Origin of the sequence: Candidatus Pelagibacter communis (assembly GCF_001180025.1) — a bacterium.
Lineage (GTDB): Bacteria > Pseudomonadota > Alphaproteobacteria > Pelagibacterales > Pelagibacteraceae > Pelagibacter > Pelagibacter ubique_A.
The window spans coordinates 115,344-172,053 of sequence record NZ_CVSK01000067.1 but is presented as its reverse complement, the minus strand read 5'-3'; the positions used below and the strand labels follow the sequence as shown (position 1 = coordinate 172,053).

Sequence of the window (56,710 nt, the reverse complement as noted above, 5' to 3'; positions counted from 1 at the left end):
TTTTACCCTTATGTATAATTATTTTAAATAATTTTAAAGTTTTCTAGTCTAGATAACTCATCATATCAACAAAAACTATTGATAAATTTGTCTTTAATAACAATTAAAAAATATTTACTTTCTTTTATAATGTTGTTTTTTCGGGATCACAGACCTGACGCCTCCTTGCGGATTCTCTACATCCCCTTCTCTTCTAGGAATTAGATGAATGTGACAATGCATAATTGATTGGCCTGCAGATTTTCCTGCATTTGTACCTATATTGAAACCTTTAACACTAGAGTCTTGTTTTAAAATTTTTTCTTTAGTTTTTAAAATTAACTCATTGCATGCCTGAATTTCATCTTTAGAAAGCTCAAAGTATGTCTCTACATGTCTTTTAGGAACGATAAGACTATGAAATTCTGAGACTGGATAGCTATCTATGGATGAGTAAGCCAATTGATTTTCAAACTGCAGCTCTTCTTTTCTAATTTTGCAAAATATACAAGGGTTGTTTGGATCTTTCATGTTTAAACAAGAGAATTATATATTTTATTTAACTTAGTGTAGCAACCAGTCTTTCTTCTCTTCCATTTAAGATCATTTATTTTTGAAACTGATGTTACTCCTTTACCAGATCCAATAAGAATTATTTCATCATAATCATCAATAGATTTAATAGAAATATCTTTAAAATTAATTTTAATTTTCTTGCTTATAAATTTAAGTGTGTTCCCAAAATAACAATTTTTTTTAGGTGAAAAAATTTTTCCCTTTTTCACAAAAACTAAATTTGAAGTACCAGTTTCTAAAATTTTATCATTAGCGACTAGAGCAATATCAAATTTAGTTGAGTCAACTTTACTTAATTTTGCTAATATTTTTTTATAATAGAGATTTTTATAATTTGGCTCTACTCGTTTATATCTAAATAATAACAGATTAAAATTACTCTTTGGTTTTGGTCTTTTTCTAATTGAGACTGATATCAGTTTTTTATTTAAAGCTATACGAAATAAATTATCAGAACCTTTATATAGAATGTTTTTGTCAATTAAATCTTTAATAATGCTTTTTAAATTTTTTTTTCTTATTCCATATTTTTTTGTAGATTTTATTAAGTTCTCTAAATGCGGTTTTAAAAGTATTAACTTAGGAGGTTTTCCAACCATTCGCATTGTAGTGAATACACCTCTAGATCCCCAAAGATCATTGAAATTAACTTCTTTAAGATTACTAAGCTGATAAGATTTTTTTAATAATAGTGTTGCCATTTTCTGTTAAAAAAGATTCTGGATGAAATTGAAATCCATATATTTTATTTTGATTATCCTCAAGGCCCATTGGTATTTTTGTTTTACTACATCTCATAGTTATTTTAATAGAATTAGATTTAAATGGCTCCTTTAATTTTAATGAATGATATCTTCCAACTTTAAACTGTTGATTATTTTTAAAGATTTTACTTTGATTATTTGTTTTTATTTTAGATTGAAATCCATGATAAATTTTTTTTTGTTGTATTATTTTGCCCCCTTCATTATGCAGAATCATTTGATAACCAAGACAAATACCAATAATTTTTTTCCTTCCTTTATATTTTTTATAAATTTTTGAAGTATTAGGGTAATCCTTTGGTGATCCAGGTCCTGGTGATAAAACGATCACATCACTTTTATCAAGTAATTTCTTATTCAACTCATAATAATTTGAGCAAATAACTTTATCAAATTTTGCAAATTGATGAACAACATTCCAAGTAAAAGAGTCTTGATGATCGATTATGTAAATCATTTAAACAACTCCAGTAAAGATTTTGCTTTAATATAATTTTCATTAAACTCTTTCTTAGGTGAACTATCTAATACTACTCCAGATGCAGCAGAGATCTCTGATTGATTTTTGTAATTTAATATAGATCTAATTATAATATTAAACTTCATATCTTGATTAAATTTAATAAATCCAAAACTTCCTGTAAAAATATTTCTACTTTCTTTTTCTTGATTATTTAGAAGTTCTAAAGTTCTTATCTTAGGACAACCAATTACTGATCCTCCAGGCATCATAGCCTTAATGATATCAATCAATTTCGTATTTTTGTTTAATATTCCACCAATTGAAGTCACATAATGAAAAAGATGCTTGTATTCCTCGACATATTTTTTTTTGAGTATTTTAACACTTCCTGGTTTACATATTTTGGATAGATCACTTCTTTCCATATCAACTATCATGTTATGTTCTTTGGTTTCTTTTTCGTTATTTTTAAAAAATTTAAGAGCTATATTTTTATTTGATAGTAATTTTTTCTTAAAAGTACCAGCTATTGGTTTAGTAATTATTTTTTTTTTTTTCTTATCTATTAATGTTTCAGGAGAACAACTTACTATAGAATAGTCCCTGTCTTTTATCATAAAAGACTCTGGAGACGCATTAACGCGCATTAATTTCCAAAAAAAATTAATAGGATTAATTAATGATTTATTCTTATATTTTGTACAAATTTTAATTTGATAAGTCTCACCTTGTCTTATTTTTTTCGAAAATAATTCAAATATTTTTTTATATTTAATATAAGAAATATTAATCTTAAAAGGACTTAGTATTTGAGTTTTGTTGAATTGACAATTGAATGCATGTTTTTTTATATTAGATATAACCTTAATATCTTTTCTAATTTTAATTATAGTCTCAGGTTTATAAAAAATTCCTTTATAAAACTTTATACTTTTTTTATTTTTTAAATTAATACCAATCAAATTACATAAAATTTCATAACCAAAAAAACCAAGATATAAATCTGTTTCTTTTTTGTATTTTTTTTTCTCTAACGAATTAAGAAAATTGTGGATATTTTTTTTTGTTAAAATAATCTTCTTTGAAAAATCAGTGTAAATATTGTATCCACCGTCTACTTTATAAATAATTAAAGGTTTATCTGATTGATACAGATCCTCTAAATAAGGGTTAAATTTAAACTTATGCTGGCTGAGTTCTTTCAATTGCTTTCTCTACTATAGGTAAATGTATCAGACCTGCAAATAATGATAATGCGATAGATCCGTACCATGCATAGTCAAAATTTCCATTTAATTCATAAAATACACCACCTAGATACGCTCCTAGGAAAGAACCAATTTGATGGCTTACAAAAACTATTCCATACAAAAGTCCAACATATTTTGTACCAAATATATGTGCAACAATTCCATTTGTTGGAGGAACTGTGGATAGCCATAAAAAACCAAAAGTAACTCCAAAAACTACAGAATTAAATATACTTGGTGGTAAGAAAATAAAATAGATAATTGAAACGCCTCTTAAAAGATAAATAGCACTTAAAATTTTTTTCTTACTATACCTTGTTGCTAAATAACCGCTTGTAATAGTACCAGCCATATTAAATACACCAATCAAAGCCAAAACCATTGCGGGTGTCCAATCAGGCAAACCTTTGTCTGCCATATAGGTAGGAATGTGTGTTGCTACTAAAGCAATATGCCAACCACAAACAAAAAAACCTAAAGTGAGATAAATAAAACTTTTATTTGCAAATGCCTCTTTTAGAGCCTCTCTAGCTGTTTGATTATTATCTTGATTAACTCCTACAGGTATTTTTGGAGTACTAACAAACAAAGCTACCACTAATCCTAATCCTAAAAGAAGAGAAAAATATAAAAGAGTATTCTCCCAGCCTGTTTCAACTAAGGAATATCTTACAAGTAAAGGTGATACAAAATATCCAAATGAACCTGCACATGTAACAATTCCTGTTGCAATAGTTCTATTAGATGCAGGAAAATGTTTAGCTACAACTGATACTGGAATACCTATTGCCGTTGAACCTAAACCAATTCCTATCATTACTCCTATGGTTAAAGTGAAATAACCTCCAGTATTATAGCCAGAATAAAAAAGCAAAATCCCAACTAAATAAAAAACAAAACCAATAAATATTGCAACCGCCCCACCGTATTTATCAGTAATTACACCAAACAACGGACTGAATACTCCCCAAAGTAATAACTGCAATCCCATAACAAAACCAAAATGAGAAATGGAAATATCTAAGTCAGTATTAAAATCAAAATAAAACAATCCAAAGGTCTGTCTTATTCCTAAAGAAATAATAACAACTATAGAAGCAGCTATTAAAGTGATTAGTGCTTTTTTGCTAATAGTAAAACTTTCTGAACTCATTTAATAAATTTTAATGCTTGTTTTATATCATCTATAATGTCCTTAGGATCTTCAAGTCCAATATGCATCCTTATTATATGTTCATCTTTATTTATATGTGTAAATTGTCTCTTACCTAGTGCTTGGTGTGTTTGATAAAGTGCTAAGCTTTCGAAACCTCCCCAACTAAATCCATACCCAAAAAGTTTTAAAGAATTAACAAATTTTAATACTGAGTTTTTATTTTTTGATTTTATTTTAAATCCTAATAAACCCGATGCGCCAGAATAATATTTTTTCCATAATTTATAATTTTGACTACCTTTTTTATATGGATAAAAAACTTTAATTATCTTTTTCTGTTTTGATAAAAACTTGGAGACTTTAAGTGCATTTTCCTGATGTTTTTCTAATCTTACATCTAAAGTTCGAATACCTCTTAGAATTAAATACGCATCATCAGGACCTAATCTTAATCCTGAAACTTTATTTGTTGCTTCTACTAATTTAAAAACTCGTTTACTTATAGCTAAACTGCCACCCATTACATCTGAGTGACCAGAATAATATTTTGTTGCAGAGACAATCGACATATCAAAACCTAGCTTTATTGGTTTCAGAAAATAAGGTGTTCCCCAAGTGTTATCTATGGCTGTATAAATTTTATTTTTTTTTGCCAATGCAACTATTTTAGATAAATCTTGAAATTCAAAAGTGTTGCTTCCAGGATTTTCAACAAAAATAAGCTTTGTTTTTTTTGTAATTTTACTTTTTAGATCATTAAAGTCATTTGGATTATAGAATATTGCTCTAATATTAAATTTTTTAAGGTATGTTTCAGTTAAAAGTCTTGATGGCGAGTAAACTGAGTCTGTAACAAGTATTTCATCATCTGGTTTAACAACGCTTAACACACCAAGAAATATTGCACCAAAACCAGTGGGGGTTAAATAAACCTTATAACATTCTTCAATTTTTCTTAAAATTTGTTGTAAAGCATATGTTGTGGATGTTCCCTGTCGACCATAATCAAAATTTCCACTTACTGGATCTTTCAAATATTTATTCTGAGTTTTTTTAATATCCTGCATAGATTTAAAAATAATAGTAGAAGCTCTAACCACAGGAGGATTTACTGACTGATTATGAAAATCTTTAGCTGTATGTTTCAGGAAAGTCTTGAAGGAATTACCCATAATAAATTTGATATGTTATTAAGACAATGCTATATCCCATGAAAAACGTCAATAAAATTAAAATAGGACTAAATGAGTTACCCAAAGAAACATAGAGGCCGAAGAAAACAAGGGTCTAAAAAAAGAAGAGCTAAAAGAAAAAATAAGAAGAAATAATTCTTCTGCTATTCTTTAATCCAACCACCACCAAGCACTTTGTGGCCAAACTGGTCTTTACGATAAAAAACACATGCCTGACCAGGTGAAATACCATCCTCAGGAATTGCTAAATTAACTTTAGCATTATTGTTATCTATAAGATCAACTTTTGCCTCTAGAAGACTTCCAGTAGATCTAACTTTAACAAATAAATTTTGATCTAAATCCTCTTTGTTAGTTAATAAATTTATTTCCTTTAAAGAAATTATTTTTTTTCCAAGTTTTTCTTTAGGTCCAACTATTATTTCATTTTTATCCGAATTTATCTTTAACACATAAAGGGCTTCTTTATCTGAAACTTTAATTCCTTTTCTTTGTCCAATTGTAAAATTAATAATTCCATCATGAACACCAATTACATCACCATCTAAATTTTTTATATTTCCTTTCTGAAAGGAGTCTGGTCTAAACTTTTGTATTACTGAAGCGTAATCACCATTTGGAACAAAACATATGTCCTGACTATCAGGTTTATCAGCAACGTTTAAATCTAAATTTTTTGCGATTTCTCTAGTTTTGTCTTTTAACATTCCACCTAATGGAAATCTTAAATAATCTAATTGCTCTCTAGTTGTATTGAATAAAAAATAACTTTGGTCTCTATTTTCATCAATTGCTCTATACATGTTTGTAGTTTTATTTTCTGTAATACTTTTTACATAATGGCCAGTAACTAATGCATCAGCTTTGAGTTCTTTTGAAACTTCAAATAAATCTTTAAATTTAACAGTTTGATTACACTGAACACATGGAATTGGGGTTTCACCTTTTAAATAACTCTCAACAAAATTATCTATAACACCTTGCTTAAACTTGTCTTGGTAATATAAAATTTTATGCTCTATACCTAACTTATGTGCAACACGTTTAGCGTCCATTATGTCTTGACCTGAACAACATTGTTTTGATGCAGCTACTTCTTTGCCATCGTCATAAAGTTTTAGTGTTATACCAATTACATTGTAACCTTCTTTTCTCATGATGCCTGCTACAGTAGATGAATCTACTCCACCCGACATTGCGACAACTACAGTAGTATCTGAGGGTTTTTTATCTAATCCAATAGAATTTAAATCTTTATTCATAAGGTGGTATTTATACTTATTTACAATATAAGTTAAATTAAATGATTTTAGATTATGAACCAGGTGACAAAGTCACTAATCCGCAAAAAAAAGAATGGGGAATTGGGCAAGTGCAATCTATAATTAAAGATAAAGTAACAGTTAATTTTGAAAATGTTGGAAAAAAAGTAATTAACGCAAAAAACGTTGAATTAAAAAAACTAGGAAAATGAAGGTAAACTTAAAAGAGATTGTTGAAAATTTAATTGATAATTTTTTAGAGGCTGGAGATTTAGCTATTCAATTAAGAGAAAAAGGTTTAATAAAAAAAATTAAACCAGATAACACCCCAGTGAGTAATGGTGATTTGGAAGTAAACAAATTTATATCAAAAAAAATTTCAGAAGTTACTCCTAATTTACCTATCATTTCAGAAGAAACCTCTGAAAATAAAGATAACCTAAATTTAAAAGATTTCTGGCTGGTTGATCCTATTGATGGAACTTATGATTATATTAATAATTTAGAAGAATTTACTATTAATGCTGGTTTGGTAATCAATAATAAACCTGTTGCAGGATTAATAAATGCTCCTGCAAAAAAAAGAATGTTTTACTCATATAAAAAAGGTAATGCTTTTGAGCTTAGCAACGGTAAAAAAATAAACTTAAGCATTTTACCTGCCAAGAAATCAGAAAATTTAAAATTTATTTCATACTCAACTAAAATAAAGCCTGAAATTCAAAAAATTTATGATGATTTAGGAGTAAAAGAAAATACTAGAATGAAAAGTTCTTTAAAATTCTGTGTCGTTGCTGCTGGTGAATACGATGGTTATGTTGCTGAACCCAGGGCATATGAATGGGATATAGCTGCTGGTCATGCAATTTTAGAACATTCAGGTGGAACTGTAACTGATTTTGAAGGAAATGAAATTTTGTATGGTAAAAAAGATTTAAAAAATCCAAGTATAATTTTGAAAAATAAAAATATTTTATAATGGATGAACAATTAAGAATAATACTAATAATTATTGTTTCTGTTTCAATTTTTGGATTGCTATTGTTTGTTTTCGTAAAAAATTACATACGAAATAAAATAAATCAGCTTGTAAAAGAAGAAAAAGATAAAAAGTCAAAGTAGATTTATTATTTTTAGATATTCATCTTTTTCTATATCCATTACCTTTTTTGATGTTTCAAAATCAAATCCATTTCTTGCAAGTAGAGATATATCTTTTTTATAAAATAAAGTTCTATTATCCTCTGCTCTAGCGGGACCAATTCTTTTCTTTTTACATAATTTGATTGCTGAAAAAAAATCTTGATCAGAATTATCTTCTTTTATTTTATTGACCGTATCCTTAATAAATATTTCGTTAATCCCTTTTCCAATTAAATAATTTCTAATCTTGTTAATTGAGTTTCCTCTTTGAATCATACTTTTAGCTTTACTTTCAGAATAAAATTGATCATTTATAAATCTGTTTTTTTCTAGGTCGGACAAAACAATATCAATCAATTTATCTATATCTTTTTTTCTTACATCAGACGCTGATAGTTTCATATATTTTTTTAATAAATAAGTTTTGAGTTGTTGCTTTGAAGGAGCATACTTTTCAACATAAGCAAAGGCAAAATTACGCATCTCATCAACAGTTACTTGGAGTGTTTTTTTTCTATTTCTTATAGGAATCATTGTTAGATTTAATATAATATACCTAAATGATTGAACAAATTTATACTTATTTTACAATTGAGACACTTTACATGTGGATCAACCTTGGAGTTCTACCTTTTTGGTTTATCTTGATAGTGTTTCCTCAATCTCATTTAAGTAGAATTTTTGTAACATCAATTTTTCCTTTTTTCATTTTGAGCGGTGCGTATATCTTTATTTTATATAAATCTTATTTAATTGGTTACGATTTTGATGGCAATTTCTCACTTTACCTAGGTCTGAGTGAGCTATCTAGATTGTTTGAAGATCATTTGTACATAATGATATTTTGGACTCATTTCATAGCAATAAACTTATTTATTGGTGGTTGGATTGTTAAAGATTCTCAAAAGTTTTCTATAAATAAAGTTTTGTTGGCTGTGCCGTTAATTGTGACTTATTTAATTGGTCCAATAGGTTTATTTATATATTGGATAATTAGAATTTTTTACGCAAAAAGAATTAGTTTATATGAGTAATCATATAGATTTCTATTTCGATATAATTAGTCCCTATGCATATATTGCACACAAAAAAATTCTTAAACACAAAAATATAATATTTAATTACAAACCAATTTATTTAGGGGGTCTTCATAAGCTAGCTGGAATTGATTCTCCTGCATTCAATAAATACAAACTGAAAAATAATATAAATGATTGTAATTTGGTATCTGAAAAAAATAATATTGAATTCAAATGGAATTCTAATTTTCCAATAAATTCTTTAAATATAATGAGAGGATATATTAGTGTTAGTAAGGATAAGCAAAACGATTACTTAAATTGTTTTTTTGACGCTTATTGGAAAGATAATCATGACTTATCGAATGTTGAAAATATGTCTAAATTAATAAGAGATTTAAATATTGATAGTGAAGAATTTTTTCAATCTATAAAAGAACAATCAATTAAAGATCAATTGATTAAATTAACTTCTGATGCTTTTCAAAAAGAAGTTTTTGGAACACCAACATTTATAATTAATAATAAAATTTTTTGGGGACAAGACAGACTTGAGTATGCTATTGAAGAATTGAAAAATTAAACTATTTTAAATTTACTACCAGCGATAGAAGCAAAACCGCCTTCGATGTGAGAAATTTTTTGATATCCCATATCTTTTAAAGATTTGACAGCTAAAGCAGATCTTACCCCTCCTGCACAGAATAAAACAAATTCTTTATCTTTATCTAGTTGTCCATTTTGAAATACAGGGCTATTTGGATCTAAATAAACTTCAAGCATACCTCTTGGCATATGATTTGCACCTTGAACTTTCCCGCTATTTTCTAATTCATTAATCTCTCTTACATCAATCAAATTACAATTGTTGTTCTCAAATAATTTATAAGCTTCATCTGCTGAAATTGTTTTAATCTCCTGCATAGCATCATTTACTAAAGTTTGAATTGATTTAATGGTCATAATTAACTATTTCTAGTTAACATGTTTTCAAGAAAATTAAAACCTATCTTTGTTCAAAATAAATATTTGGTAAGATTAGGACCTCAAAGGGATGGTGGATATATTATTGATAAAAGAATAATAAATAAGATTGACTATATTATTACCTGTGGATTAAGTGATGATTGGGATTTTGAAAAAAATTTTTTAAAATTAAATAAAAAAACTCAAGTTTTAGCTTTTGATCATACTGTAAATTTATCTTTTTGGAAAAAAAGATTAACTAAAGATTTAATCCATTTTTTTTTACTTAAAAAATTAAGTATTTGGAAAATTATTAATATTTTTAAATATTTTGATTATCTGAGTTTCTTTGGCCAAAAAAACCAACATATGAAGTTAAAAGTTGGGAGAAAAAATATCAAAAATAAAGAGATAAACATTAAAAACATAATTAATCATAAAAAAAATATTTTGCTTAAAGTAGACATTGAGGGTGGTGAATATGAAATTCTTAACGATATAAAATTTTATAGCAAAAGAATAAATTGTTTAATAATTGAATTTCATGACATAAAAAAAAATATTAAAAAAATTTATAACTTTATAGATAATATAAAATATTTAAAATCTATCCATATACATGGGAATAATATTAATAAATTAGACAAAAATGGGTATCCATACGCTATTGAAATTACATTTATCAACGTAAAAAGAATTAAATATGAAAAAAAATCTAATTATAAAAATTATCCAATTGCGGGACTTGATTTTCCAAGTGTAAAAAGAAATGATGATGTAAATATCAATTTTATTTGAAACATTTATGAAAAAGATAAAAATTAATCAAAATAGTTTTATAAAAAAAATATTAATTAAAGCTGTAAGAAAACTTGGTTTTGAATTAATTGATCAAAATAACTTAACGGTACCAACCAGTGAAAAAAAATTAGATGATAGTCTAAATATTTTAAATGAAAAAAATATTGTTCTTCCATTGGGTGAGGTGAACATAAAAAGAAAAGTTGAAAATTTACTAATAATTTTTAGATCATTTACAAATGAAAATAACCTTTTATCTCAAAATAAAAAAAGGCTTTTTGAAAAAGAAAAAAAGGAATATACGCTAAGATCTCTAAATTCAATTTGTAATAATATAATAAATTTAAAAAAAGAAATTAAAGATTTTAATATTTTGTTAAAAATTATCGATGATAATTCACACGAAAGTGTGACAAATCAAATTAAAAAAATATGTACTGATAAAAATATTAGTTTTGAAATTAGTAATTTAGATACCAATAAATATGAAAGTAAAATGAAATTTAATAACAATAGAAGAATGCTTGCGCACAATTCACATATTTTTGAATCAAAAAATTTTGCCATTAACTCTGATTTTGATTTACTTTATTTTGTTGAGGATGATTATCTTCATGATGATGATGCCTTAATTGAAATGGTTTATAGCTATCAAAGAATTTCTTCCCAACTAAATGACGAGATTGTTTTGTGTCCAGCAGATTATCCATATCTTTATGTAAATACGGAACATACTCAAAATCTAATAGGTTATAAAAAACACTGGTGTAAGGTAAATCAGTCTTTATGCACTTATTTAATTTCTAAAATGACTTTAAAAAAGTATTGGAATTATTATGAAGATATGTTTTTAAATAATTATGATCCCTATGAAAAGCCACTGCATGAATTATATAAAAATATAAATTGCTTTTCTCCAATGCCTTCTTTAAGTATTCATCTGACAAATATTAATTCAATCTATGGTTTGTCTCCTTTAAAAGATTGGCTCAAGATATGGGAAAAAAATAAATATTAGCTATGAAAGTAAATTCAAAAGCACCAAGTTTTTCACTTCCATCAACCTCTAATAATGAATATTCTTTAAAGGATTCTTTAGGAAAATATATAGTTCTATATTTTTATCCTAAAGATGATACTCCAGGATGTACAATTGAAACCAATGATTTTAATAAGCTGCTTGCAAAATTTAAAAAATTGAATTGTGAAATTTTAGGTATTTCAAAAGATAATTTAAAAAGTCATGACAAATTCAGAGATAAATATAAAATCAAATTTGATCTATTGGCTGATGAAGAAATAAAAGTTTTAAAAAAATATAAAGTTTGGGCTAAAAAAAAATTCATGGGACGAGAGTTTATGGGAATAGTTAGAACTACTTTTTTAATCGATAAAAAAGGTAAAATAATCAAAATTTGGTATAATGTTAAAGTAAAAGACCACGCAAAAGAAGTGTTAGAAACCTTACAAAATATTGTAAAAAAATAAAAAAGGCCCCTTATTTCTAAGAAGCCTTTAATATATATAGAGAGATATTTTAGTCTCTTATTGCGTAAGCCTTAACACCTACTTCAGCAACATCAGTACCAAGTTTTTCAGCTTGGGCGCTAATTCTAAGACCAATAGTTTGTTTAAGAACTCTAAAAGTAATGTAAGACAGTATGAAGCTAAATAAACATACTGCGATTACACCTGTTAACTGAGTTCCAAAATTTGTACCTGGGTTACTTATTGGAACAACTAAAGTTCCAAATATTCCTGCAAACATATGTACAGGGATTGCACCTACTACATCATCAATTTTTTTACTTTCTAAAAATTTTGTACCAAAGTACATAATTAATGATCCAATAGCTCCAATTACAATTGCTAACACCGGACTTGGAGTTAAAGGCTCAGCAGTAATTGCAACTAATCCAGCTAATGCACCATTTAACATCATAACAATATCAGTTTTTCCACCAAGCAATCTTGTTACAACTGCTGCAGCAACTGTACCAGCGGCACCTGCTAAATGAGTGTTCACTGCAATTTTGCTAATTGCATTAACATCATCAAAAGTTCCCATAGCTAATTGACTAAAGCCATTAAAGCCAAACCAACCAAACCAAAGTAAAAATGTTCCAAGTGTTACTAATGGAATTGAAGATGCAGCAAACGGTACTAAGGATTTAGTTTCACCTGATTTTGAGAATCTTCCTTCTCTTGCTCCTAACACTATAACTCCAGCTAATGCAGCGGCACCACCACAAGCATGAACTAATGTTGATCCAGCAAAGTCAGAAAAACCTGAAGTTGCTAACCAACCTCCACCCCACTGCCATCCCATTGAAATTGGATAAATTAGTCCAGCCATAATTGCAGCAAAAATAAAAAATGGCCAAATTTTAATTCTTTCAGCTACAGCTCCAGAAACAATAGAAGCAGTTGCACATACAAACATAGTTTGAAAAAACCAATCTGAATAGTCTGAGTAACCAGTGGCTAATTCAGAGGAATCACTCCACATTGAGAATGATCCAATAAATCCACCTTCTGGAATACCGTAAGCTAAATTATAGCCACATAGAAAAAATATTAATGAACAAATTGCAAATTTACCTATATTTTTTGCTGCAATTGTTGATACACTTTTTGTTGTTACTAATCCGCTTTCAAGCATACAGAAACCTGCAGCCATAAAAGCAACTAATACACCACCCAAATAAAATCCAAGTGAATTAAAAATATATTGTCCTTCAGCTGACATTGTTGTTTCTGCTGAAGCAATGTTAGAAAAGCTTAATAATGATATTAAACTTATAATTAATGTTTTTGAAAATTGTGTCATTATCTCTCCTTGTTTAAGTGAGGCTTTTATAAAAGTTTTACAGATAGTGAATTGCTGATAGGTCAAAAGAGTTATGCTGTATAAGCATGTATAAATAAAAAGGCCCCATTTCTGGGGCCTTTAGTTAACTAACTAGAGAGAGAGATTTTAGTTAATTCTTTTTATTTTATTAGAGGCTCTTCAATGAGATAACGACATGGAGATCGAAGAGCCTCTATATTGCATGCAATTAGTCACGAATTGCGTATGCTATTACTCCTGTTTCTGTAACGTCAGTACCTTTGGTTTCGGCTTCTTTACTTAATCTAATTCCAAACGTAGCTTTCATTATTGACCAGATTACATAGGACACAGCAAACACAAAAATGTTAATTGAAAGTACACCAATTAATTGTGCACTAAACGATGCATCAGCGTTTGTTAATGGCACTGCTAATGTTCCCCAAATACCAGCAAACATGTGAGCTGGAATTGCACCTACAACATCGTCAAGTTTGAAACTGAATAATAATTTAGTTCCAAATACTACTATCAATCCACCTACAGCTCCAATGAAAATTGCTGCTAAAGGTGATGGCGCTAATGGTTCAGCAGTAACAGCTACAAGACCACCAATTGCTCCGTTTAACATTTGAATTACGTCTGTTTTACCAAACATTAATCTTGTGATTATTGCTGCAGCCATAACACCACCACAAGCAGCAAGATTAGTATTGATAAATATTGCTGATACAGCAACTGCATCATCAAATGTTCCAATAGCTAGTTGAGATCCACCGTTGAATCCAAACCAACCTAACCATAATATAAATACTCCAACAGTTACTAATGGAATTGAAGAAGCAGCAAAAGGTTTAATTGCTTTCGCCTCACCTTTGCTATCAAACCTTCCATACCTAGCACCTAGCAACATGATACCTGCTAAAGCAGCTGCACCACCTGTTGAGTGTACTAAAGTAGAACCAGCAAAATCAGAGAAGCCTAGTTCTGCTAACCAGCCTCCACCCCATTGCCAACCCATAACGATTGGATAAATTACTCCAGCTAAAATAGCTGCAAATAAGAAAAACGGCCATAGCTTAATCCTTTCAGCCATAGCACCTGAACAAATTGAAACTGTTGTTGCACAGAATACCATTTGGAAGAACCAGTCTGATCCATCAGCATAACCTGTATCAACTGCACTTGCATCTGACCAAGGTGTAAATGTTCCAATGTATCCTCCTTCAGGAATTCCATAAGCTAAATTATAACCAAAAAGCCAAAACATAATTCCGGCAATTGAATATAGACCTATATTTTTAGCACAAATTACTGACACACTTTTTGAAGTTACCATACCAGATTCTAGCATCGCAAAACCCGCTGCCATGAACATGACAAGGAAACCACAAATTAAAAATAGAAGCGAATTAAATATCGCTTGAACTTCTCCAGAGACTGTTGTCTCTGCCATACCTGCACTACTCATGTTTAATAAAAATATTAAACTAAGAAGCGGTGCTGATATTTTTTTTATTATTTTAGTCATTAGACCTCCACTTGTTTAAATGGTGTCTTATAGTTTTATTAATTTTTAAAACTAACGCTGATTAGGAAAATTGGCTATGCAGTTTTTGCATATAGTAACAGCCCTGAACGTGTTTTGAAAACGTTAGGGCTGTTAAAAAAAAATATTATCTGTTGAATACTTCTTTTAAAGCTTTAGCTGGTAAGAATTTTACCTTTTGAGAAGCAGCAATTTGAATCTGCTCACCCGTTCTAGGGTTTCTTCCAACTCTTGCTTTTCTCTTAGCTACTTTGTACGTACCAAACCCAGCAATTTTTACTGAGTCATCACCTTTTAGAGCATCTAAAATAGTGTTGGTAATTGTATCAAAAGTTCGCTCAGCATCTGCTTTGCTCAAATTTAATGAGCCAGAAAGCTTAGCAATTAGTTGTTTTTTGTTCATTTTAGCTCCGGTTTTGTTGGTTAATATTTATACTTCTCATAAACGTTGATAAATCAAGCTTTTTTTTAGTGTTTAGTTTTTTTAAACATACAATATCTTGTAAAAACTCAAATTAGCGTTGAATTTATTGACTTTTTTATAAGTTTAAAAATGTGAATTATCTAAATAAACCTAGGTCTTTTAGATCATTAAATGTGGTGAAAAACATCAATGATAGCAACAAAAACAATCCGATTCGAAAAAATCCTTCTTGAGTTTTTTGAGATAAAGGTCGGCCTAAAACTTTTTCAAATGCATAAAACATTAAATGTCCTCCATCTAACATTGGTATTGGAAATAGATTAATAAGTCCTAAACTTATTGAAATATAGGCCATCATACTAATGAATGCCAACACTCCAAAGGTTGCAACTTGTCCTGAAATTTTTGCAATTCTAATTGGACCTCCTAATTGAGATGTATCTGCTTTACCTAAAATCATTCCCCCGATGTATTTAAGTGAGGAAATACTTACAAAATAAACTTCATAACCTGCATGATATAAAGCCTGTGCAGGTCCTAATTTAACATGGTTAACTTTATTATTATAGGCACCAAGCTTAATACCTACCATTCTTTTATTTATTTTATTCCCTAATCCGTCATCACCTTCAACAATATTGGGTTTTACTTTTAGTATTAATTCATCATAGGAACGCTTAACTTTGAAATCTATAAAATCACCAGTAGACATCGTGATAAATTTAGAAACTTCCATAATGCTTTTAACTTCATTACCATCTATTTCTAAAATTATATCCTCAGCTTTTAGCCCTCCTACCATTGCGGGACTATCTTTCTGAACTTCATTAATGACTGCGGGAGTAAAATCTTTACCTACAAAGGTATAGATTGAAAAAAATATTACTAAAGCTAATAAAAAATTAGCCAAAGGTCCACCAAATACGATTAAAACTCTCTGATATAAAGGTTTTAAAATAAATAATTTTTCCCGTTCCTGTTCATTATATTTTTCTAATATTTCTTGATGATCAGCTTGTGAATAAACATTCCTATCTCCAAAAAATTTTACATATCCACCTAGAGGAATTGCACATATTTTCCATCTTGTGCCTGATTTATCATTCCAACCAAATAACTCTTTACCAAAACCAATTGAAAAATCTGTAACACCTACTCCATATTTTCTTGCAAAATAGTAGTGTCCATATTCATGTATAAAAACGACTACCAAGATAAGTATTAAAAATGGAATGATATAACTAAGCATGCATTAAATATATTATTATTTACAATTAACTCAATAAGCTAAAATGCCTTATTATTGCTAGAATTTATATTTTAGTTTAAATTTTGGTCATTAATACTGTATAATATAAATATGCCTTCATTTGATGTAATTAGTAAAATAAATTATCAAGAATTTGATAATGCTTTAGCTAATTGTTTAAGAGAAATCAGTAACCGTTATGATTTTAAAGGACTTCATATTTCAATTGAACGAAAAGATAAGACGGTGACTACTAATGCATCTGATGAATTAAAATTAAAGCAAGTAAATGAATTGTTGCAAACTCATTTGGTTAGACGAAAAGTAGATCCAAGGGTTTTAGAAGTTAAAACTTCTGAAGGAGCGTCAGGAGGATCTATTAGACAAGTCAGTGAATTAAAAGAAGGAATTAGTCAAGAAAATGCTAAAAAAGTTATTGCTGATATCAAAAAACTAAAACTAAAAATTCAAATTAAAATTCAAGGTGATGAATTAAGAGTAGATGGCAAAAAAAAAGATGATCTTCAAGAAGCTATCGGTGCAATCAAAGCAATTGATATTGGGCTTCCAATTGATTTTGTTAATTTTAGAGACTAATTAAACTTTTTGAATTAAGGACGCGCTATTATTTGTAGGTTTATTAACATCTTTTGAAACTTCATGAAAAATTAAATTAGGAATTTTACGTTCCTTTAAAAATGTAGAACCTTGTAATTCTAAATTTAAATAACGATTAATATCAGCTTGATTTAAAATAACTGGTTGTCTGTGATGAATTTCATTTATATTTTCTTTTGCTTCCTCTGTAATCAAACAGAACTGATCATTTTCAAAGATGCCAGCAAAATAAATAGGATTAGTATCTTCACGGGTAAAATAATGAGGAGTTTTTTCTTTTTCTTCTCTTTTCCACTCATAAAAACCATCTGCAACTGCAACACATCGGTTGTTTTTTATCAATTTTTTAAATGAAACTTTTTCATCAATGGTCTCAAGTCTTGCATTAATCAAAGCTTTAAAATCTTTGTCTTTAGCCCAACCTGGAACTAAACCCCATTGTAGATTTTCTAAAGTATTTCCATTTTTATATTTTTTTATTACAGGTAGTTTTTGATATGGATGAGCGTTATAGTTTTCAGTATCTTCAACCTGAATTGCAGATTTTACTAATTTATTTGTTTTTGTTACGGGATTTTTTACTACGTATCTTCCACACATTATATTGTTTGTTGTTTCATTAATTCTTCTATTTGCTTAATCATTATTTTTGGTGATCTCATAGCAGGGTAAATTTCTTGCGCTTGCTCATAACTTCTTATTGCTTTTTCATAATTCTTTAGCTGAATATTTACTAAACCCTGCCCTGCTAAAGCTCCAAAGTGTCTTTGTTCTAAGGCTAATACTTGATCTATATCATTTTGAGATTTTTCAAATTCTCCTAGCATATAAAGCACAGTTGCTCTTTTATTCCAAGCTTCAGCCCAACTTTGATCTAGATTAATAACCTCAGTAAAAATATCTTTTGCTTTTATATAGTTTTGGTCTCTCACAAATTGAGAACCCTCCTCTAGTCTTGCAGTAAGTTTTTCATCTGTTGGATGGGTGCTCCACAAGGCCCAAATTTCTTTTTCAATTATAAAAGCTACTTTTGATTTATTTGCTTTTAACTCATTAAATAATTGGTTCAGTCTAGTATCTCTTTCGTTTGCTAAAGAACTAACTTGTGAAAATAAATAAAACAAAATTATTAAGAATAACCTCTTCATATTGAGATATTATCAAATATTAGAATTAGAGTCTTTGGTCTTAAGTGTCTTTGTTGTTATTTTTACAACTATAAAAAGAAATATCTTTTTCTTTTTCCTCTTGTTTTATATTGGTTGTGATTTCATGAATAAGTTCGCCAGTTTTTCTAGTATAGACTGCAGACTCAGAATAATTCCTCTCTTTATCGAATGCTTGAATTAAGAATATATCCTTATTCGAAATTTTAACCTCTAAATCAATTTTATTAAAAAATTCTGATAAATTTTTAACATTTAGAATGTCTGGTGTTTTAGACTCGATTATTAACTTATTAATATCTTTTCTTTTAATTTGATCTTTTGTGAAAGATTCAAAGTTATGGTCTGGATTTTTTAAAATTACTTTTTCAAATTTACAATTTAAGTTCAAATCAGAATTTAGTGTAATATTTGTATTTTGAGCTTGAGCAAAACTAAAACAACATAATAAGCTAAATATTGATAGAAAGATTTTCATTTAATTTATTATATTAATAATACTTTTTTGTATTGTTTCACTTACTTTTATTGTTCCATCTTTGTTGGGGTGTATACCGTCCTGTTGATTTAAACTTGGATTAAGTGCCACACCTTCAAGAAGAAATGGGATTAACGCTAAATTATATTTTTTTGATAACTTTGGATAAATAGCATCAAACTCTTTTTTATATTTTTCCCCATGAGTATCTGGTGCCATCATTCCAGCTAAAATAATTTTAATTTTTTTATTCTGAGCAACTTTTATTATTTTTTCTAAATTTTTTTCTGTTTCCTCTGGTTGGATTCCTCTAAGCATATCATTAGCACCTAATCCTAAAATAATTAAATCAATACCTGGCTCTGATAAACTCCAATCAGCTCTATTTAATCCACCTGATGACGTGCTACCAGAGACACTTCCATTAATGATTTTAATATTTAACCCAGCTTGCTTAAGATTATTTTCTAAAACTATTGATAAATGCTGTTCTTTAGGTAATCCATAACCGGCCATCAAACTATCACCAAATAAAACTACCTTTTCTATTGCACTTGCGTTTATGTGCACTAGAAAGATTATCAAAATTTTTGTAAATAAACTTTTGTTCATGAGTACTCTTCTTAAATTAAAAAAAATAAATCTCAAATACCAAACTGGCAAAGATAGTATAAGTGTTTTAAAGAATATTGATTTAAATATTAAGAAAAAAGAAACTGTTTCAGTAGTTGGAGAAAGCGGCTCAGGGAAAACAAGTTTAATAATGTTAATTGGAGGCTTAGAAAAACCAACTTCTGGTAAAATAATTTTTAATGATCGAGACATAACAGGCCTTAGTGAAGACCAAGTATCTGAGATAAGAAAGAAAAATATTGGAATAATATTTCAGTCATTTTATCTAATTCCTAATTATACAGCGGTTGAAAATGTTGCTTTAACGCTTGAGCTTAATAATTTTAAAGATCCAGAAAAAGAAGCAAAAACTTTATTAGATCGTTTTGGTTTGAAACATCGTTTTAATAATCTACCAAGTCAATTATCAGGTGGTGAACAACAAAGGGTTGCTATCGCTAGAGCAATTGCGATGAAGCCTGAATTAATCTTAGCAGATGAACCAACTGGAAACTTAGATACTGAAAATTCTATCATGATTGCAAATATTTTATTTAATTACGTCAAAGAAGAAGGTTCTTCTTTAATCATGGTAACCCATGACCCTAAACTTGCTGACAAAGCTAAAAGAAAAATAAAAATTAAAGATGGAAAAATTAAATAATCCTTCAGAATTTAGTTTGATTTTCAAATATGCTTTAAAAGACTTGAGCAGAAATTATTATAAAATTTCCAGTATCATTGTTACCCTCTTTATAAGTTTATTTATCTTAAGTGCTATTTTCACAATTGAAGATAGTCTTAAAAAAGAACTGAATGATAATGCCAAAGCACTTTTAGGTGGGGATTTAGAGATTGATTACAATCGTAATCAAGGAAATTTAGATTTAGTTAACCAAGTAAAAGAATTTGCAACTGTTTCTCAAATGATTGAGTTCAGTACTATGCTTTCAACTACTGCCAGAGAAAAAAATAAATCATTATTTACTAGAATTAAAACTGTAGATGAAAAATATCCTTTATATGGAAATGTTGTTTATGAGCCAATTGGTGCTTATGAAAGAATGCAAAAAGAGCCTAACACTATCCTGATCAATGAAAGTTTATCAAAAACCCTAAATATTAAAATTAATGAAATAGTAAAAGTTCAAGATCAAAATTTTACAGTAATTGGAATTATTAAATCAGTACCAGATGTAAGTGGATTTGTTGCATTTGGCGATTGGGCTTTAGCAGGAAAACAAACTTTAGAAATTTTAAAACTAAACGGAATTGGAAGCTTTTTAAACTATGAATACAAAGTAAAGTTCAATGAAAATGATAAGCCAGAAGAAATTGAACAACGAATTGAAGAAATCTTTAAAAACGATCAAAAAGTTAAACTTAGATATCCTGAAAATTCTGCAAGTGGAATAAAGAGAATTATTAATAATTTTTCTCAATTTTTATCTCTTGTATCTATTAGTGCAATGTTAATAGCAGGTATTGGAATAGCAAATACTTTGCTCTCTTTTATTAATCAAAACAATATGTCGATAGCTGTACGAAAAGCAGTTGGCTTTTATTCAGGTAATATTAAAACACTATACTACCTGCAATTATTTATACTTTTATTTATCATCACTGTTGTTGCTTATGGATCGAGTTTTTTAATTGTACCAATAGCAGATAAATATTTATCTGATGGATTAGGATTGAATGTTTATCCAGTGTTTTCATTGCTGAATTTTTTAAAAATATTTTTAGTAGGATTATTGGTGCTGATAATTTTTTCTATTCCGACAATTAGTTCTATTGATCAAGTTAAAGCATCTAATTTATTTAGAAACGTATTTCAAAACCTTCAATTTTATTACTCTAAGAGATCGGTTGTTCTAAGCTTTGTTTTATTATCTATCTTAATTTTATTATTCACAATTGGATCTGAACAACCTTCTTATAGCTTGGGCTACTTTGCTGCTTTTTTTGTTTGTTTAATTGTATTTTTCTTACTTTCAAAATTAATCATTTTTTTTCTTAAAAAATTCAAATCAAGTCCAATAATTTCTTTAAAAGTTTCAATTAAAAATATTACCCAAACAAAAAGTATAACTCCAATTACAGTTATGTCTCTTGGCTTAGGGGTTACTTTGTTATTAACCCTAGCCTTAGTTGGTACAAATTTTCAAAGAGAAATTGCTAAATCTATTCCTGATATTGCACCTGATTATTTCTTTGTCGGTATTCAAAAAGGAGAAAGAGAGAAATTTGAGCAAGGTATTTTAAATATGGATCCCAATGCATCTATTGAAATTGTGCCTATGGTATCTTCTGGAATTGTAAAAATTAATGGTGTAGATCCTAACACCTATATTAAACCAGATAATGATAGTTATTGGGTAATTGGTAGTGAACGAAGATCTTCTTGGGTGGAAAATGTACCTGAAGATAATCCAATTTTAGAAGGTAAATGGTGGGATTTATCAAACCCTAATCAACTTCAAATATCTCTTGATGCAAAAGTTGCTAAAGATTTAAACATCCAGCTAGGTGATATTTTTACTTTAAATGTTTATGGACGTGAAATTGAAGGTGAAGTAATTAATTTTAGAGAAGTAGATTATCGAGATTTAAGTATCAATTTTGCAATGTTATTTAATCCGCAATTTGCAAAAAATATTCCACACGAATATTTAGCTACTGCAAAATTTAATTCAAATAAATTTGATGAAACTGAAATGCTTGAAATTATGCCAAGTTTATCAATGATAAAAATTGCAGATTATTTATCTAAAGTTACAGCTGTTTTAAATAAAGTATTTATTGCAGTTACTTTAATTTCAGCAGTTACTATTGTTATAGGGTTAATCGTAATTTCGAGCGCAATTATGGTCCAAGGAAAAGTAAAAGAATATCAAAATTTAGTTTTTAAAATTTTAGGTTTTTCAAAAAAACAAATTGTTTTTTCATCGTTAATTGAATTCATCATTATTTTTAAATCTGTAATTTTGATTGCAATATTTTTTGCAGTGATTGGTTCAAAATTTATTATAGAAAATATTTTTGAGCTAGTGTGGATGTTTGACTTTAAAGTTTTGATCTATTTAGGATTTTCAATTGGCTTTGTTACTTTAATTTTAATATTGCTAACAAACTTAAAATATCTAAATCCTAAAGTTTATCCTTTAATAAGAAATCAATAATTAAATTTTGGTAATTTTACTATCCAAAGAAATTAAATTTAATTCTACTTTCAATTTTGGAAATCTTTTTTTTATTTGTTTTTTAATTTTAGAGAATGACTCTTTATGAATTTTTTTTTCATTGACTAGGCTAAACTCTTTATTTCCATTAGCAATTTTAGCTGCACCACAATCATTATGATTAATGACAATTAATTTTTCTATTTTATGTAATTGAATAGAAGTTCCTAAATTATCATAAAATGTTTTATGCCATTTTTTGAATTTATTATGTGTAACACCAACAGCTGCACCTGCAATTGTGAATGCACTATATTTTCCTGTTAATTTTTTTTTCTTTAAATGATTATAAACTATATGTTGAAATCTTGGATCCATACAAGATAACACCATTGCTTTAAATTTAGGTTTCTTCAATTTAATTCTACTTTAAACATAGCCTCATTTCTTCTATTCATTGGAAGAGTAAATGGACTGTCATATGTTGCTCTAATTGGAGCGCTTATGATTGATATATTGTTTTTTTGCAACTCTTTTTCTAAAATTTCTTTATGCTTAAGAAAATTTCTATCTGATGCTCGTCCAGAATACCTCAGCACTGCGTAGTAACCTCCTTCGATATTAACTATTTTAACATCTTCCCTACTTGGATTTGGAGCATTTTCTGAATTAAATTTAGAAGGTAAATAAAATTGCATACTCATATTTCCATTTTTCTCAACTTGAGTAACTGGTGTTGTCATTTTAATTTTCTCTTGTGTATCGTTTCTGCCTGAAATGTAATTAAATAGTTTTCTAAAATTACTATCTATTCCAGATGTCATTGTTTCCACCGCTAAACGATCTGAATATTTTCTAATCTCATAAACTTCATTTTTAGAGACAATTTCATAATTAGCTTCTTCGTAAGCCATAACTGTAGAATAAGGTAAAACAAATAAAGTACAAAATACTATAAGATAAAGTTTAATAATTTTCATTATTACATAACTTTATATTCGAAATTTTGTGTAGTTTCATTAATTTGAATTAATTTAGCTCCATTTCTCTCATGAAAATTAGTTGCCATTTCTGTTAAAGGTGACAGGGTTACTAATCTATTTAAATGATTAGATTTTTTTATTTTTTTGAATACTTCTTTTACTATTAATTTTCCTCCACCCTTTTTTTTAGACCATACAGTGTAAGCAATTGCTATTTGACCACCAGCCTGATCTCGCATAGCAGTTTGTAGAAATGCATCAGTGCTAAGTTTTTCTAATTCTTCAACACTTTTTGGAATTTCATTTGTGTAAGCAAAACACATGACAGCATGAATTTCTCCTTTGTATTCAACTCCAAAAATTTTTCTTCCGTATCCCGTTCTAAACTTATTATCTAACTCCGGTCTTACAGGATCTTCATCTGTATTACATTCTTTTAGCTCAACAAGTTTTGCACCTTTAACCCAACCAAAAAAGTTATCGATATTTTTACTTAAGACTTGTCTATTTTTTCTTAATCTAGCTTTAATTCTTGGATTGAATTTTTTTTTCATGATTTAAATAATTTAAACATTTATTCAAAATTTAGTATGTGTAAAAAAATCATATTAGATAATCGTATAAAAGCTTTGAACTAGTTACGAAAATTAGAGCATATATAAAATTATAAAATAATTTTTCTTCTATAATTTTAAGTAATTTATATCCAATCAATATTCCTAATAAAGCAACTGGAAATAATATAGCTGAATGTTTAAAAGATTCTAAATTTGTCATAGACAAATTAATATACAAAGGAAGTTTAATTAAATTCACAAAAGTGAAAAAAAATATTCTTGTTCCAACATATATTTCTTTTTTCATTCTAAGTGGAAGTAAGTAAAGACTGGTTGGAGTTCCTCCAGCATGCACACAAAAACTTGTAAAACCTGCAACCACAGAACAAGCTCCACCTTTTAAAAAATTTTTCTCTGATTGTTTTTCTTTGTCTTTTTTAAAAAAAAAATAATGGCCTGCAAATAAAAAGCCCATTACTCCAATTATAAATTTTAACAAATCTTCTGAAAAATATGAAAAAGTTAAAGATCCAATAATTATACCAATCGCTGCAAATGGAACCATTAGCTTTAAAGTTCCTAAATCAAATTCTTTTCTATATTTATAAACAGCAATAAAATCTGAAAAAATTAGAATTGGTAAAATAATTCCTAAAGCTTGATTTAGCGGCATCACTATTGTCATTAACGGAACAGAAATTAAAGTCATGGATCCACCTAGGCCTGATTTTGCAATTCCGTATAAAATTATGGCTGGAACAACTGTAAAAAAAAATAATAAGTTTATTTCCATTTATTTAATGATTTTAATAATTTCGATCCTAAAGGGCTAATTGGTTCCTGAAGTATTATTTCTTTTCCAGTTTTTTGTTTTACTAATAGTAATAGTTTAGTTGCTAACCCTTGTTTTCTAAAAATTGGATTAACAAAAATATACTCTACCTCACCTTTTTCATTAAATCTAACAAAGCCTATTGTTGTATTTTCATTTTTAAAGGTAAAAACTCCCTCAGTTTCCTCAATTTTAAAATTTGAAACTTCCAGACTGTTCATAAATCCTAGTAATTTAGGAGTAAAAGGATAACTGCTATCGCAGCAATAATGGAGCTAACAACAATATAATTTAGCTTAATATTGAATTTTTTTTCTACAAACTCAGTGATTTGTTCCCAGAATAATACTATTAAAAAAATAATTATAGCTGGCAGTATATATTTAATCATAATTAAGCTTTGTCATCGCTGACATAAACCGAAACACCTCTTGTATTTAAATCAACATCAAATTTTTTATGTAATGGGGGGAATGCTCTTTGTGAACAATCTAATCTGTCACAGGTTCTGCAAGAAACTCCAATTGGAATTTCAGTAGATTTATCATTTATATTTACGTTTTCAGTATAAACAAAATCTTTTGCATATTTTGCATCACAACCAAGTCCTATAGATAAAACACTTTTAGCTTGACCAAATCGTCCAATACCTTTTTCAACAGTTCTTGCAATACAAACGTATTTTTCACCATTATTCATTTTACTTACAGCTGCCTGAATAACCCCTGGTCTAGTAAAAGCAGAATAAACATTCCATCGTGGACAAGCACCGCCATATCTTGGGATATCTATACCTGATAAAGAAAATCTTTTAGAAATATTACCTGCCATATCAACTCTTAAAAAATGAAAAGGAATTCCTGGAAGTTTTGGGTCTTGAAGACAAGTTACTCTATGAGCCACTTGTTCAAAAGATGTTGCAAAAGTATTTTGAAGTAACTCTAAATCATATTTAAGTTTCTTGCACTCAGAATGAAATAACTTATAAGGCATTAAAATAGCTGCCCCACAATAATTGAGTAAAGCAACTTTAGTTAACTTTTTTGACTCCTCAGATGGAAAACTAAATTTAGAAAGATAGTCATCGATTTCTTTATTTGCGCCTTCTTGTGCTATTTGTGCAGCTGCATGTAATTTTTTTGTTTCTAGTGAACTATAATCACTAAGCAATAACTCTTTTTTATTTTTATTGTAAATTTTTGAAAATGGTTTGCTTTCATCAGGAATAACATCTTTTACAGAAATAGAATATTCTGAATACAAATATTCACACAAAGCAATGTATCTTGTACGATTATTTTTTTGAATTTTATCAAATACTTTATTTGCAAATTCTTCTAATTTAGGAAAATAATTTTTATTATCTTGTAAAAAGTCTGAAATAACTTCTCCTGGAAAAGAATTTTTTCTATTATCAACAATTTTCCCAGAAATTTTTTCAATTTTATTAATTAGTTCGTGATCTTTTTTCTTTAAAATATCTCCAAGTCTTACAATTGCTTTTCCAATTTTTGGATTAGTACTAACTAAATCTTTTACTTCAGGTCCTAAAATATCTAAATCTTCAAATAAACTATCGTCTAAAATTTCAGAAATATTATTTTGAAGATTAATATCTGTTTTTGAAGTAAGATCTGATAACTGAATATTTAATCTTTCACATAAGTTTAATAGTAGATCGCCATCAATTTTTCTTTTTCCACTTTCAATAAGATTCAAATAACTTGGAGAAATGTTTAAATCTTCTGCTAATTTATTTGCTTGAAGACCGAGCTGTCTTCTAAAAGACTTGATTTTAGGACCTATTTTTAAATCTATTTGACTCACATTTACTATTTGTAAATTTTGTAAATTTATTTTTACAATATTTTTTCCCTATTTACAAAGCTTTTTAAAGTTTTTTATAGATTTTGTAAATTCTGTAAAATATATAATTTTCATGGATAAAAATTTAAAAAACACAGAAAATGAAGCTCAAATCATCAAAAAAGAGGACTTAGATCAGCACAACAGTAGAGGAATCTACATGAGAGATGATCATTGTGATTGGGGTTCAAGTGGAATGAGTGAGCTAATCAAAGCCTTGGACGATAGCAACTAATTCATTCTTCTTATTCAATTTTCTAAATTAAAACACAAAGGAAACTAAAAAATGAGTGCAGAAAATATCTCATACGACTTAAAAAGATTTGCCGGGATAAAAAGAGACTATACTGATGAGGAAGTTGAAAGATTAAGGGGCTCAATTAAAATTGAATATTCTTTGTGCAAAAACCAATCTCAAAAACTTTGGAAATTATTAAATTCTGAACCCTATATAAATACACTTGGGTCTCTTTCGGGCAATCAAGCAGTACAACATGCAAAAGCTGGTTTAAAAGCAATTTATTTAAGCGGATGGCAAGTTGCTGCTGATGCAAATACAGCTGGTGAAATGTATCCAGATCAATCTTTATATCCTTATGACAGTGCACCAAAATTAGTTGAGTCTATGAATAATTCTTTAATCAGAGCTGATCAAATTCAACATATGGAAATGCAAGACGGTGATATGAAAAAAGAAGATAGAACAGATTACATGTTACCTATTATTGCTGACGGCGAAGCTGGATTTGGTGGTCCATTAAATGTGTTTGAATTAACTAAAAAATTTATAAGAGCAGGTGCTGCAGGTGTGCATTTTGAAGACCAACTGGCTAGTGAAAAAAAATGTGGTCACATGGGTGGTAAAGTTTTAGTTCCAACAGGAACAATGGTAAAAAATCTTAAAGCTGCAAGATTAGCTGCTGATATTGCAGAGGTTCCATTAATAATTTTAGCTAGAACTGATGCGAATGCTGCAAAACTAATTACGAATGATTTTGATGAAAATGATAAACCTTTTTTAACAGGTGAAAGATCTCCTGAGGGTTTTCATTACGTAAAAGATGGAATTGAACAAGCTATCTCTAGAGGCTTAGCTTATGCTCCTTATGCTGATTTAATTTGGTGTGAAACAGCAACTCCTAATTTAGCTGAAGCTAAAAAGTTTGCTGATGCTATACATGAAAAATTTCCTGGAAAACTTTTAGCTTATAATTGTTCACCTTCTTTTAATTGGAAAAAACATTTAAGCGATGATGAAATTGCTTCATTCCAACAAGAAATTTCAAAAATGGGTTATAAATTTCAATTTATTACTCTTGCTGGTTTTCATACTCAAAATATTGCAATCTTTGAACTTGCTGAAAAATACAGAAAAGAAGGTATGACTGCATACTCTAGAATTCAACAACAAGAATTTGCTCGAGAAAAAGATGGTTATACTAGCGTTAAACACCAAAGAGAAGTTGGTACATCTTATTTTGATGCAGTATCAAATACTATCAGTAGCGGTCAAAGCTCTACTACTGCAATGGCAGGCTCAACAGAATCTGAACAATTTTAAAAAAAATAACTTCCCTCTCCATTTTTTTTGGTAGCCCTTAATTGGGCTACTTTTTTGAGATAATTATGCTTTAATATTATAACCTTTTTTAAGTAGACTAGTTACTATTGCTATACAAATGGCAAGAAAAGCTAGCATTAAACCTACGCTTATCCATATATTAAAATCTGATACCCCATAAAAAGAAAATCTTAATCCATTAATCAAATAAACAACTGGATTAAAATAAGTAACTATTTGCCAGAACTCAGGAAGCATATCCAAAGAATATAAGCTACCACCTAAAAAAACCATTGGTGTTATCACTAAAGAGGGGATAATTGACATTTGCTCAAAATTTGAACTCATCAAACCAATTAGGAAACCAAACAAAGCAAAGGTAAATGAAACTAATACTAAAAGAAAAATCATTAATAAAGGAAATTTGACTTCAACTTCAACAAAAAAAGTAGATGTTAAAAAAATCATTAGACCAACTATTAATGTTTTAGTTGCCCCTGCACCTACAAAAGCAAGAACTATTTCTAGAGTTGAAATTGGTGCTGCTAAAATTTCATAAATAGTTCCATTAAATTTAGGAAAAAAAATACCAAATGAGGTGTTGCTAATTGATTGAGTTAAAAGAGTAAGCATTAACAATCCCGGGACAATATATGACCCATAGCTAATACCATCTATTTTTTGAACATAACCACCTATCACTGAACCAAAAACAATAAAGTATAAGGAAGTTGATAAAACAGGTGACAACAAAGATTGCATTAATGTTCTTCTAAATCTATCCATTTCATGAAGATAGATTGCTTTAAATGCATAATAATTAAATTTCATTATTTTCCTTTACTAAACTGACAAAAATCTTTTCTAATGTACTCTGTTCTGTTTTAAGGTCTTTAAGTTTTAATCCTGCATCTTTTAAATCCTGAAGTAAATTTGTAATCCCTGTTTGTTTTGCTTGAACGTTATATGTATAGTCAATTGACATTTTATCTTGTCCAATTTCAAGATTATATTTTTCTAAACTACTTGGTAGTTCATTTAATTCTTCTTGTAAGTCTACAGTAAGTTTCTTATGACCCATTTTTTTTAATAATTCTTTTGTTTCATCAACTACTATAATTTCACCTTGATTGATCACTCCTACTCTATCTGCAATCGCCTCAGCTTCTTCTATATAGTGAGTGGTTAAAATTATTGTAACACCAGTTTTTCTTAAACTTTCAACAACTTTCCACATGTCTTGCCTTAACTCAACATCTACTCCTGCGGTTGGTTCATCTAAAAATAAAATAGTTGGTTCATGCGATAATGCTTTTGCAATCAAAACTCTTCTTTTCATTCCACCAGATAACTGTCTAAGTCTTAAATCCTTTTTATCCCAAAGACTTAAATCCTTTAAAACTTTCTCAATATGTTTTGGGTCAGGTTTTTTTCCATACAAACCTCTTGAATAAGAAACATTATTAAAAACTGTTTCGAATTGCTCTAAAGTTAATTCTTGAGGAACCAAACCTATTTTAGATCTTGTTTCTCTATAATCTTTAACGATATCAAAATTATCAACTGATACATTTCCAGATGATGGCCTCACAATTCCACAAATAATGCTAATAAGTGTTGTTTTTCCCGCACCGTTAGGTCCTAGCATCGCAAAGATTTCACCTTTTTTGATGTTTAGGTTTATGTTCTTTAAAGCTTCAAAACCGTTGTCATAAATTTTAGATAGATTGTTTATATTAATTTGATTACTAGACATTTGATTTATGCATATATAGGGTCAATTTGTTGTATTACAATGAATTAAAATTTGCTCTAACAGTTTAGAATTATGAAAAAATTTTTAGTTTTTATTTGTTTTATATTGGCATTCAGCACCAATGCTATTGGAAAAGAGACTACTTACAGTAAAGAGTTATTCGACAAAGCATTATCGGAAGGAAAAGTTGTAGTTGTAAGTTCTTGGATTAAATATTGCACTTCTTGTGCAAGTCAAATGAAAGTTCTTGAAAAAGCAAAAAATGATTTTGATAATATCGAATACTTTGCTTTTGATGTAACAAAAAAAGAAATTGCTAAATTTTTTAACGTTCAATATCAAACAACACTTTTAATTTTCAAAGATAATAAAGAAGTTTACAGAAGTATTGGTGAGACTACCAAAGAACTTATTTATGATGCTTTAAAATCTTCTATCTAAATTTAATTTTTAAAATTATTGCAGGCAAGAAAGTTGCAATCACAAAAGATAAAAATAATAAAGATTGAGATATAAAAGGTGAAAACAAGTCTTTAGACAAAAATACTCCCACTAACAAGCTTTTAGAAAAATCTGGAAATGGAAACATTAAAAATCCAGCAACTAAACCAATTATAATTGAAACATACGCAGTTTTTTCATCCACTTTATTATAAAAACTATAAAAAACAGTCACTACAAACGCACAACAAAATAAATCTGCAAGTAAGAATAAATATAAAATATCAAATCCTTTTGAAGCAATACCAAAAGCAATTACAGACAACATTAAAATGAAATATTTAGATATTTTTAAGTAATCAGTTTTTTTATCTAAGTTAAAAGTTGCTTTGCCATCAACTACAAATAAACTAGAAATAGCATTAACTAAAGTATCAACAGTCGAAATTGTTAATGCAAGACCAAGGATAATAATCAATAAGGACAAAATTTCAGTTTGATTTTTTAATAATAAACTAAAAAAACCTAAATCAGGTCTAATAGATGGATCCATAGAAAATGAAACCATTCCAATAAAACCCATTAAAAAAACTATTGGAATAATAATAAAGAAAGAAATTATCAAACCAGTTTTTAATGTTTGATAATCTTTTGCTGCATACACTCTTTGCCAATTTCCTTGATGAAATAAATTTGTTGCTGCAACCGCAATAAAGAAAGTTAATCCAGCAGTATATCCAGGAATATAATTTGAACTTAATAATTGCGGATTCTTTTCTTTAATTAAAGAAAAAGAAAAATTATCTCCTGAAGATGAACTAATAATTGAAATTAGAGTAAATAATAAAACACCAATTACAATCATTTGAATATTATCAGTATATATGGACGCTCTTAATCCCCCATAAAGTGTGTAACTTAAAGTAGCTGCCAAAACTATTAATGCTGTAATCCACAATTCTGTTCCTGATATATAATTAATTAACACCGCAACCGCAGTTACTTCCGCACAAAGAAAAATGAACATATAAAAGATTGTCATTAACAAAATTAACTTAAATAGACTTTTGCCAAATTTCTTTCTCATAAACTCAACTAAAGAAGATCCTTTTGAAAACTCATTTCTAATTTTTTTTCCAAAATAAATTAAGAAAATCATTGGAAAAGCTGTGCCTAATGCATAACCAATCACAGCACCTACTCCGCCCCAGGTTGCAGCCGCAACGGGACCAAATAAAATCCAAGCTCCTAAAGCTGATGCTACAAGACTTGTAGTAAGTGAAAATAAACCAATGTTTCTATTTGCAGTTAAATAATTATTAATTCCTTTAAATTTTTTAGAGTGAATAATTCCTAAAAAAGCAAATATTAAACTAATAGCGATTACTAATATTAATGATGTTGATTGATTTAAATAATATGTTTTATCCATTATATCCCTTTCTGAATTACCGGACAGGTTCTTAGGGTATAATCTCAGTCTGTTAAGACACCCCTTTTAGTAATCTTTATATTATATTAATCGATATAGCTAGTGATTTAAATTTTATTTTTTAAATTATTTTTGACTTTTATGATTCATTATTTCGATCATGCATTGAGTTGCATACTCTCTCCACTCAGATGATGTTTTATTCTTCAGGCTATCCAAATGATTTCTGTTACTTTGAATATCATCTTTATGCTTAATATAATCAGCTCCATTTAGATTCTTTTCCATTTCAGACAAATTAGTTTCCATTGCCTTTATCCATTCATTTCCAAGCGCAACACATTTATGATCATCTTTTTCATCACAAATTTGTTTAAAAAAATTAAAAATAACATCATCAGTATTTACTGAAGTGTTCATAAATTATTGTTTACAGGTACCAATAGATTCTGGACCGCAAGTTTGACCATTGGTCCACGTTGCTCCAGTTAAATTAGCTCCATCAAAATTAGCGTTGGTGATGTTAGAAGAGGTAAAGTTAGCTTCCATTAAATTAGAGTTTTGAAAATTTGCCTCGATTAAGGTTGCTCCCATAAAATCAACTCTAGTTAAGTTAGCTCCAGTAAAATTAGTTTTTTCAAAATTTGCGCCGATAGAAACAGACTCATAAAGATTGGCTCTTACAAAAGTAGACTCTGGAAACGTACCAAATGAAAGATTTGAAGTCATCATAATGCTTTTATCAAAATTCACTTGAATAAAACTTGCAAAAGAAAGGTTTGAATTTGGAAGATAACTTCCTTGTAAATCTTGCGAGTCTGAAAATCTACAATTAGAATAATCAACACCTTCTGTTAAAGGATCATCGCATGCAGCATTTGAATTTGTAAAAAATAACAGACTGAATAAAGCAATTAAGATAATTTTTTTCATATAAAAAGTTAACAAATAAAATATGTCAAAACAATGAATGATTTAAATTTTAATAAAAATTTTATATTCTTACTTTTTTACCAGTTTTTGCACTTTTAGTTATTGCGGCAAAAATTTTAAGAGAGATTAAACCATCATTTCCATTTACTTTTGGTTTCGCTTTTTTTGCAACAACATCAGCAAAATGATCAATTTGATTTACTAATGTATTGTCATCTTTTTTGTTTTTATCTTCATTAACAAAAATTTTGTTCCACCAGCTTCGTTCTCTTTTATAAAACCAATATTTAAGATTGGGAAACTGTAAGGAACCTTTGGTACCTCCAATCATGTAAGCAGATTGGTTGGTAATTGGGTATGCAGGATTTTCTCCAGCAGTTAATTCATAACTCCACGGTGCAACAATTGTATCTGACAAATTAAGTGTACAAAGCGCTCCTGAATTAAAGATCAAGCTTATTGTAGCTGTATCCTCCACTTGAAATTTTCTAGTTTTGTTTGTTGTAAATGCTTGCACATATTTTATTGAACCCAATAAATAACAAATCATATCAATGTCATGCACTAAATTAATACCTAAAGGCCCTCCACCTTTCCTAACTCTCCATTTTTCATTGTAATAAGCTTTGTGTTTATAAAGCCAACACAACACATTTGCTGAAACAATGTTTCCTAACTTCCCTTTGTCGATAAGATCTTTTACCTTTGATACTATTGAGTTATGTCTTCTATGATACCCTATCAATAACGGTGTTTTATTTTTATTAGCGCTACTAATAATTCTTTTAGCTGAATTAATGTTATCTGAAATAGGTTTTTCTAATAATACTGGAATTTTTCTCTTTAAGAAACTAACTGTATGTTTTTCATGAAGTTGATTTGGAGTAGCTACAATTACTGCATCCAAATTTTGTGAGTTTAAAAGTTCAACTACATTTGAATACAATGGTATTTTATATTTTTTTGATAAATTTTTAGCGTTGTTACTAATATCTACTATTGAATGAAGTTTAGCTTTTTTAGATTGTGAAATTGCTTTTATGTGCTGCAATCCCATTAAACCGGTTCCAACAATTGATATGTTTATTTTTTTATTCATTTTATGAAATATTTATTTTTGTAAAGTACTTATAAAGTTTTTTGGGTTTAATTAAAGTACTTGGAAAATTTTTATTATTCGGAGCATCTGGATAATGTTGAGTTTCTAAACAAACACCCTGGTAAGGAGAAAGTTTATTTTTATATCGTAAACCCTGGCTAGTATAGAGCTGTAGTCCGGGAAGATTTGAATAAAAATCTAATTGGATATTGGTTTTTTTATTTTTTAATGAGGCTAAATAATTTTTGGAATTTTTTTTAATACAAAATGTTAAATCAAATCCTAATTGATTGATTGTATTAGATGCTCTCTTTATTTTTTTATTTTTTATTATATTTATTTTTTTTCCAATATTTTGAAACTTGGTAAAGTCATTAATAGTATTTTTTACTTTTTTAATTTTTCCAGTTGGGATTAATTTATTGTTTACTTCAAGATATTTTTCGGAGTTAATTTTTAAATTATGATTAAAAATAGTTTCTTTTTTATTTTTATTTAAATTCCAATAACTATGATTAGTTAAACTTACATGTGTTAAATGATTTGATTTATATTGATATTTTATAAATAAACTTTTGTTTTTGATTTCAAAAAAACACTCTGAATTTAGGTCTCCTGGAAAACCCTGGTCTAAATTTTTAGATAACAATTGATAGATTATTTTAGTTTTAGAATGATATTTTATTTTCCATTCTAATCTATCAAATCCTATTTTTCCTCCATGTAAAGTATTTTTTCCTTCGTTACCATCAAGTTTATAAATCTTATTTTTAATCCTAAATTTTGAATTTGATATTCTACCTGCATACCGTCCACAAGTAGCACCTACGTAAAAATTTTTACTACCATAATTTTTAGTAGGACCAAGATTTAAGATTAAATTTATTTTCTTTTGCTTGTCATAAACCTCATACAGACATGCGCCAATGTTAATCGATTTAATTCTTAAATATTTATTTTCTATCGTCGAACTTTGTACTTTCACAAAGCCTATTACAACCAACCTTTATCAACAATGTAAGATTGATTTGTACATCCGCCTGATTGTTCTGATGAAAAAAATAATACTGCTTGAGCAAGCTCATGAGGCAACAATCTCTCTTTTAAACATTGATTTTTCATCAAATCTTTTTCAGACTCCTCGTTTAGCCAAAGATCGATCTGTCTTTGTGTTAAGACCCACCCTGGTACTACTGAGTTAACTCTAATGTTAAATTCACCTAAATCTCTTGCAAATGATCTAGTTAAACCAACTACTCCAGATTTTGCAGCTGTATAAGCAGCCATCCCACCTTGTCCAACCATCCAAGAAGAAGATCCTATATTAACAATTACACCACCTTTATTTTCAATCATTGATTTTTTAACTGATTGAACTGTGAAAAAATAATGTCTTAGGTTTACATTCATTCTTTCATTCCAATATTCCTCTGTAACATCATCAATTTTATGTCGTGTGTCGTTAGCAGCATTATTAATTAAGATATCAATTGGGCCTTTTTGATCAATTATGTCCACAATTGTCTTTTGAAGTTGTTTTATATTTAACAAATCACATTCAATAAAAGTTGGTACTGAATATTTTTTATTTTTTATATCTTCAATTAATTTTTCAGCTTCTGAAACTTTAATATCTATAAAGTAAACCTCTGAACCTTGTTCACAAAAATGTTCAACAATTGAAGCTCCAATTCCTGATCCTCCCCCAGTGATAAATACTCTTTTATTTTCTAAATCGTAATATTTTACTTTCATTACAATTCTAATTCTTTGGCAAGATCACCAATTTTTGCACCACCTGCCATCAATCTTTTTACATCTTCACCACCAAGTTCTGAAGATAATCCTGAACCAATTACTTCTCCTAAACTTAAAAAAGTAAATCGATCAGCTATAAGACGCGCATGAATTTCATTATGTGTAATAAGTATAATTGCAATATTTCCTAAATTTTGAACTTTTTTAATTGTTTTTAAAACTTCCATTTGCTGCTTTTGACCTAATGCTGACGTAGGTTCATCTAATATTAATATTTTTGCACCAAAATAAATTGCTCTCGCAATAGCCAAGGTTTGTCTTTGTCCACCTGACATTGTTCCAACTGGTTGATTAGGGTTTGCAATATTAATTCCAATTTTAGACATTTCTTCTGTTGTTATTCTATCCATCTCATCCATTTGCATTAAACCAAATCCGCTAGGTCCTTTTATTAATTCACGTCCAAGAAAAAAATTTCTTGTTACTGATGTTAGAGCGTTGAGTGCTAAATCTTGATAAACTGTTCCAATACCTGCATCAGATGCTTGACGCGGTGTAGAAAAATTAACAATTTCTCCATCAACTTTTATTTCTCCACTTGTCATAAGATGAACTCCGGATAAAACTTTGATCAAAGTTGACTTGCCAGCACCATTGTCACCTAAAAGCGCGTGAACTTCGCCCGGATAAACATCTAATGAAACACCATTTAAAGCAGTAAAAGTTCCAAATTTTTTTACTAAATTCTTTATTTCAATTAATGGTTTTTTATCCATTAGATATTTCCCATAATTCGTTTTCTGATATTCTCATTTGTTAAGGCAGCAGTAACAAGAACAGCCCCAAGGAATACTCTATAGAATGATCCATCAATTCCTGGAATATAAAAGAATGCTTCTTTTGCAATTCCAAAAATAATTGTACCTAGAATAATTCCACCTATTGTTCCAAAACCTCCTGTTAGCACGACACCCCCAATAACTGCTGCAGCAATTGCTTCTAATTCTTTTAAATTACCTTTTGCTGTATCCGCAGTATTAACTTCAAATACCTGGCACGCAGCAAACATAGTTGCGCAGAACGCAGTAAACATAAATAATGAAATCTTAACTTTATTAGTTGGCACACCGTTAGCTTTTGCAGCACTAAGGTTTCCACCAGTTGAATAAATCCAATTACCTGCTTGAGTTTTACTCAAAATTAAATAACAAATAAACGCTATAAGTCCCCAAATCATTAAACAAGAATACATTCCTTTAGCAAAAATGTTCCCATAGTTATTTACATTCCAATCTGCTGTAAAATATAACCAATTAAATACTGGCTCCATAATGTCGCCTCCAAAAAAATTAGCAACCGGTCTTGCTGTAACTATTGTATCTATGTAAGCTCTTGCTATATCAATATCAGTAACCGCTTTTGCAGCAACATCAGGAACATTAACTCCAGCTTCTATTTTCTTTGTCAAAATTTCGACCATTGAATCATTGCCAGATTTTTTTGCTCCAGCTAATGATTTTTCTAAAGTTGAAATCATTTTTTCAGCATTTGCTTCAGTTTTGAAAGCTGCAACTTTTTCGTTAATATATGTTAATTTTTCAGTTAATTTTGCTACCGTGCTTGCCGGCACAGTGCTAAGAATTTCTAATAATTGGTCATTTGGTAAAGCTTTAGCTGCATCTCTTTCCATTTCTCCATGACCTGGTACATTAATAATGTTTTTAATATCTGGTAAATCTGTAACAGTTGTTGATCCAGCAGTTTGATCTGGAGCTCTATTAAAAGCTCTATACGAAACTTCTGTTAATCCTCTTAAAAAGAAAAGTCCACCTAGTGTAACAATGAAAGAAGCTATTCCACTTTTAACTATTATCCATCCTTGAATCCATCCAAAAGATAAAGTCATGCATAAAGTAATTAATATTGCTAGTAGTGGCGAAACATCTTTGATTTTAAATAATGTGTATCCTTCAAAATGAAAACCTCCCTCAAAAGATATGTAAGGAATAACAACAGCAAAACCCCATTTTAGTATCATTGCCATACAACCGCCAGCAAAACCGATCATTGAACCAACGGAAAGATCAAATTCACCTGCTATAATTAACATTCCAGCAGCAAGTGCTACGATTCCTAATTGAGCAATTACCCTAAAATTATTTCTAATTCCTAAAGCGTTAAATCCTTCACCAGAAAAAGGATTAAGAGAAAATTGTCCTTCTGGAATTGAAAAGTATCCCAACATACAAAAAAGTAAGACCATCACACCAAAAGGTCCGATCTCTGGACGAGAGGTTAACGCGGAATACCATTTTTTCTCTCCTTGTCTGTCTGACTCTTGTCTTGGTTTTTTTGTTGTTGATGTATTCATTTAAAAAAAAGGTTTGTTGATTTATAAAAAAAAAGGGCCGATTTTGAAATCGACCCTTTAAATTATATTTAATTATCTATCAATTCCTGCAAGAGCAGCAACTGAAGAAGCGTTAGACTTATCAACGAAGCCAGGTCCTGATGGGATGTTAGCTCCTGGAAGAAGTCCAGCACTGTTATTGTACAAGTGTAATACGATAATTGGCATATAACCTTGTAGTCTTTGTTGTTGATCGATAGTGAAAGAAACTCTTCCAGATCCGATTAAATCCATAACTGCAGGACTCAAGTCGAAGCAAGAGTGATGCACTGTCATACCAAGATCAACTAAAGCTTTATCAACAGCTTCACATACGTGTGGTCCTACTGAAAGGATCGCATTGATATCACTGTTAGCTTGTAAAGCAGCAGTAGCTCTAGTTTGAATAGTTGCAGGGTCAGATGTAGTATCAGTCATTTGCATAGGAACAGCAGAACCGTAACCTTCACATCTGTCTACAAGAGCTGTGTTGTATGCTTCTTGAATCATACATAATGCTTTAGTAGCACCTTCAGCTTTTGCTCTTTCACCAGCTTTTTGTCCAGCAAGTAATTCAGGCTGACCAACGTGCATTAAAGCACCTAGTTTAGCAGAAGACTCTAAACCAGAGTTCATTGTAATTACTGGAACACCAGCAGCAACAGCAGCTTTAATAGCTGGGCCTAATGCATCTGGGTCTGGTAAAGAAATTACCATTCCATCTGGTTGAGTAGCTGCAGCAGCTTGAATTGAGCTTGCCATATCAGCCATATCAGCAGAAGGGTTGTAGATATATTCGAAGTCAGCACCGATTGCTCTAGCTGCATCTTCACCACCTTTTTGAACTACTGGCCAAAAAGGATCTTTACCTTCTCCATGAGTGACCATTACATATCTTTCAGCGAAAGCAGAAGTTGCAAATAATGCAAGAGCTGCAATCGAAAGTATAAGTTTTTTCATTATTTCCCTCTTAAGTTAATTTAGTTAATATATATATATTAATTATTTGAACGGGATATAAACATATCCAAACACAATCCGTAAAGTAAAAAATAAAAAATTTTAAAAATTTATATATAATATCTATACCTAATTTTATCTTTGGCAGATTGATATGAATTCAACTCTTGGTTGATATTAATTTTATTAAAATTTTTCTAATGTTATGGTGTTTTTTAAAAAATTTAATTTTTTTTATATTAAATTTAGAATTGAACTTTCTAATATGTCGCGCTTCTTCCTAATCTTGCAGCTCCTCTAACTCCACTAGCGTCTCCGTATCTAGGTTTTAAAAAAACACCTTCGTATTCTCTACCAATAACAAATTTTCTAACTAGCGAATCTATTTCATGTAAAAAATCTATTTCATTTGAAACTCCTCCTCCAAAGATAAAAGCATCAGGATCTAAAATATTTATGATGCTTGAAAGTGACATTGCCAAATTTACTTTAAAATCATCTATAAATCTTTCTGCATCTAAATCATGTTTTCTGTTCAGTTCAAAAATTTCATTTGTTTTTAAATTTTTTCCATAAAGTTTCTTAAATCTTTTTGCTAAACTTAAACCGGATAAAAAACTTTCAATCTCTGCTTCCCTAGCATTGCTTGAGTCAAAATTTTCTTTCTTAGCTGCAAAATATGGAATTTGGTTGTGTCCCCATTCCCCTGCTACTCCATTCGAGCCTGTAATAATTTTTTTATCTATTACTAAACCACCTCCAACTCCTGAGCCTAATATAATTCCATAAACAATTTTGTAATGTTTACCTGATCCATCTATAGCTTCTGATAAAGAAAAACAGTTTGCATCATTTTCACAAAATACTTCTTTTCCAAGTGCTTTACGTAGATCACTTTGAAATGGTTTTTTTTCTAACCAAGATATATTTGGAGCATTTTTTACTAATCCAGTTTGAGGAGAATGAACACCTGGATGACAAACTCCAATTGGAAGTTCTTGTTTAAACTCTTGTTCTAATTGTCTATGAATATCTCTTATAGCAGTTATAATTTGGATATACTCCTTTGGACACGATATTCTTGATCTGTGTTTTTCGTTCCCATTTTCTTCAAGAACAACACTCTCTATTTTGGTTGCACCAACATCAATACCTACTTGCATAACTAATATGTGGCTCTTCCACCACTTAAATCAAAAACTGCTGCAGTTGAAAATGAATTTTCTTCGCTGGCTAACCAAGTTACTAATGATGCTAATTCTTCAACTTTTGCAAATTTATTTCTAGGAATTTTTGATAACATATAATTTATATGTTCTTCTGTCATTTGATCAAATATCCTGGTCTTTGCTGCTGCTGGTGTTACACAATTTACGGCTATATTTTTTTGCGCAAGCTCTTTGCCTAGAGATTTTGTTAAACCTATAACACCTGCCTTAGATGTACTGTAAGCGCTTGCATTTGGGTTTCCTTCTTTACCTGCTATAGACGCAATATTTACAATTCTTCCATAATCATTCTTAGCCATAAATGGAACAACTGCTTTGCAACAGTAAAAAACTGCATTTAAGTTTAAGTTAATTACCTTATTCCACTCTTCTATTGGATATTCTGCAACTGTAGTGTTCATTCCAGCCACACCCGCATTGTTAATAAAGATATCAATCTTACCATGTGATTTTTCAACTTCAGATAATTTTGAATTTATTGTTTCATAGTTGCTCACATCAACTATTTGATAAATTAAGTTTTCAGAATTTACTTTTTCTAAAGCTTTTTTGGCTTCACCTTCGTCAATATCCCAAATTACTACTTTAGCTCCAGACTCAATAAATCTTTCAGTGATAGCTAAACCAAATCCTTGGGCTCCACCTGTTACAATTGCTACTCTATTTTTCAAATCATATTTAATCATCTTTATTTTTTAAATTTTTTTGATCTTATTAAAGGAAAAGCTAAGGCAATTAAAGACAAAATAAAGAACGTTAAAGCTATTGGTCTTGTGAAAAACATCAGCCAATTACCATCAAATATAACCAGAGATTGTCTTAGAGTTCCTTCAACTAACTCACCTAAAATCAATCCGATAATAACTGGCACAACTGAGAAACCATATCTTCTCATAAAAAAACCTAGAACACCAAAAAATAACATTATCCAAACATCTATTATGGATTGATTTAAAGAATAAGTTCCACATACTGAAACTGCGAATATCATTGGCCATAAGATTTTATTTGGCACCAACGTTATTCTTGCAAAAATTTTTGCTCCAAAGAACCCAAATATAAAAAATAAAACATTAGCAATTAACATTGCTCCAAAGATTCCATATAAAAAATCGGGTTGTTCTCTAAATAAATCAGGCCCAGGTCTTACACCATGTATAATTAATCCTGTTAAGATAACAGCTGTTGTAGCACTACCAGGAATTCCAAGTGCAAGTGTTGGAACCATTGCACCTCCTGTTGCTGCATTATTTGCTGCTTCTGCACCCGCAATACCTTCTATAGAGCCTTTTCCAAACTCTTCGGGTTTTTTCGAAAACCTTTTTGCTTCTGAATATCCAATTAAAGAAGCAACTGTTCCGCCTTCAGCAGGTAACACTCCAATAAATGAACCTATACCACTGGATCTTAAAATTGTTTTCCAGGTTTTTTTATAATCATCTTTACTTGGAAGTTTTATTGCTTTTAAAGCTATTCTATTAAATACTTGGTTAATTAAAGTTGATTGAGTTAGCATCTCGCTCATTGCAAATAAACCAACTACTACCGGTATAAAACCAATCCCTTCAGTTAATTCATTAATTCCAAAAGTAAATCGATCAATTGAAGTCATAAAATCTTTGCCAACTGTTGAAATTAAAATTCCAAACGCACCTGCGATTAAATTCTTAATTGGACTTCCCTCTCCTATTGATGCAAGCATCGTTAAACCAAAAATTGCTAACGCAAAATATTCTGGTTGACCAAATTCATAAGCTAGTTGAGCCAGAATAGGTGCAAAAAATACAAGAATAATAACGCTAAAAATACCCCCAACTGTACTAGAAACAGTTGCCATTCCTAAAGCCCTACCAGCCTCTCCTTTTTGTGCTAAAGGATACCCGTCTAAACAAGTTGCTGCAGCAGCTGGGGTTCCAGGTGTATTAATCAGAACTGCAGTTATTGCACCTCCATAAGTACCTGCACAATAAATCGAGGTTAACAATACAATTGCTGATAAAGGATCGAGCGTCATTGTAAAAGGTAAAATTAATGCTCCACCAGTTGTTGGCCCTAAACCAGGTAAAACACCTAATATTAAACCAAACAAAGTTCCAAAAAATAAAACTAACAATAGCTTTGAGCTAAACAAAGGAGCCATCATTAATAATAAATTTTCCATCTAGCTATAATAAATATTAGTTATAATTCCAGGTGGAAACCTTAGACCTAGAATTGTTTCAAAAAAAATAAATACTAAGACTGGAAAAATAATTCCAACAAGTAATAAATAAAATATTCTTTTTTCTCCCCAATAGTAGGAAACAAAAATAGATAAAGCTGAAATTGCTAAAAAGAAATCTAAAGTTTTCGAAATCACTACAAAAATAAAAAAACTTAAAAGTGTTAAAAAAAATGATTTAGGTAATTTTTTTTCAACTTTCCAAGGATTTTTGATTGCTAAATAATAAATTAATAAACTCATTACTATTATTAAAATCAAAAGTGCCTTTGGAAATGTTGCTGGTTGAATTCCTCTATTTAAAATAGGGGGGACAATATCAAATGTAAAAGTAGTGATTAATAATGCTACAGAAACTAAAATAATTACCAAACAAACTTTAAACTCGTCTCTAAAAAAAAAGGGCAAACTTTTGTTTGCCCTTTTTTGTTTTTGTACATTCTTCATATTTAAATGTACTTTAAATTAGATTAATTAATGTAACCTAATGCTTTTAGCTGAGCAGTCATTTCTGTAAGCATTTCTTCCATTTGCTTACCCCACTCGTCAGCACCAACTACACTAGTGTCATCAAGACCAATTTCAGTTAAGAAATTTTTGTAATAGTTGTGGCTCATAGCTTTCATCATTCCAGCTTCTAATTGTTTTACTCTGTCTGCTGGAGCACCTTTTTTTGTTACAAAACCTCTAACAGTAGATAAAGAAACAGGTATGCCTAATTCTTTTGCTGTTGGAGAGTCTCCAATTTTAGCCATTCTATTGTTTGCTAATACAACTGAAACACAAAGTTTACCTTCATTAATTTCAGTTAATGCTTCACCTAAGTTTAAAACACCTACATCAATATCTCCTTTGATCAGGTTAGTTTTAATTGGCGCAACACCTTTGTAAGCAACGATAGTTGGATCTTTTAATCCACCTTTTTTAGTAAATGCGATTGCACTAACATCATCAATACCACCAGTATGAGTAGTTCCATATTTTAGTGATTTTGATTTTTGTGTGCTTATAAATTTCTTAGCATCTTTGATATCGTTTTTACAATTAACAACAAATAATTGAGGATCATCAGTACCTCTTGCAAGTGGTTGCATATCGCTCAACTTAACTTTAGTTTTACCTAAAGCCATAGATACAGCATGACCTGTAGTCCAGGTTAAAGTATGATTTCCATCAGCTGGTAAAGACATCATGTAGTCCATAGATGCTGCTCCACCACCACCTTTTTTGTTTACTAATTGCATATCCTGTTTAAGAACTCTTCTTGCTCTTAATAACATCATTCTAGTAGTAACATCAGTTCCACCACCAAAACCAGCGTGTGTAATTGCTTGTATTGGGTGACCATCAGCTTTAGCTGATGTGATCATTAATGGAAGAGCCACAACAAAAAATTCAGTTACTAGAAAAGCAGCTGCTAAAAATAGTTTAAAGCTTTTTTTCATTATTTCCCTCTTATTTAGTTAATTTATATTTAATAATTTAAACATAATCTGATACAAAACGTAAAGAAAAAAATGCCTGAAAACAAATCTAACATTGCAGTTCTTCTTGGTGATCCAGCGGGGATCGGACCAGAGTTAGTTTCAAAGCTTTTAAAAGATGAAATGACTACAAAAGCAAACATTGTCATCATTGGTGAGAAACAAGTATTTGAAAGTGGAAATAGTATCACAGGAATTTCACATAATATAGATATTGTTGAAAATTTTGATGAGGTAAATTTTGATAAATCAAATAGATTTTTATTAGATATTTCTAAAGGAAAAAATCATAAATATAAAATAGCAGAACCATCAAAAGAGTCTGGTGAAAGTGTATTGGAAGCTTTAGATTTAGCTTTAACTCTTGCTAAGGAAAAAAAAATAGATGCAATTAATTTTGCGCCAATGAATAAGACAAGTTTAAAACTTGGAGGAAATAAACATTCAGATGAATTACAGTTAATGGCTGAAAAACTTGAAGTGAATAGTTTTTGTTGCGAATTTAATGTGATTGATAATTTTTGGACAGCAAGAGTAACTTCTCATATTCCAATCAAAGAAGTTGCTCAACATGTTACTAAAGAAAATATCTTAAAGCCTATAAAATTAATAAATCAGGTTATGGAATTGAATGGTGTAAAGAAACCTAGAATTGCCATTCAAGCTTTAAATCCACACGCAGAGTTTGGCACAGAGGAAAAAGATGAAATCATTCCTGCGATTGAAGAAGCAAAAAAACTTGGCTACAATGTTGATGGTCCATTGCCATGCGACACATCCTTTGTAGTAGCCTACAAAAATAAAAACCATGATTGTATGGTTGGTATGTATCATGATGCACTACAATCTGGTCTTAAGGCATTTGGTTTTGACAGAGGAGTAACAGTTCAAGGTGGATTAACTGTACCAGTAACGACTACTGCACATGGATCTGCATTTGCAATTGCTGGAAAAAATGAAGCTAACTTAGCTCCAATTTTAAATTCATTTAAGATTGCATTATCAATGGCTGAAAATAAAAAGAAGTTAAGCTAAGCTTTAAATTAAACCAGCATCTACCGTAAAATTTTGTTTAGTACATCCCGATGAAACATCTGATGCCAAATATAAAACCATTTTTGAAACATCCTCTGGTAATATTTGTTTTTTAAGACACTGTTGATCTAAAATTTCTTTTTTAAATTTTGGATTTAACCATAATTTTGACTGTCTTTTAGTTGCAACTGATCCAGGTGCTATGGAGTTAATTCTAATATTATGTTGTCCTAAATCTCTAGCTAAAGATTTGGTTAAACCATAAATTGCAGCTTTTGCTGTGCTGTATGCTGGAAACATGACAGCTCCTCTAATCCAGCTAACTGAACCTAAATTTATTATTGATCCACCTTTGTTTTTAATCATGCTTTTTTTAACTGTTTGAATAGCGAATAAATAGTGCTTTAAATTTATTGCCATTCTTTCATCCCAGTATTTTTCTGTAACTTCCTCAAGAGTGTGCCTTTGATCATTTGAAGCGTTGTTAACTAAAATATCAATTGTTCCCTTATTTTTAATTATGTTCTGAATTAGAGTTTTGTATTTTTTTATATTTTTAATATTACAGAATTGAAAAGTGGGTATTTTTTGTTTTTTCTTTTTAATTTTTGAAATTAATTTTTCAGCTCCTTTTTTATCTATATCGAAAAAATAAACCTCAACACCTTGTTCACAAAGGTGTTCGACAATTGATGCACCAATACCAGATGCTCCACCTGAAACTAATGCGCGTTTATCTTTTAAATCAAAATATTCAACTTTCATTTAAATAAGAATTTATAATTAATTTAATATTTTTTTTATTTCTTCTAAAGTAAAAGGTTTTGGTTTCTTGCAAGTTGTCTTTATTTCTTGCGGAATACCTGTTTGAGACGCTCTCATTGTTGAGTCTATGATATCTAAAACATGCAAAGAAAGCTCTCCATTACATCTATGTTCTAAATTATTTTCAATTGCATAAGCCATCTCTGATAGACCAGCTCCTCTATAATTTGCATTTGTTGGAGATTCATTTGCTCTTGAGCTTTGACTTTTAATATTAATTCTTCCTAAAGGCATCATATCTGTTTTATGTTCACCCCAATTACCGCCAGCGGTTACTGAAACAAAAGCAGATCCTCCAAACATATTTGGATCAGGAACAATAATTGATCCTTTATTACCATAAAGCTCTATATGGTTTCTTTGATGAGCAACCACATCAAAAGATAAAGTTATCTGTATGATACAATCATTTTCAAATTGTATAGTTGCAAGATAAGTCGTTGGAGTTTCTACTTTAAATTTTTGATCTTTTTTTGGACCTATTCCAATTTCTCTTTCTTCAAAGACTTTTGTACATCTTCCTTGGACTTGTTTTGCTGGACCAATTAGATTTACTAATGCTGTAAGATAATATGGTCCCATATCTATTACAGGGCCACCTTCATTTTCAGCAAACCAAGGTTCTGGATTAGGGTGATATGATTGAACTCCTGGGAAAGCAAAAATTGCATTACCTAATTTTATTTCACCAATCACTCCATTATCAATTAGCTCCCTAGTTTTTTGGATACCTCCACCCAAAAAAGTATCAGGTGCATTTCCAATATAAAGATTTCTTTCTTTAGCGAGCTCAACTAATTTTTTTCCATCTTCAAAATTAACAGCCATAGGTTTCTCGGCATAAGAATGCTTACCATTTTCTAAGGCCATTTTTGAAACTTCAAAATGTGCTCTAGGAATTGTAAGGTTTAGTATTATTTCAATCTCTTTATCTTTTAAAAGTTCTTCAACAGTTACTGCTTCAATATTATAATGGATTGCACACTTTTTTGCTGTTTCCATGTTGATATCAGCACATTTAATAATCCTAATATTATTAAAATACTCTTGAGCTCTAAAATAAGTTTCTGAAATATGCCCACAGCCTATTAGACCTACTTTAAATACTTTGTTCATAAAGGGCTAAATACCTTGTCTTTGTTTTCCTTTTCCTTCTTTATAAAGTTTTAAAGCTTCTTCATTTTCCTTAGTTGTTGGAATTTCTAAAGTTGGACTATCCCAAAAAGATGAGCCTTCAACCCATTTATATGCATGAGTTTTAATTGAAATAACATAAGTCACATCAGATGCTTTTGCTCTTTTAAATGCAGCCTCAAGATCTGATATTGAGGTAACGTGTTCAGATTTTGCACCCATACTTTCTGCATGTTTTGCAAAATCTACATCAACTAAGCCAGGTGTATTAGAACTCTTTAATAAGTTGTTGTACTCTTTACCACCTTTAAATAATTGCAATCTATTAATAACTGCAAAACCTCCGTTATCACAAACAATTATAATCAATTTATTTTTTGTGATTACTGAAGAATAAATATCAGTATTATTTAATAAATAAGATCCATCTCCTACAAAAGAAATTACTTCTTTATCTGGATTTGCCATTTTAATTCCTAAAGCTCCAGATATTTCATAACTCATACAACTAAAACCCCATTCTGTTTCATGAGTATTGAGTTCTCTTGGTCTCCAAACTTGAATTACCTCACCAACCAAACCTCCTGCAGCCGTAACCGCAATATCTGTTGGATCAGAATTTCTATAGATTGCACCAATTGCTTGGACATAACTTGGGACTTCCTGATTAGTTGGAGCGCTCTCTTTATCTATATGTTCATTCCATGACTTAAGCTCAGTTTGAGATTTTTTATTCCAATCTTCTCCTGCTTTCCAATCACCTAAAGCTTGAGAAAGTTCAGTTAAAGAAACTTTTGCATCTCCAACAACCGCTTGTGCTAAATGTTTATTGGCATCATATCTTGATACATTAATAGAAACTAACTTGAAATTTTCGTTTTCAAAATTTGCCCATGATCCTGTTGTAAAATCAGCAAGCTTTGTGCCAACCGCAATAGCAAGATCAGTTTCTTTAGCTAATGTGTTTGTATTTTTTCCTCCCAGTCCTCCAATTTGACCTGCGTAATGAGAATGATCTCTCTTCATTGTTGAATAACCCATTACAGTTTGTGTAACTGGAATATTATGTTTGATTGCAAACTGACTTAATTCTTCCATTGCATCTGAATAAAAAACTCCACCACCAGAAATTATAATTGGGTTTTTAGATGACTTAATTTTTTCTGCTGCCTCTTTAATTTGAAATTCATCTGGTCTTGGTCTTCGAATTGTGTGAACTCTTTCTTTAAAAAACTCCTCTGGGTAATCAAAAGTTTGGCCTTGAATATCTTGACTTAACGCAATACATGCAGGACCACAATCTGCAGGATCTAACATTGTTTGAACTGCTATTGGAAATGATTGAATTATTTGTTCAGGTCTTGTGATACGATCAAAATATCTTGTTACTGGTTTAAAAGCATCGTTCGCAGTTGTGCTTGGGTTGTTAAAATGTTCAACTTGTTGCAATACTGGATCTGGCATTCTGTTTGCATAAGTGTCTCCAGGTAAAAATAATATTGGCAACCTATTACTCATAGCAACTGCAGCAGCTGTAACCATATTTGTTGCTCCAGGTCCAACAGAGGATGTTGCTACGAAAATTTGTTGTCTTCTTTTTGCTCTAGCATAGCCAATACCTGTAAGAGCCATATTTTGTTCATGATGCCCTCTATATGTTGGAAGTTCTTTTTGATTTTCCTCTAGTGCTTGACCTAAACAAGCTACATTTCCATGTCCAAAAATTCCAAAGACACCAGGAAAGAGTGGTTCTTTTTTGCCGTTAATTAATATTTTTTGGGCAATTAAATATTTAACTATCGCATGAGCACAAGTGAGGGTAATTTTTTTCATAAATATGTTTATCTTTTAATATGTATAGTGTTTATATATAATTCTATTTATAAATTAAAAAACCTAATTAAGTAAACTTAAAAATAATTTCTATGTACGAAAAATTTGGACAATTCATTGATGGTAAATGGCAACAAGCTGAAAAAAAAGAAACTTATGATGTAATCAACCCTGCAACTGAAGAAGTAATTGGAAAAGCTTCGAAAGCTTCATCTATTGAAGTACAAAAAGCATTAAAGTCTGCAGAAAAAGGTTTGGAAGTTTGGAAAAACACTGCACCATGGCAAAGAGCTTATGTGCTTAGAAAAATTGCAGATATGATGAGAGAAAAAAAAGATGTTATTGCAAAATGGTTAACTCTTGAAGTTGGAAAACCTCTTGCAGAGGCAGTTGGTGAAGTTGGTGGTGGAGCTGATATTTTTGAGTGGAATGCTGAAGAAACAAAAAGAATTTATGGTCAAACTCAACAAAGTAGATTTCCAGATACAAGGGTTCATGTTTATTATCAGCCTGTTGGTGTTGTTGCAGCTTTAGTTCCATGGAATTTCCCAATTGTTTTAGCATCTAGAAAAATTTCTACTGCCTTAGCTGCAGGATGTTCTGTAATTTGTAAGCCAGACGTAATTACTCCTGGTGCTGTAATGGAATTAGTAAACATTTGCAAAGAAGCTGGTGTACCAGATGGTGTTGTTAGTCTTTTATCAGGTGATCCTGCTGAAATATCAAATGAATTAATGGAGTCTGATATAATTAAAAAAGTTTCAGTTACTGGATCGACTAGAGTTGGTAAAATTATTTTAAAAAAAGCAGCTGATAAAGTTCAAAGAGTCACTATGGAGCTTAGTGGACACTCTCCTTTTATTGTGTGTGAAGACGTAGATATGAACAAAGTAGCTGATATAGCTATAACCGGTAAATTTAGAAATAACGGTCAAGTCTGTATTTCACCAAATAGATTTTATATTCAAGAAAATAGAAAAGATGAGTTTGTTGATGCTTTTATCGAAAGAGCAAAAAAATTAAAAATTGGAAACGGTATGGACGAAGGTGTGGATCTGGGTCCTTTAACTACTGCTAAGAGATTGGAAGAAATAGAAAAACTAGTTGAAACTACTAAAAAAGAAGGAGCTAAAGTGTTAATGGGTGGACAAAGACCTTCTGGTTTCAATAAGGGATATTATTATGAACCGACAGTTTTTGATGATGTTAAAGATAATTTTACAATTATGAAAGAAGAGCCTTTCGGTCCACTAGTTCCAATTTTAACTTTTAAAACTTTTGATGAAGTAATTGAAAGAGCAAATGATAATGACTTAGGATTATGTAGTTATTTATATACTAATTCTATGGATAAAGCTCATATTGGATCTGAAAAACTAGAGTCTGGTTGTGTTGCGGTTAATACTGGTGTTGTTGCTATTGCTGAAGCACCATTTGGAGGGATAAAACAAACTGGTTATGGTCGTGAAGGTGGATCAGGTGCAATCAAAGATTATCTAAATGTGAAATATACTCACATGGGCTTAAAAATCTAAAAATGAGAAAAAATAAAGTTAAAGAAATGATGAAAGCAGGGAAACCTGTTATCAATGGTTGGCTTCAAATACCTAGTACTGTTTCAGCTGAAGTAATGGCTCATCAAGGTTGGGATTCTCTAACAATAGATATGCAACATGGCTTAGTTGATTACACTAATGCACTTCCAATGCTTCAAACAATTTCAACAACAGATGTAACTCCTTTAGCTAGAGTAAACTGGAATGAGCCAGGTCAAATAATGAAAATTCTAGATGCGGGTTGTTATGGAATTATATGTCCAATGGTAAGTAATAAAGAGGAAGCAGAAAGATTTGTTCAAGCTTGTATGTACCCTCCTCGTGGTTATAGAAGTTTTGGTCCCGTTAGAGGATTAATCTATGGAGGTTCAGATTATGCAAAACATGCAAATGATGAAATGCTCAAATTAGCTATGATCGAAACAAAAGAGTCTTTAGAAAAATTAGATGAGATTATGTCAACTCCTGGTGTGGATGGAATATATATTGGGCCAGCTGATTTAAGTTTAGCAATAGGAGAAGAACCTGGCTTTGATAGAGCAGAAAGCACAAAAGCTTATTCGGAAATACTAAGAATTTTAGAACACGCAAAAAAAAATAATATTTTTGCAGGAATTCATAATGGTACACCTGAGTATGCACAAAAAATGATAGATAAAGGTTTCAATTTTGTAACTATTGGGGCTGATCAAAGAGCATTAAGTGCGGGCGCTAAAGCAGTGGTAGAAAAAATGAAAGGTTCTTCAAAAAAAGAAGAGTCTAAAGCTTACTAGGTTAACTATTTAATTCCCTTATAAAGAATATCTCTCCTATCAATAAATTCCTCAAAGGTTTTAATGGTAATTACTGAAGGTAATATAAATATAGATCTTTTGTCTCTCTCATTTCTTATAATTCTAAAATAACCTTTTTTAATTGCTGTATCGATATAAACGTTTGAGGTTAAATATGATTTCTCGATCACTTTAAGTAATTGATTTTTAGTAATTGATTTATTTTTATAATAAGCAAGCATTACCATGTGCAACATTATCCAATGTTGTGGGGTTAAAGAAAACCAATTCAATAACTCGTTAGCTAATCTTCCTTCAAAATCACCGAGTGATATTTCTGCTAATTGAATTCTTTTTTGAGTAAGTTTTGGAATTTTTTTTTGTTCTTCAAAGTGCTTAGGATACTTGAACTGTCTTTTCATTTAAATAAATTTAAACTCATTAAGTTTTCTATTCAATACTATTTTTATTTAATAGCTCTTTATAAATGTTATTTACTCTATGTACTTCTGTTGCGGTATTAAAATAACCTTCATATTCTATTTCTTCAGGTGTGACGTCAAAATGATAATGTCCTGCATCTCTGTCATGTTCATAAGAATGAAAATGAGTATGTTCACCTGACTCTCTCAGATTTAATTCTCCTCCAGTAGGATCACCAGTCCAAAGAACCGTATAACATTGTAATTTTGGTCCAACTGGTTCATAAAATTGAAGAAAATCTTTTACACATTTCATTTGTTTTGGATCGTAATACTCGTGTTTAATATCTTTATAATCAGGTTGTACATGCGATCTTATTTTTCCATTTAATACTCTAAATACTCCAGCAAGAGACAAATGTTCATTATCTTTAATTTTTAAATGTTTTGATAAAGAAGACCTCATTGCTTGAGGCAAAGAACCTTGTTCTCCATTTCTACCTTTGATTTTTATTTTAATAACTTTTCCCTGTTTACCATCTGTATAATAAATGTTTCCAAGTCCACCGTGTTTTTTTGCAGAATACTTTTCAACAATACATTTTTTGTCTGGACTTACTCTTGCTATTATTGACTTAGACTCATCAGTTATTAAGTTTTCATTAATAACTAATTCTCCACAATGACCATCTAAACATGACATTGCACCTGATCCGGCTCCTAAAGCATAAGATTTTTCAGAGTCAATAATTTTAGATATTTCTTGATAGTCAAATTCTGCACCAATAAATTTTGGATCATGCATATAAGGCTCTCCACCAACATCTATTATTTTTTGATTTCCACTTATTCCTTCTGATGGACAATCCCAATCTCTAAGATTAGGGCAGTCAACCACTTCAACTTCAACATTTTTGAAATTTTCAAACAATCCTTTTCTTAATGCATCTGAAATATCTTCTAATGAATAATCTTTAAAAATTCCTTTTTCTATTTTTAATTGCATGATGTTAATAAGCTATAATTTATTTTGCATAATGTCTATAGATAATATATATAATTTCTATACATAAATAATTTTAAATAAGGTAACGATGATTAATAAAGATTTAAAAGTAGCTGTTCTTGGTGCAGGAGCGATGGGTTGCTTGTTTGGCGGTTTGCTTGCAGAAAAAGGTTTAAATGTAATTTTAATTGATGTTTGGAAAGAACATGTAGATGCAATTAATAACGATGGTTTAAAAATGGATGGACATGGCGGTGATCGAATAATAAAAGTTAAAGCCACTTCAGATCCATCCTCGTTAGATAAAGTAGATGCTGTAATAGTTATGTGTAAAGCTACAGCTTTAGAGCCAGCATTAAACAGTATTAAAAATATCATAGGAGATAAAACAGTATTTATGTCTTTTCAAAATGGTATTGGTCATGAAGCAATTATTCAAAGTATTGTAGGTAATGAAAAAGTAATTGGTGGGACAACTACACAAGCTTCAAATATTTTAGGACCAGGTCATATAATGAATCATGGTTCGTTACCATCTTGGATTGGTGAGTACGAAGGAGGAATTACTGATCGAATTAAAGAAATAGCAGATACTTTTACAGCACATAATCTTGAAATGATTGCTGCAGAAGATGTAAAGAAAAGAAAATGGATGAAGCTTTTTGCTTTAACAGCAATTGGTCCATTATCTGCAATTTTTGATCTTCATCATACTGATTTATATATAAACAACAAAGCAAACCAAGTATCTCGAGGCTTGGGTAAAGAAATAATTTTAGAAACGAGAGAAGTTGCACTTGCTGATGGTGTAAATGTGTCTGAAGATGAATGCTTATTTATGTTTAATAAAATTGTAGATTCAATGCAAACCAACAAATCTTCAATGGCTTTTGACGTTCAATACAAGAGAAAAACTGAAATAGACTTTATTAGTGGTGCAGTTTCAAAAATAGGTAAAAAACACGGTGTTAAGACACCTTTAAATGATCTTATGTATAAAATGATTAAAGTGAAAGAAGGTATGTACAGCTAAATGCTCAGTACAAATAAATTAAATAAAATCAAAAGTAACTTTCCTGTTTTAGTTGGAGACAACGTTGTTTCAAAAAATATGTGTAATTTATTAATTAAAGAAATAAGCAACTCAAAATCATTTGATGATATGATTATGGGAGGTAGAAGCAGGATTAATAAAGGTTCTAAAAATTTTAATTTATATATTAAAAATTCAATTAACTCTGCAAAACTTTTGAAGCTTTTTAATAGTAAATCTTTTTATAAAAAAATTGAAAATCTTTTCACAAAAAATTTTAAGGATGGATCATGGGTAAATTTACATAAACCAAAATCATTTAATCCTAAAAAGTTCACCATTAAAAAAAAATTAAATTCTAGTGAATTAAAAAAAATGTTGGGTAACAACTATACAAATCCTAAAGTAAATTTAGATATAGATTTTTCAGTATCAAAAGGAGGATATAGATTAAGACCTCATAGGGATGATATAACTAGGTTGTATAATTTCTTAATTTATTTATCGGACATCCCAAAAAAAAATGGTGGCTCTCTTACTATTTATAGAAAAAAAGCAAAAAAAAATTTTAGAAAAAGCTTTAGAAGATTTCCAAAAATAACCGAACTTGAAATAGTGAAGTCTTTTACGCCAAAAAAAGGAACCGTTGTTTTTTTTCAGTCTACTCCAAATTCCTATCATGGCGTGAAGCGGTTTATAGAAAGAAATTGTCCAAAACGTTTTTTCATTTATGGAAGTTATGCCTTAAACAAACCGGTTATATGGAATTACAAAGGGATTTCATATTATCCGCACATAATTAGCACCAAAAAAAGAATGCTAACCTCTTTTCATGATGCGAACTATTTAACAACAGCACCAAAACATTGAAATATTGTTAATGATAAAATAAATTTTAATGATGACAAATAGTCTTCAAAAAAAATTATATGAGAATGGGTACTTGATTGTTAAAAATGTACTTAACTTTAGAAGAGATTTAAAACCAATTCTAAATGATATGGAATTTGTTATGGATTGTCTCATCCAAAAATATGCAAAAAAAAAAGATATAAAAAAAGTTCTTAATTTCGATTTTAAAAAAAAATATTCTTATATCTCAAAGCTTAATATTTATGATTTGGATCAATATTTTAATACTCGATTACCAAGAGACCACGTAAAAAAAGATAGTGATTATTTTGCTACTCAATCATTATGGAATTTAATTAATAATAAAAATATTTTGGATGTTGTAGAAAAAATTTTGGGTAAAGAAATAATGTCTAACCCTGTTCAAAATACTAGAATTAAACAACCTGAAAAAAAATTACCAGAAGGTTCAATTCATGATGGTTTGAGCGGCAGAACTCCATGGCATCAAGATGCTGCTGTTTTAAATTCTAGAGGACAAAAATTAACTGACATGGTTACTGTTTGGATCCCTTTTACTAAAACAACTAAGAAAAATGGATGCATGATTACAGTAAAAAAAATAAATAAAATGGGATTATTAAATCATGTATCAGGATACAGAGGACAAGTAGAATTAAAAAATAGTGAATTACTTGATGATATGAAGCATATTTATTTAGAGGCAAATATTGGAGATATAATATTATTGCATAAACACTCCATACACTGCTCTTTACCAAACAGATCAAATGATTTTAGGATAAGTGCTGATCTTAGATATAATGTTGCTGGACAACCATCAGGTAGAGAACCACTTCCAAATTTTTATGTAAGAAGTAAAAATAAAAAAAATCTCAAAGTTCAAAACTTTAAACAATGGTTATCTCTATGGGAAAAGGCAAAAGAAAAATGTATACCAAGAAAATATGCCTTTAAATATCCACTTCCAACGTATAAAAATAATAAAAGAGACTTATCTAATTTAGTTTAATATTTATAAAAAATTAATGACTAAAATTTTAATTACTGAATTCATCAACCAAAATAGTTTAGAAAATTTAAATAAAAAATTTGATGTTAACTACGATGAAAAATTATGTGAAGATGAAAAAGAAATAATAAAAATAATTGGAGACTATGATGGTCTAATTGTAAGAAATAAAACTCAAGTAAATTTAGATATTTTAAAAAATGCATTTAAATTAAAATTTATTGGAAGGTTGGGTGTTGGTTTGGACAATATTGATACAGAATATTGCAAAAATAAAAATATTCATGTTCAACCAGCTACAGGAATGAATGCAGACTCTGTTGCTGAATATGTAGTTTCTTCATCAATGTCTCTTATTAAAAAAATTCCAATGTTTCATAACGGAACTATCAAGGGTGAATGGCCAAGAACAACCATTAAATCTATAGAAGTAAAACAAAAGTATTTAGGAATAATAGGATTTGGTACAATTGGAAAAAAAGTTGCTGAGTATTCCTCAAAAAATGGTTTAAAAATTTTAGCTTACGATCCTTATGTTAAGGAAATAAATAATAAAGAAATTGATGCTAAATTATCAAGTTTAAATGAGATATATGAAAAATCAGATATCATTTCAATACATCTACCTCTAACAGATGAAACTAAAAATATGATAAATAAATCATCATTTTCCCAAATGAAAAATAAACCTATTATAATAAATACCTCTAGAGGTGGTATTGTAAATGAGAGTGATTTAATTGAAGCTTACCATAAAAATATTATTTCTGGCTTTGCTCTAGACGTGTTTGAAAAAGAACCAATAGAGAGTGAATTTTATAACAAAATAAAACCAGGTATGAATTGTATATTAACACCTCATATTTCTGGTGTAACAACAGAGTCAAACATTAGAGTAAGTAACTTTATAGTTAAAAAAATTACTGATTTTTTTAGCTAATTATTTCTTCTAGATTTATTAATCGACCTTGTTTTATTGATTGCTCTGCAGCCTCTCCCACAGCAACAGCAATTAAACCATCTTCTA

The 56,710-nt window shown here is 29.6% G+C and carries 66 protein-coding genes (2 of these 66 only partly in view); 20 read left to right on the top strand and 46 right to left on the bottom strand.

Annotated elements, in window-relative coordinates:
• The 8 genes from AMN83_RS03980 to mnmA all read right to left on the bottom strand — a co-directional run.
• Position 1 carries a 1-nt sliver of an adenylyl-sulfate reductase gene (locus tag AMN83_RS03980; RefSeq protein WP_075504381.1) on the bottom strand. The gene continues 794 nt to the left of window position 1, outside the view, so just 1 of its 795 coding nucleotides falls inside the window; its start codon straddles the left edge of the window (only 1 of its three bases is visible, at position 1); its stop codon lies beyond the left edge, outside the window.
• A 113-nt stretch (positions 2-114) separates the two neighbouring features.
• Positions 115-510, bottom strand: a complete 396-nt coding sequence (locus tag AMN83_RS03975) for an HIT family protein (protein WP_075504380.1) — start codon at positions 508-510, stop codon at positions 115-117.
• 2 nt (positions 511-512) lie between these two features.
• Positions 513-1,256, bottom strand: coding sequence for an aminotransferase class IV (locus AMN83_RS03970; RefSeq protein ID WP_075504379.1), 744 nt, complete (start codon positions 1,254-1,256; stop codon positions 513-515).
• Entirely contained in the window at positions 1,219-1,776 is a 558-nt protein-coding gene (locus AMN83_RS03965) for an aminodeoxychorismate/anthranilate synthase component II (protein WP_075504378.1), read from the bottom strand. Before AMN83_RS03965 ends, AMN83_RS03970 begins: the two co-directional genes overlap by 38 nt.
• Positions 1,773-2,987, bottom strand: coding sequence for a chorismate-binding protein (locus AMN83_RS03960; protein WP_075504377.1), 1,215 nt, complete (start codon positions 2,985-2,987; stop codon positions 1,773-1,775). Before AMN83_RS03960 ends, AMN83_RS03965 begins: the two co-directional genes overlap by 4 nt.
• Positions 2,965-4,185 carry an MFS transporter gene (locus AMN83_RS03955; RefSeq protein WP_075504376.1) on the bottom strand — a complete coding sequence of 407 codons (1,221 nt, stop codon included), beginning with the start codon at positions 4,183-4,185 and terminating at the stop codon, positions 2,965-2,967. The genes AMN83_RS03960 and AMN83_RS03955 overlap by 23 nt, the downstream gene beginning before the upstream one ends.
• Positions 4,182-5,360: a trans-sulfuration enzyme family protein gene (locus tag AMN83_RS03950; RefSeq protein ID WP_075504375.1), complete on the bottom strand. Its 1,179-nt coding sequence runs from the start codon at positions 5,358-5,360 to the stop codon at positions 4,182-4,184. The genes AMN83_RS03955 and AMN83_RS03950 overlap by 4 nt, the downstream gene beginning before the upstream one ends.
• 164 nt (positions 5,361-5,524) lie before the next feature.
• Entirely contained in the window at positions 5,525-6,643 is a 1,119-nt protein-coding gene (gene mnmA / locus AMN83_RS03945) for a tRNA 2-thiouridine(34) synthase MnmA (protein WP_075504374.1), read from the bottom strand.
• Positions 6,644-6,684: 41 nt separating this feature from the next.
• Here mnmA and AMN83_RS03940 point away from each other — a divergent pair, with 41 nt between their 5' ends.
• Together AMN83_RS03940 and AMN83_RS03935 are read left to right on the top strand one after the other, a co-directional pair.
• The gene (locus AMN83_RS03940) at positions 6,685-6,855 is read left to right on the top strand and encodes a DUF3553 domain-containing protein (RefSeq protein ID WP_075504373.1); all 171 of its coding nucleotides are present in this window, start codon (positions 6,685-6,687) and stop codon (positions 6,853-6,855) included.
• A complete protein-coding gene (locus AMN83_RS03935) occupies positions 6,852-7,622 on the top strand; it encodes a 3'(2'),5'-bisphosphate nucleotidase CysQ family protein (RefSeq protein ID WP_075504372.1) in 771 nt (256 codons plus the stop codon). The genes AMN83_RS03940 and AMN83_RS03935 overlap by 4 nt, the downstream gene beginning before the upstream one ends.
• 134 nt (positions 7,623-7,756) lie before the next feature.
• On the opposite strand, the gene AMN83_RS03930 is transcribed toward AMN83_RS03935, so the two are convergent.
• Positions 7,757-8,320 (bottom strand): regulatory protein RecX, encoded by a 564-nt coding sequence (locus AMN83_RS03930; RefSeq protein WP_075504371.1) that lies wholly within the window; start codon positions 8,318-8,320, stop codon positions 7,757-7,759.
• Positions 8,321-8,346: 26 nt separating this feature from the next.
• Between AMN83_RS03930 and AMN83_RS03925 the strand changes: the two genes are divergently transcribed.
• Positions 8,347-8,820, top strand: coding sequence for an ABA4-like family protein (locus tag AMN83_RS03925; protein WP_075504370.1), 474 nt, complete (start codon positions 8,347-8,349; stop codon positions 8,818-8,820).
• Positions 8,813-9,388 carry a 2-hydroxychromene-2-carboxylate isomerase gene (locus AMN83_RS03920; RefSeq protein WP_075504369.1) on the top strand — a complete coding sequence of 192 codons (576 nt, stop codon included), beginning with the start codon at positions 8,813-8,815 and terminating at the stop codon, positions 9,386-9,388. The genes AMN83_RS03925 and AMN83_RS03920 overlap by 8 nt, the downstream gene beginning before the upstream one ends.
• Here AMN83_RS03920 and AMN83_RS03915 read toward each other — a convergent pair.
• On the bottom strand, positions 9,385-9,768 hold the full coding sequence (locus AMN83_RS03915; RefSeq protein WP_075504368.1) for a rhodanese-like domain-containing protein: 384 nt from the start codon (positions 9,766-9,768) through the stop codon (positions 9,385-9,387). The two genes, AMN83_RS03920 and AMN83_RS03915, sit on opposite strands and share 4 nt — an antisense overlap.
• Before the next feature lie 21 nt (positions 9,769-9,789).
• Between AMN83_RS03915 and AMN83_RS03910 the strand changes: the two genes are divergently transcribed.
• The 3 genes from AMN83_RS03910 to bcp are packed head-to-tail and all read left to right on the top strand — an operon-like array spanning position 9,790 to position 12,060.
• Positions 9,790-10,569 (top strand): FkbM family methyltransferase, encoded by a 780-nt coding sequence (locus AMN83_RS03910; RefSeq protein WP_075504367.1) that lies wholly within the window; start codon positions 9,790-9,792, stop codon positions 10,567-10,569.
• Positions 10,570-10,576: 7 nt separating this feature from the next.
• Positions 10,577-11,590: a rhamnosyl transferase gene (locus AMN83_RS03905; protein WP_075504366.1), complete on the top strand. Its 1,014-nt coding sequence runs from the start codon at positions 10,577-10,579 to the stop codon at positions 11,588-11,590.
• Positions 11,591-11,592: 2 nt separating this feature from the next.
• A complete protein-coding gene (gene bcp, locus AMN83_RS03900; protein WP_075504365.1) occupies positions 11,593-12,060 on the top strand; it encodes a thioredoxin-dependent thiol peroxidase in 468 nt (155 codons plus the stop codon).
• A 49-nt stretch (positions 12,061-12,109) separates the two neighbouring features.
• Here bcp and AMN83_RS03895 read toward each other — a convergent pair whose 3' ends face one another.
• The 4 genes from AMN83_RS03895 to rseP form a co-directional block, all read right to left on the bottom strand.
• Positions 12,110-13,402 (bottom strand): ammonium transporter family protein, encoded by a 1,293-nt coding sequence (locus AMN83_RS03895; RefSeq protein WP_075504364.1) that lies wholly within the window; start codon positions 13,400-13,402, stop codon positions 12,110-12,112.
• A 229-nt stretch (positions 13,403-13,631) separates the two neighbouring features.
• Entirely contained in the window at positions 13,632-14,933 is a 1,302-nt protein-coding gene (locus AMN83_RS03890) for an ammonium transporter family protein (protein ID WP_075504363.1), read from the bottom strand.
• A gap of 145 nt (positions 14,934-15,078) precedes the next feature.
• Positions 15,079-15,354 carry an HU family DNA-binding protein gene (locus tag AMN83_RS03885; protein WP_023853992.1) on the bottom strand — a complete coding sequence of 92 codons (276 nt, stop codon included), beginning with the start codon at positions 15,352-15,354 and terminating at the stop codon, positions 15,079-15,081.
• A 157-nt stretch (positions 15,355-15,511) separates the two neighbouring features.
• Positions 15,512-16,624 carry an RIP metalloprotease RseP gene (rseP, locus tag AMN83_RS03880; RefSeq protein WP_075504362.1) on the bottom strand — a complete coding sequence of 371 codons (1,113 nt, stop codon included), beginning with the start codon at positions 16,622-16,624 and terminating at the stop codon, positions 15,512-15,514.
• A gap of 111 nt (positions 16,625-16,735) precedes the next feature.
• Between rseP and AMN83_RS03875 the strand changes: the two genes are divergently transcribed.
• Entirely contained in the window at positions 16,736-17,221 is a 486-nt protein-coding gene (locus AMN83_RS03875) for a YajQ family cyclic di-GMP-binding protein (RefSeq protein ID WP_075504361.1), read from the top strand.
• Here the strand turns inward: AMN83_RS03875 and AMN83_RS03870 are convergent, their stop codons facing one another.
• The 4 genes from AMN83_RS03870 to AMN83_RS03855 are packed head-to-tail and all read right to left on the bottom strand — an operon-like array spanning position 17,222 to position 19,498.
• A complete protein-coding gene (locus tag AMN83_RS03870; protein WP_075504360.1) occupies positions 17,222-17,842 on the bottom strand; it encodes an SOS response-associated peptidase in 621 nt (206 codons plus the stop codon).
• Complete coding sequence (locus tag AMN83_RS03865; protein WP_075504359.1) at positions 17,842-18,390, bottom strand: tetratricopeptide repeat protein; 549 nt, start codon at positions 18,388-18,390, stop codon at positions 17,842-17,844. The genes AMN83_RS03870 and AMN83_RS03865 overlap by 1 nt, the downstream gene beginning before the upstream one ends.
• A gap of 40 nt (positions 18,391-18,430) precedes the next feature.
• Positions 18,431-18,886 carry a hypothetical protein gene (locus tag AMN83_RS03860; protein ID WP_075504358.1) on the bottom strand — a complete coding sequence of 152 codons (456 nt, stop codon included), beginning with the start codon at positions 18,884-18,886 and terminating at the stop codon, positions 18,431-18,433.
• On the bottom strand, positions 18,887-19,498 hold the full coding sequence (locus tag AMN83_RS03855; protein ID WP_075504357.1) for an arylesterase: 612 nt from the start codon (positions 19,496-19,498) through the stop codon (positions 18,887-18,889).
• Between AMN83_RS03855 and AMN83_RS03850 the strand changes: the two genes are divergently transcribed.
• Positions 19,497-20,162, top strand: a complete 666-nt coding sequence (locus tag AMN83_RS03850) for an ABC transporter ATP-binding protein (RefSeq protein ID WP_075504356.1) — start codon at positions 19,497-19,499, stop codon at positions 20,160-20,162. The two genes, AMN83_RS03855 and AMN83_RS03850, sit on opposite strands and share 2 nt — an antisense overlap.
• Entirely contained in the window at positions 20,146-22,680 is a 2,535-nt protein-coding gene (locus tag AMN83_RS03845; protein ID WP_075504355.1) for an ABC transporter permease, read from the top strand. Before AMN83_RS03850 ends, AMN83_RS03845 begins: the two co-directional genes overlap by 17 nt.
• Here the strand turns inward: AMN83_RS03845 and AMN83_RS03840 are convergent, their stop codons facing one another.
• From AMN83_RS03840 to AMN83_RS03815, 6 genes are all read right to left on the bottom strand, one after another.
• A complete protein-coding gene (locus AMN83_RS03840; RefSeq protein ID WP_256998068.1) occupies positions 22,681-23,097 on the bottom strand; it encodes a carbonic anhydrase in 417 nt (138 codons plus the stop codon).
• Positions 23,094-23,660: an SOUL family heme-binding protein gene (locus AMN83_RS03835; RefSeq protein ID WP_075504354.1), complete on the bottom strand. Its 567-nt coding sequence runs from the start codon at positions 23,658-23,660 to the stop codon at positions 23,094-23,096. Before AMN83_RS03835 ends, AMN83_RS03840 begins: the two co-directional genes overlap by 4 nt.
• Before the next feature lie 2 nt (positions 23,661-23,662).
• The gene (locus tag AMN83_RS03830) at positions 23,663-24,217 is read right to left on the bottom strand and encodes a hypothetical protein (RefSeq protein ID WP_075504353.1); all 555 of its coding nucleotides are present in this window, start codon (positions 24,215-24,217) and stop codon (positions 23,663-23,665) included.
• A gap of 49 nt (positions 24,218-24,266) precedes the next feature.
• Entirely contained in the window at positions 24,267-25,013 is a 747-nt protein-coding gene (locus tag AMN83_RS03825) for a sulfite exporter TauE/SafE family protein (protein WP_075504352.1), read from the bottom strand.
• A complete protein-coding gene (locus tag AMN83_RS03820; protein WP_075504351.1) occupies positions 25,004-25,273 on the bottom strand; it encodes a GNAT family N-acetyltransferase in 270 nt (89 codons plus the stop codon). Before AMN83_RS03820 ends, AMN83_RS03825 begins: the two co-directional genes overlap by 10 nt.
• Before the next feature lie 172 nt (positions 25,274-25,445).
• A complete protein-coding gene (locus AMN83_RS03815) occupies positions 25,446-26,879 on the bottom strand; it encodes a helix-turn-helix domain-containing protein (protein WP_075504350.1) in 1,434 nt (477 codons plus the stop codon).
• Between the two features lie 112 nt (positions 26,880-26,991).
• On the opposite strand from AMN83_RS03815, the gene AMN83_RS05220 reads away from it, so the two are divergent.
• Together AMN83_RS05220 and aceA are read left to right on the top strand one after the other, a co-directional pair.
• Positions 26,992-27,153 carry a hypothetical protein gene (locus AMN83_RS05220; protein WP_023854007.1) on the top strand — a complete coding sequence of 54 codons (162 nt, stop codon included), beginning with the start codon at positions 26,992-26,994 and terminating at the stop codon, positions 27,151-27,153.
• A gap of 51 nt (positions 27,154-27,204) precedes the next feature.
• Positions 27,205-28,479: an isocitrate lyase gene (gene aceA, locus AMN83_RS03810; protein WP_075504349.1), complete on the top strand. Its 1,275-nt coding sequence runs from the start codon at positions 27,205-27,207 to the stop codon at positions 28,477-28,479.
• A 63-nt stretch (positions 28,480-28,542) separates the two neighbouring features.
• Here the strand turns inward: aceA and AMN83_RS03805 are convergent, their stop codons facing one another.
• Both AMN83_RS03805 and AMN83_RS03800 read right to left on the bottom strand, forming a co-directional pair.
• Complete coding sequence (locus AMN83_RS03805) at positions 28,543-29,310, bottom strand: ABC transporter permease (RefSeq protein WP_075504348.1); 768 nt, start codon at positions 29,308-29,310, stop codon at positions 28,543-28,545.
• Positions 29,300-30,235, bottom strand: a complete 936-nt coding sequence (locus tag AMN83_RS03800; protein ID WP_075504347.1) for an ABC transporter ATP-binding protein — start codon at positions 30,233-30,235, stop codon at positions 29,300-29,302. Before AMN83_RS03800 ends, AMN83_RS03805 begins: the two co-directional genes overlap by 11 nt.
• A 72-nt stretch (positions 30,236-30,307) precedes the next feature.
• Between AMN83_RS03800 and AMN83_RS03795 the strand changes: the two genes are divergently transcribed.
• On the top strand, positions 30,308-30,676 hold the full coding sequence (locus AMN83_RS03795) for a thioredoxin family protein (protein WP_075504346.1): 369 nt from the start codon (positions 30,308-30,310) through the stop codon (positions 30,674-30,676).
• On the opposite strand, the gene AMN83_RS03790 is transcribed toward AMN83_RS03795, so the two are convergent.
• The 14 genes from AMN83_RS03790 to AMN83_RS03725 all read right to left on the bottom strand — a co-directional run bounded on the left by AMN83_RS03790 (position 30,669) and on the right by AMN83_RS03725 (position 44,142).
• Positions 30,669-32,108, bottom strand: coding sequence for a sodium:solute symporter family transporter (locus AMN83_RS03790; protein ID WP_075504345.1), 1,440 nt, complete (start codon positions 32,106-32,108; stop codon positions 30,669-30,671). The genes AMN83_RS03795 and AMN83_RS03790 overlap by 8 nt on opposite strands.
• Before the next feature lie 126 nt (positions 32,109-32,234).
• Positions 32,235-32,528: a hypothetical protein gene (locus AMN83_RS03785; protein WP_075504344.1), complete on the bottom strand. Its 294-nt coding sequence runs from the start codon at positions 32,526-32,528 to the stop codon at positions 32,235-32,237.
• A gap of 3 nt (positions 32,529-32,531) precedes the next feature.
• Positions 32,532-33,041 carry a pentapeptide repeat-containing protein gene (locus tag AMN83_RS03780; protein ID WP_075504343.1) on the bottom strand — a complete coding sequence of 170 codons (510 nt, stop codon included), beginning with the start codon at positions 33,039-33,041 and terminating at the stop codon, positions 32,532-32,534.
• Between the two features lie 61 nt (positions 33,042-33,102).
• Entirely contained in the window at positions 33,103-34,140 is a 1,038-nt protein-coding gene (locus tag AMN83_RS03775) for a Gfo/Idh/MocA family protein (RefSeq protein ID WP_075504342.1), read from the bottom strand.
• Position 34,141: 1 nt separating this feature from the next.
• Entirely contained in the window at positions 34,142-35,125 is a 984-nt protein-coding gene (locus tag AMN83_RS03770; protein ID WP_179850413.1) for an aldose epimerase family protein, read from the bottom strand.
• Between the two features lie 8 nt (positions 35,126-35,133).
• The gene (locus tag AMN83_RS03765; RefSeq protein WP_075504340.1) at positions 35,134-35,895 is read right to left on the bottom strand and encodes an SDR family NAD(P)-dependent oxidoreductase; all 762 of its coding nucleotides are present in this window, start codon (positions 35,893-35,895) and stop codon (positions 35,134-35,136) included.
• A complete protein-coding gene (locus AMN83_RS03760) occupies positions 35,895-36,674 on the bottom strand; it encodes an ATP-binding cassette domain-containing protein (protein WP_075504339.1) in 780 nt (259 codons plus the stop codon). The genes AMN83_RS03765 and AMN83_RS03760 overlap by 1 nt, the downstream gene beginning before the upstream one ends.
• The gene (locus tag AMN83_RS03755; RefSeq protein WP_075504338.1) at positions 36,674-38,269 is read right to left on the bottom strand and encodes an ABC transporter permease; all 1,596 of its coding nucleotides are present in this window, start codon (positions 38,267-38,269) and stop codon (positions 36,674-36,676) included. The genes AMN83_RS03760 and AMN83_RS03755 overlap by 1 nt, the downstream gene beginning before the upstream one ends.
• 72 nt (positions 38,270-38,341) lie before the next feature.
• Entirely contained in the window at positions 38,342-39,247 is a 906-nt protein-coding gene (locus AMN83_RS03750) for a sugar ABC transporter substrate-binding protein (RefSeq protein ID WP_075504337.1), read from the bottom strand.
• A 260-nt stretch (positions 39,248-39,507) separates the two neighbouring features.
• A complete protein-coding gene (locus AMN83_RS03745) occupies positions 39,508-40,410 on the bottom strand; it encodes an ROK family protein (RefSeq protein WP_075504336.1) in 903 nt (300 codons plus the stop codon).
• A 2-nt stretch (positions 40,411-40,412) separates the two neighbouring features.
• On the bottom strand, positions 40,413-41,162 hold the full coding sequence (locus tag AMN83_RS03740; RefSeq protein ID WP_075504335.1) for an SDR family NAD(P)-dependent oxidoreductase: 750 nt from the start codon (positions 41,160-41,162) through the stop codon (positions 40,413-40,415).
• A 2-nt stretch (positions 41,163-41,164) separates the two neighbouring features.
• Entirely contained in the window at positions 41,165-42,637 is a 1,473-nt protein-coding gene (locus tag AMN83_RS03735) for a tripartite tricarboxylate transporter permease (protein WP_075504334.1), read from the bottom strand.
• Positions 42,638-43,144 carry a tripartite tricarboxylate transporter TctB family protein gene (locus AMN83_RS03730; RefSeq protein WP_075504333.1) on the bottom strand — a complete coding sequence of 169 codons (507 nt, stop codon included), beginning with the start codon at positions 43,142-43,144 and terminating at the stop codon, positions 42,638-42,640. It abuts the gene before it with no gap.
• A gap of 23 nt (positions 43,145-43,167) precedes the next feature.
• Positions 43,168-44,142 (bottom strand): Bug family tripartite tricarboxylate transporter substrate binding protein, encoded by a 975-nt coding sequence (locus AMN83_RS03725; protein ID WP_075504332.1) that lies wholly within the window; start codon positions 44,140-44,142, stop codon positions 43,168-43,170.
• A gap of 72 nt (positions 44,143-44,214) precedes the next feature.
• Here AMN83_RS03725 and AMN83_RS03720 point away from each other — a divergent pair, with 72 nt between their 5' ends.
• Complete coding sequence (locus tag AMN83_RS03720; RefSeq protein ID WP_075504331.1) at positions 44,215-45,216, top strand: 4-hydroxythreonine-4-phosphate dehydrogenase PdxA; 1,002 nt, start codon at positions 44,215-44,217, stop codon at positions 45,214-45,216.
• 3 nt (positions 45,217-45,219) lie between these two features.
• On the opposite strand, the gene AMN83_RS03715 is transcribed toward AMN83_RS03720, so the two are convergent.
• The 3 genes from AMN83_RS03715 to iolD are packed head-to-tail and all read right to left on the bottom strand — an operon-like array spanning position 45,220 to position 49,008.
• Positions 45,220-45,981: an SDR family NAD(P)-dependent oxidoreductase gene (locus tag AMN83_RS03715; RefSeq protein ID WP_075504330.1), complete on the bottom strand. Its 762-nt coding sequence runs from the start codon at positions 45,979-45,981 to the stop codon at positions 45,220-45,222.
• Positions 45,982-45,999: 18 nt separating this feature from the next.
• The gene (locus AMN83_RS03710; RefSeq protein WP_075504329.1) at positions 46,000-47,157 is read right to left on the bottom strand and encodes a Gfo/Idh/MocA family protein; all 1,158 of its coding nucleotides are present in this window, start codon (positions 47,155-47,157) and stop codon (positions 46,000-46,002) included.
• Positions 47,158-47,163: 6 nt separating this feature from the next.
• Positions 47,164-49,008 (bottom strand): 3D-(3,5/4)-trihydroxycyclohexane-1,2-dione acylhydrolase (decyclizing), encoded by a 1,845-nt coding sequence (gene iolD, locus AMN83_RS03705; RefSeq protein WP_075504328.1) that lies wholly within the window; start codon positions 49,006-49,008, stop codon positions 47,164-47,166.
• A 92-nt stretch (positions 49,009-49,100) separates the two neighbouring features.
• On the opposite strand from iolD, the gene AMN83_RS03700 reads away from it, so the two are divergent.
• Complete coding sequence (locus AMN83_RS03700; RefSeq protein WP_075504327.1) at positions 49,101-50,543, top strand: NAD-dependent succinate-semialdehyde dehydrogenase; 1,443 nt, start codon at positions 49,101-49,103, stop codon at positions 50,541-50,543.
• Positions 50,544-50,545: 2 nt separating this feature from the next.
• A complete protein-coding gene (locus tag AMN83_RS03695) occupies positions 50,546-51,337 on the top strand; it encodes an HpcH/HpaI aldolase family protein (RefSeq protein ID WP_075504326.1) in 792 nt (263 codons plus the stop codon).
• Between the two features lie 5 nt (positions 51,338-51,342).
• Here the strand turns inward: AMN83_RS03695 and AMN83_RS03690 are convergent, their stop codons facing one another.
• Complete coding sequence (locus AMN83_RS03690) at positions 51,343-51,759, bottom strand: MarR family transcriptional regulator (RefSeq protein WP_023854035.1); 417 nt, start codon at positions 51,757-51,759, stop codon at positions 51,343-51,345.
• Between the two features lie 28 nt (positions 51,760-51,787).
• Positions 51,788-52,765: a DUF1907 domain-containing protein gene (locus AMN83_RS03685; protein WP_075504325.1), complete on the bottom strand. Its 978-nt coding sequence runs from the start codon at positions 52,763-52,765 to the stop codon at positions 51,788-51,790.
• A gap of 88 nt (positions 52,766-52,853) precedes the next feature.
• Between AMN83_RS03685 and AMN83_RS03680 the strand changes: the two genes are divergently transcribed.
• From AMN83_RS03680 to AMN83_RS03665, 4 genes are read left to right on the top strand one after another with little or no spacing between them, the layout of a single operon-like run.
• Positions 52,854-53,798 carry a ketopantoate reductase family protein gene (locus AMN83_RS03680; protein ID WP_075504324.1) on the top strand — a complete coding sequence of 315 codons (945 nt, stop codon included), beginning with the start codon at positions 52,854-52,856 and terminating at the stop codon, positions 53,796-53,798.
• Positions 53,799-54,668, top strand: a complete 870-nt coding sequence (locus AMN83_RS03675) for a 2OG-Fe(II) oxygenase (RefSeq protein WP_075504323.1) — start codon at positions 53,799-53,801, stop codon at positions 54,666-54,668. It begins immediately after the preceding gene.
• Positions 54,669-54,696: 28 nt separating this feature from the next.
• Positions 54,697-55,683 (top strand): phytanoyl-CoA dioxygenase family protein, encoded by a 987-nt coding sequence (locus tag AMN83_RS03670; protein ID WP_082255114.1) that lies wholly within the window; start codon positions 54,697-54,699, stop codon positions 55,681-55,683.
• A gap of 16 nt (positions 55,684-55,699) precedes the next feature.
• Entirely contained in the window at positions 55,700-56,623 is a 924-nt protein-coding gene (locus tag AMN83_RS03665) for an NAD(P)-dependent oxidoreductase (protein ID WP_075504321.1), read from the top strand.
• Here AMN83_RS03665 and AMN83_RS03660 read toward each other — a convergent pair.
• Positions 56,616-56,710, bottom strand: the 3' portion of a protein-coding gene (locus tag AMN83_RS03660) for a Gfo/Idh/MocA family protein (protein ID WP_075504320.1). 988 nt of this gene lie beyond the right edge of the window; the window shows 95 of its 1,083 coding nt (coding positions 989-1,083); its start codon lies beyond the right edge, outside the window; the stop codon is at positions 56,616-56,618. The two genes, AMN83_RS03665 and AMN83_RS03660, sit on opposite strands and share 8 nt — an antisense overlap.

Bases quoted from the DNA above. Each gene is read 5' to 3' on its own strand.
- AMN83_RS03760 (WP_075504339.1), bottom strand. From the start codon at position 36,674: ATGGATAAAAAACCATTAATTGAAATAAAGAATTTAGTAAAAAAATTT.
- AMN83_RS03675 (WP_075504323.1), top strand. From the start codon at position 53,799: ATGCTCAGTACAAATAAATTAAATAAAATCAAAAGTAACTTTCCTGTT.
- AMN83_RS03870 (WP_075504360.1), bottom strand. From the start codon at position 17,842: ATGTGTGGAAGATACGTAGTAAAAAATCCCGTAACAAAAACAAATAAA.
- AMN83_RS03690 (WP_023854035.1), bottom strand. From the start codon at position 51,759: ATGAAAAGACAGTTCAAGTATCCTAAGCACTTTGAAGAACAAAAAAAA.
- rseP (WP_075504362.1), bottom strand. From the start codon at position 16,624: ATGCTTAGTTATATCATTCCATTTTTAATACTTATCTTGGTAGTCGTT.
- AMN83_RS03680 (WP_075504324.1), top strand. From the start codon at position 52,854: ATGATTAATAAAGATTTAAAAGTAGCTGTTCTTGGTGCAGGAGCGATG.
- AMN83_RS03700 (WP_075504327.1), top strand. From the start codon at position 49,101: ATGTACGAAAAATTTGGACAATTCATTGATGGTAAATGGCAACAAGCT.
- AMN83_RS03955 (WP_075504376.1), bottom strand. From the start codon at position 4,185: ATGAGTTCAGAAAGTTTTACTATTAGCAAAAAAGCACTAATCACTTTA.
- AMN83_RS03820 (WP_075504351.1), bottom strand. From the start codon at position 25,273: ATGAACAGTCTGGAAGTTTCAAATTTTAAAATTGAGGAAACTGAGGGA.
- AMN83_RS03965 (WP_075504378.1), bottom strand. From the start codon at position 1,776: ATGATTTACATAATCGATCATCAAGACTCTTTTACTTGGAATGTTGTT.
- AMN83_RS03720 (WP_075504331.1), top strand. From the start codon at position 44,215: ATGCCTGAAAACAAATCTAACATTGCAGTTCTTCTTGGTGATCCAGCG.
- AMN83_RS03785 (WP_075504344.1), bottom strand. From the start codon at position 32,528: ATGAACACTTCAGTAAATACTGATGATGTTATTTTTAATTTTTTTAAA.
- AMN83_RS03790 (WP_075504345.1), bottom strand. From the start codon at position 32,108: ATGGATAAAACATATTATTTAAATCAATCAACATCATTAATATTAGTA.
- AMN83_RS03910 (WP_075504367.1), top strand. From the start codon at position 9,790: ATGTTTTCAAGAAAATTAAAACCTATCTTTGTTCAAAATAAATATTTG.
- AMN83_RS03775 (WP_075504342.1), bottom strand. From the start codon at position 34,140: ATGAATAAAAAAATAAACATATCAATTGTTGGAACCGGTTTAATGGGA.
- AMN83_RS03740 (WP_075504335.1), bottom strand. From the start codon at position 41,162: ATGATTAAATATGATTTGAAAAATAGAGTAGCAATTGTAACAGGTGGA.
- AMN83_RS03860 (WP_075504358.1), bottom strand. From the start codon at position 18,886: ATGAAAATCTTTCTATCAATATTTAGCTTATTATGTTGTTTTAGTTTT.
- AMN83_RS03695 (WP_075504326.1), top strand. From the start codon at position 50,546: ATGAGAAAAAATAAAGTTAAAGAAATGATGAAAGCAGGGAAACCTGTT.
- AMN83_RS03685 (WP_075504325.1), bottom strand. From the start codon at position 52,765: ATGCAATTAAAAATAGAAAAAGGAATTTTTAAAGATTATTCATTAGAA.
- AMN83_RS03850 (WP_075504356.1), top strand. From the start codon at position 19,497: ATGAGTACTCTTCTTAAATTAAAAAAAATAAATCTCAAATACCAAACT.
- AMN83_RS03895 (WP_075504364.1), bottom strand. From the start codon at position 13,402: ATGACACAATTTTCAAAAACATTAATTATAAGTTTAATATCATTATTA.
- AMN83_RS03780 (WP_075504343.1), bottom strand. From the start codon at position 33,041: ATGAAAAAAATTATCTTAATTGCTTTATTCAGTCTGTTATTTTTTACA.
- AMN83_RS03735 (WP_075504334.1), bottom strand. From the start codon at position 42,637: ATGGAAAATTTATTATTAATGATGGCTCCTTTGTTTAGCTCAAAGCTA.
- AMN83_RS03970 (WP_075504379.1), bottom strand. From the start codon at position 1,256: ATGGCAACACTATTATTAAAAAAATCTTATCAGCTTAGTAATCTTAAA.
- AMN83_RS03715 (WP_075504330.1), bottom strand. From the start codon at position 45,981: ATGAAAGTTGAATATTTTGATTTAAAAGATAAACGCGCATTAGTTTCA.
- AMN83_RS03890 (WP_075504363.1), bottom strand. From the start codon at position 14,933: ATGACTAAAATAATAAAAAAAATATCAGCACCGCTTCTTAGTTTAATA.
- AMN83_RS03940 (WP_075504373.1), top strand. From the start codon at position 6,685: ATGATTTTAGATTATGAACCAGGTGACAAAGTCACTAATCCGCAAAAA.
- AMN83_RS03855 (WP_075504357.1), bottom strand. From the start codon at position 19,498: ATGAACAAAAGTTTATTTACAAAAATTTTGATAATCTTTCTAGTGCAC.
- AMN83_RS03975 (WP_075504380.1), bottom strand. From the start codon at position 510: ATGAAAGATCCAAACAACCCTTGTATATTTTGCAAAATTAGAAAAGAA.
- AMN83_RS03885 (WP_023853992.1), bottom strand. From the start codon at position 15,354: ATGAACAAAAAACAACTAATTGCTAAGCTTTCTGGCTCATTAAATTTG.
- AMN83_RS03920 (WP_075504369.1), top strand. From the start codon at position 8,813: ATGAGTAATCATATAGATTTCTATTTCGATATAATTAGTCCCTATGCA.
- AMN83_RS03795 (WP_075504346.1), top strand. From the start codon at position 30,308: ATGAAAAAATTTTTAGTTTTTATTTGTTTTATATTGGCATTCAGCACC.
- AMN83_RS03905 (WP_075504366.1), top strand. From the start codon at position 10,577: ATGAAAAAGATAAAAATTAATCAAAATAGTTTTATAAAAAAAATATTA.
- AMN83_RS03765 (WP_075504340.1), bottom strand. From the start codon at position 35,895: ATGAAAGTAAAATATTACGATTTAGAAAATAAAAGAGTATTTATCACT.
- AMN83_RS03670 (WP_082255114.1), top strand. From the start codon at position 54,697: ATGATGACAAATAGTCTTCAAAAAAAATTATATGAGAATGGGTACTTG.
- AMN83_RS03950 (WP_075504375.1), bottom strand. From the start codon at position 5,360: ATGGGTAATTCCTTCAAGACTTTCCTGAAACATACAGCTAAAGATTTT.
- AMN83_RS03835 (WP_075504354.1), bottom strand. From the start codon at position 23,660: ATGAAAATTATTAAACTTTATCTTATAGTATTTTGTACTTTATTTGTT.
- AMN83_RS05220 (WP_023854007.1), top strand. From the start codon at position 26,992: ATGGATAAAAATTTAAAAAACACAGAAAATGAAGCTCAAATCATCAAA.
- bcp (WP_075504365.1), top strand. From the start codon at position 11,593: ATGAAAGTAAATTCAAAAGCACCAAGTTTTTCACTTCCATCAACCTCT.
- AMN83_RS03845 (WP_075504355.1), top strand. From the start codon at position 20,146: ATGGAAAAATTAAATAATCCTTCAGAATTTAGTTTGATTTTCAAATAT.
- aceA (WP_075504349.1), top strand. From the start codon at position 27,205: ATGAGTGCAGAAAATATCTCATACGACTTAAAAAGATTTGCCGGGATA.
- AMN83_RS03755 (WP_075504338.1), bottom strand. From the start codon at position 38,269: ATGAATACATCAACAACAAAAAAACCAAGACAAGAGTCAGACAGACAA.
- AMN83_RS03915 (WP_075504368.1), bottom strand. From the start codon at position 9,768: ATGACCATTAAATCAATTCAAACTTTAGTAAATGATGCTATGCAGGAG.
- AMN83_RS03800 (WP_075504347.1), bottom strand. From the start codon at position 30,235: ATGTCTAGTAATCAAATTAATATAAACAATCTATCTAAAATTTATGAC.
- AMN83_RS03930 (WP_075504371.1), bottom strand. From the start codon at position 8,320: ATGATTCCTATAAGAAATAGAAAAAAAACACTCCAAGTAACTGTTGAT.
- AMN83_RS03830 (WP_075504353.1), bottom strand. From the start codon at position 24,217: ATGAAAAAAAAATTCAATCCAAGAATTAAAGCTAGATTAAGAAAAAAT.
- AMN83_RS03865 (WP_075504359.1), bottom strand. From the start codon at position 18,390: ATGAAGAGGTTATTCTTAATAATTTTGTTTTATTTATTTTCACAAGTT.
- AMN83_RS03875 (WP_075504361.1), top strand. From the start codon at position 16,736: ATGCCTTCATTTGATGTAATTAGTAAAATAAATTATCAAGAATTTGAT.
- AMN83_RS03825 (WP_075504352.1), bottom strand. From the start codon at position 25,013: ATGGAAATAAACTTATTATTTTTTTTTACAGTTGTTCCAGCCATAATT.
- AMN83_RS03710 (WP_075504329.1), bottom strand. From the start codon at position 47,157: ATGAACAAAGTATTTAAAGTAGGTCTAATAGGCTGTGGGCATATTTCA.
- mnmA (WP_075504374.1), bottom strand. From the start codon at position 6,643: ATGAATAAAGATTTAAATTCTATTGGATTAGATAAAAAACCCTCAGAT.
- AMN83_RS03725 (WP_075504332.1), bottom strand. From the start codon at position 44,142: ATGAAAAAAAGCTTTAAACTATTTTTAGCAGCTGCTTTTCTAGTAACT.
- iolD (WP_075504328.1), bottom strand. From the start codon at position 49,008: ATGAAAAAAATTACCCTCACTTGTGCTCATGCGATAGTTAAATATTTA.
- AMN83_RS03665 (WP_075504321.1), top strand. From the start codon at position 55,700: ATGACTAAAATTTTAATTACTGAATTCATCAACCAAAATAGTTTAGAA.
- AMN83_RS03750 (WP_075504337.1), bottom strand. From the start codon at position 39,247: ATGAAAAAACTTATACTTTCGATTGCAGCTCTTGCATTATTTGCAACT.
- AMN83_RS03925 (WP_075504370.1), top strand. From the start codon at position 8,347: ATGATTGAACAAATTTATACTTATTTTACAATTGAGACACTTTACATG.
- AMN83_RS03935 (WP_075504372.1), top strand. From the start codon at position 6,852: ATGAAGGTAAACTTAAAAGAGATTGTTGAAAATTTAATTGATAATTTT.
- AMN83_RS03745 (WP_075504336.1), bottom strand. From the start codon at position 40,410: ATGCAAGTAGGTATTGATGTTGGTGCAACCAAAATAGAGAGTGTTGTT.
- AMN83_RS03730 (WP_075504333.1), bottom strand. From the start codon at position 43,144: ATGAAGAATGTACAAAAACAAAAAAGGGCAAACAAAAGTTTGCCCTTT.
- AMN83_RS03805 (WP_075504348.1), bottom strand. From the start codon at position 29,310: ATGAAATTTAATTATTATGCATTTAAAGCAATCTATCTTCATGAAATG.